This window comes from Sulfuriferula sp. (genome assembly GCF_054605375.1).
Genome location: NZ_JBTSEG010000003.1, coordinates 115343 through 173013, shown reverse-complemented (window position 1 = coordinate 173013; position 57671 = coordinate 115343). Strand labels below are relative to the sequence as shown.

Annotated in this window: 55 protein-coding genes, 1 tRNA gene and 2 pseudogenes (1 of these 58 cut by a window edge); 25 read left to right on the top strand and 33 right to left on the bottom strand. The window is 53.8% G+C overall.

The annotated features are described in order from the left end of the window. Positions 1-111 precede the first annotated feature (111 nt). A complete protein-coding gene (locus tag ACYCZJ_RS03570; RefSeq protein ID WP_461552845.1) occupies positions 112-630 on the top strand; it encodes a DsrE family protein in 519 nt (172 codons plus the stop codon). 101 nt (positions 631-731) lie between these two features. Further along, complete coding sequence (locus ACYCZJ_RS03565; RefSeq protein ID WP_461552844.1) at positions 732-1250, top strand: DsrE family protein; 519 nt, start codon at positions 732-734, stop codon at positions 1248-1250. A gap of 80 nt (positions 1251-1330) precedes the next feature. Here the strand turns inward: ACYCZJ_RS03565 and ACYCZJ_RS03560 are convergent, their stop codons facing one another. Continuing rightward, a complete protein-coding gene (locus ACYCZJ_RS03560; protein WP_461552843.1) occupies positions 1331-1942 on the bottom strand; it encodes a glutathione S-transferase in 612 nt (203 codons plus the stop codon). Positions 1943-2049: 107 nt separating this feature from the next. Here ACYCZJ_RS03560 and ACYCZJ_RS03555 point away from each other — a divergent pair, with 107 nt between their 5' ends. The 3 genes from ACYCZJ_RS03555 (at position 2050) to ACYCZJ_RS03545 (ending at position 4977) form a co-directional block, all read left to right on the top strand. Beyond that, a complete protein-coding gene (locus ACYCZJ_RS03555) occupies positions 2050-3501 on the top strand; it encodes a PAS domain-containing sensor histidine kinase (protein WP_461552842.1) in 1452 nt (483 codons plus the stop codon). 71 nt (positions 3502-3572) lie between these two features. Next, entirely contained in the window at positions 3573-4220 is a 648-nt protein-coding gene (locus ACYCZJ_RS03550; protein ID WP_461552841.1) for a response regulator, read from the top strand. Positions 4221-4308: 88 nt separating this feature from the next. Continuing rightward, positions 4309-4977, top strand: coding sequence for a mechanosensitive ion channel family protein (locus ACYCZJ_RS03545; protein WP_461552840.1), 669 nt, complete (start codon positions 4309-4311; stop codon positions 4975-4977). Between the two features lie 48 nt (positions 4978-5025). Here ACYCZJ_RS03545 and rluB read toward each other — a convergent pair whose 3' ends face one another. The 10 genes from rluB to fdnG form a co-directional block, all read right to left on the bottom strand. Continuing rightward, positions 5026-5958, bottom strand: a complete 933-nt coding sequence (gene rluB / locus ACYCZJ_RS03540) for a 23S rRNA pseudouridine(2605) synthase RluB (RefSeq protein ID WP_461552839.1) — start codon at positions 5956-5958, stop codon at positions 5026-5028. Positions 5959-6002: 44 nt separating this feature from the next. Continuing rightward, positions 6003-6608, bottom strand: coding sequence for an SMC-Scp complex subunit ScpB (gene scpB / locus ACYCZJ_RS03535; RefSeq protein WP_461552838.1), 606 nt, complete (start codon positions 6606-6608; stop codon positions 6003-6005). Next, positions 6595-7392, bottom strand: coding sequence for a segregation and condensation protein A (locus tag ACYCZJ_RS03530; protein WP_461552837.1), 798 nt, complete (start codon positions 7390-7392; stop codon positions 6595-6597). The genes scpB and ACYCZJ_RS03530 overlap by 14 nt, the downstream gene beginning before the upstream one ends. A 77-nt stretch (positions 7393-7469) precedes the next feature. After that, positions 7470-7566: transfer RNA gene (locus ACYCZJ_RS03525), tRNA-Sec, on the bottom strand. A gap of 39 nt (positions 7567-7605) precedes the next feature. Continuing rightward, positions 7606-9513, bottom strand: a complete 1908-nt coding sequence (gene selB / locus ACYCZJ_RS03520; RefSeq protein ID WP_461552836.1) for a selenocysteine-specific translation elongation factor — start codon at positions 9511-9513, stop codon at positions 7606-7608. After that, on the bottom strand, positions 9510-10952 hold the full coding sequence (gene selA / locus ACYCZJ_RS03515; RefSeq protein WP_461552835.1) for an L-seryl-tRNA(Sec) selenium transferase: 1443 nt from the start codon (positions 10950-10952) through the stop codon (positions 9510-9512). Before selA ends, selB begins: the two co-directional genes overlap by 4 nt. Further along, positions 10949-11872 (bottom strand): formate dehydrogenase accessory protein FdhE, encoded by a 924-nt coding sequence (gene fdhE, locus ACYCZJ_RS03510; protein WP_461552834.1) that lies wholly within the window; start codon positions 11870-11872, stop codon positions 10949-10951. The genes selA and fdhE overlap by 4 nt, the downstream gene beginning before the upstream one ends. Beyond that, positions 11853-12503, bottom strand: coding sequence for a formate dehydrogenase subunit gamma (locus ACYCZJ_RS03505; protein ID WP_461552833.1), 651 nt, complete (start codon positions 12501-12503; stop codon positions 11853-11855). Before ACYCZJ_RS03505 ends, fdhE begins: the two co-directional genes overlap by 20 nt. 62 nt (positions 12504-12565) lie before the next feature. Next, a complete protein-coding gene (fdxH, locus tag ACYCZJ_RS03500; protein WP_461552832.1) occupies positions 12566-13438 on the bottom strand; it encodes a formate dehydrogenase subunit beta in 873 nt (290 codons plus the stop codon). 11 nt (positions 13439-13449) lie between these two features. Continuing rightward, positions 13450-16506, bottom strand: coding sequence for a formate dehydrogenase-N subunit alpha (fdnG, locus tag ACYCZJ_RS03495; RefSeq protein ID WP_461552831.1), 3057 nt, complete (start codon positions 16504-16506; stop codon positions 13450-13452). 601 nt (positions 16507-17107) lie between these two features. Between fdnG and ACYCZJ_RS03490 the strand changes: the two genes are divergently transcribed. After that, the gene (locus ACYCZJ_RS03490; protein WP_461552830.1) at positions 17108-17278 is read left to right on the top strand and encodes a hypothetical protein; all 171 of its coding nucleotides are present in this window, start codon (positions 17108-17110) and stop codon (positions 17276-17278) included. Positions 17279-17390: 112 nt separating this feature from the next. Here the strand turns inward: ACYCZJ_RS03490 and ACYCZJ_RS03485 are convergent. Then, positions 17391-17730: pseudogene (locus ACYCZJ_RS03485) on the bottom strand (IS3 family transposase); the annotation flags it as partial. Positions 17731-17833: 103 nt separating this feature from the next. Here ACYCZJ_RS03485 and ACYCZJ_RS03480 point away from each other — a divergent pair. Next, on the top strand, positions 17834-18136 hold the full coding sequence (locus ACYCZJ_RS03480) for a hypothetical protein (protein ID WP_461552829.1): 303 nt from the start codon (positions 17834-17836) through the stop codon (positions 18134-18136). Between the two features lie 15 nt (positions 18137-18151). On the opposite strand, the gene ACYCZJ_RS03475 is transcribed toward ACYCZJ_RS03480, so the two are convergent. The 4 genes from ACYCZJ_RS03475 to ACYCZJ_RS03460 are packed head-to-tail and all read right to left on the bottom strand — an operon-like array spanning position 18152 to position 21539. Next, positions 18152-19354: a tryptophan--tRNA ligase gene (locus tag ACYCZJ_RS03475; RefSeq protein ID WP_461552828.1), complete on the bottom strand. Its 1203-nt coding sequence runs from the start codon at positions 19352-19354 to the stop codon at positions 18152-18154. 8 nt (positions 19355-19362) lie between these two features. Further along, complete coding sequence (locus tag ACYCZJ_RS03470; RefSeq protein ID WP_461552827.1) at positions 19363-20064, bottom strand: site-2 protease family protein; 702 nt, start codon at positions 20062-20064, stop codon at positions 19363-19365. Further along, a complete protein-coding gene (locus tag ACYCZJ_RS03465) occupies positions 20064-20690 on the bottom strand; it encodes an L-threonylcarbamoyladenylate synthase (RefSeq protein ID WP_461552826.1) in 627 nt (208 codons plus the stop codon). Before ACYCZJ_RS03465 ends, ACYCZJ_RS03470 begins: the two co-directional genes overlap by 1 nt. A 3-nt stretch (positions 20691-20693) precedes the next feature. Continuing rightward, positions 20694-21539 (bottom strand): 3',5'-nucleoside bisphosphate phosphatase, encoded by an 846-nt coding sequence (locus ACYCZJ_RS03460; protein WP_461552825.1) that lies wholly within the window; start codon positions 21537-21539, stop codon positions 20694-20696. Positions 21540-21614: 75 nt separating this feature from the next. Here ACYCZJ_RS03460 and ACYCZJ_RS03455 point away from each other — a divergent pair, with 75 nt between their 5' ends. The 6 genes from ACYCZJ_RS03455 to hfq all read left to right on the top strand — a co-directional run bounded on the left by ACYCZJ_RS03455 (position 21615) and on the right by hfq (position 24706). After that, positions 21615-22334: a hypothetical protein gene (locus ACYCZJ_RS03455; protein ID WP_461552824.1), complete on the top strand. Its 720-nt coding sequence runs from the start codon at positions 21615-21617 to the stop codon at positions 22332-22334. Positions 22335-22338: 4 nt separating this feature from the next. After that, positions 22339-22872, top strand: a complete 534-nt coding sequence (locus ACYCZJ_RS03450; protein ID WP_461552823.1) for a septation protein A — start codon at positions 22339-22341, stop codon at positions 22870-22872. A 5-nt stretch (positions 22873-22877) separates the two neighbouring features. Continuing rightward, the gene (locus tag ACYCZJ_RS03445; RefSeq protein WP_461552822.1) at positions 22878-23180 is read left to right on the top strand and encodes a YciI family protein; all 303 of its coding nucleotides are present in this window, start codon (positions 22878-22880) and stop codon (positions 23178-23180) included. Continuing rightward, entirely contained in the window at positions 23177-23440 is a 264-nt protein-coding gene (locus tag ACYCZJ_RS03440; protein WP_461552821.1) for a BolA family protein, read from the top strand. The genes ACYCZJ_RS03445 and ACYCZJ_RS03440 overlap by 4 nt, the downstream gene beginning before the upstream one ends. A gap of 33 nt (positions 23441-23473) precedes the next feature. Next, the gene (locus ACYCZJ_RS03435) at positions 23474-24310 is read left to right on the top strand and encodes a peptidylprolyl isomerase (RefSeq protein ID WP_461552820.1); all 837 of its coding nucleotides are present in this window, start codon (positions 23474-23476) and stop codon (positions 24308-24310) included. A gap of 147 nt (positions 24311-24457) precedes the next feature. Next, complete coding sequence (hfq, locus tag ACYCZJ_RS03430) at positions 24458-24706, top strand: RNA chaperone Hfq (RefSeq protein WP_461552891.1); 249 nt, start codon at positions 24458-24460, stop codon at positions 24704-24706. A 211-nt stretch (positions 24707-24917) separates the two neighbouring features. Here the strand turns inward: hfq and ACYCZJ_RS03425 are convergent. The 3 genes and pseudogenes from ACYCZJ_RS03425 to ACYCZJ_RS03415 form a co-directional block, all read right to left on the bottom strand. Beyond that, positions 24918-25793: pseudogene (locus tag ACYCZJ_RS03425) on the bottom strand (IS5 family transposase). Positions 25794-25833: 40 nt separating this feature from the next. Beyond that, a complete protein-coding gene (locus tag ACYCZJ_RS03420; protein ID WP_461552819.1) occupies positions 25834-28323 on the bottom strand; it encodes an ABC transporter permease in 2490 nt (829 codons plus the stop codon). Next, positions 28320-29009 (bottom strand): ABC transporter ATP-binding protein, encoded by a 690-nt coding sequence (locus ACYCZJ_RS03415; protein WP_461552818.1) that lies wholly within the window; start codon positions 29007-29009, stop codon positions 28320-28322. Before ACYCZJ_RS03415 ends, ACYCZJ_RS03420 begins: the two co-directional genes overlap by 4 nt. Between ACYCZJ_RS03415 and ACYCZJ_RS03410 the strand changes: the two genes are divergently transcribed. Then, entirely contained in the window at positions 29008-29631 is a 624-nt protein-coding gene (locus tag ACYCZJ_RS03410; protein WP_461552817.1) for an arylesterase, read from the top strand. The genes ACYCZJ_RS03415 and ACYCZJ_RS03410 overlap by 2 nt on opposite strands. Before the next feature lie 285 nt (positions 29632-29916). Here the strand turns inward: ACYCZJ_RS03410 and selD are convergent, their stop codons facing one another. Then, positions 29917-30978 (bottom strand): selenide, water dikinase SelD, encoded by a 1062-nt coding sequence (gene selD / locus ACYCZJ_RS03405; RefSeq protein WP_461552816.1) that lies wholly within the window; start codon positions 30976-30978, stop codon positions 29917-29919. A gap of 51 nt (positions 30979-31029) precedes the next feature. On the opposite strand from selD, the gene mnmH reads away from it, so the two are divergent. Both mnmH and ACYCZJ_RS03395 read left to right on the top strand, forming a co-directional pair. Next, positions 31030-32079, top strand: coding sequence for a tRNA 2-selenouridine(34) synthase MnmH (mnmH, locus tag ACYCZJ_RS03400; protein WP_461552815.1), 1050 nt, complete (start codon positions 31030-31032; stop codon positions 32077-32079). Between the two features lie 125 nt (positions 32080-32204). After that, positions 32205-32645, top strand: coding sequence for a host attachment protein (locus tag ACYCZJ_RS03395; protein ID WP_461552814.1), 441 nt, complete (start codon positions 32205-32207; stop codon positions 32643-32645). A gap of 31 nt (positions 32646-32676) precedes the next feature. On the opposite strand, the gene thpR is transcribed toward ACYCZJ_RS03395, so the two are convergent. The 3 genes from thpR to ispD are packed head-to-tail and all read right to left on the bottom strand — an operon-like array spanning position 32677 to position 34382. Beyond that, positions 32677-33186, bottom strand: coding sequence for an RNA 2',3'-cyclic phosphodiesterase (gene thpR / locus ACYCZJ_RS03390; RefSeq protein ID WP_461552890.1), 510 nt, complete (start codon positions 33184-33186; stop codon positions 32677-32679). Positions 33187-33205: 19 nt separating this feature from the next. Further along, entirely contained in the window at positions 33206-33694 is a 489-nt protein-coding gene (gene ispF, locus ACYCZJ_RS03385) for a 2-C-methyl-D-erythritol 2,4-cyclodiphosphate synthase (protein WP_461552813.1), read from the bottom strand. Next, positions 33687-34382 carry a 2-C-methyl-D-erythritol 4-phosphate cytidylyltransferase gene (gene ispD, locus ACYCZJ_RS03380; protein ID WP_461552812.1) on the bottom strand — a complete coding sequence of 232 codons (696 nt, stop codon included), beginning with the start codon at positions 34380-34382 and terminating at the stop codon, positions 33687-33689. Before ispD ends, ispF begins: the two co-directional genes overlap by 8 nt. A 136-nt stretch (positions 34383-34518) precedes the next feature. Here ispD and amrB point away from each other — a divergent pair, with 136 nt between their 5' ends. Genes amrB through ACYCZJ_RS03360 form a run of 4 tightly spaced genes read left to right on the top strand, consistent with a single transcriptional unit; the run spans position 34519 to position 37701 of the window. Then, positions 34519-35331, top strand: a complete 813-nt coding sequence (amrB, locus tag ACYCZJ_RS03375) for an AmmeMemoRadiSam system protein B (protein WP_461552811.1) — start codon at positions 34519-34521, stop codon at positions 35329-35331. Further along, entirely contained in the window at positions 35321-35884 is a 564-nt protein-coding gene (gene amrA, locus ACYCZJ_RS03370; RefSeq protein ID WP_461552810.1) for an AmmeMemoRadiSam system protein A, read from the top strand. Before amrB ends, amrA begins: the two co-directional genes overlap by 11 nt. Beyond that, the gene (gene amrS / locus ACYCZJ_RS03365; protein WP_461552809.1) at positions 35869-36972 is read left to right on the top strand and encodes an AmmeMemoRadiSam system radical SAM enzyme; all 1104 of its coding nucleotides are present in this window, start codon (positions 35869-35871) and stop codon (positions 36970-36972) included. The genes amrA and amrS overlap by 16 nt, the downstream gene beginning before the upstream one ends. A gap of 60 nt (positions 36973-37032) precedes the next feature. Next, positions 37033-37701, top strand: coding sequence for a dienelactone hydrolase family protein (locus tag ACYCZJ_RS03360; protein ID WP_461552808.1), 669 nt, complete (start codon positions 37033-37035; stop codon positions 37699-37701). 69 nt (positions 37702-37770) lie between these two features. Here the strand turns inward: ACYCZJ_RS03360 and ACYCZJ_RS03355 are convergent, their stop codons facing one another. Continuing rightward, complete coding sequence (locus ACYCZJ_RS03355) at positions 37771-38394, bottom strand: phosphoribosyltransferase (protein ID WP_461552807.1); 624 nt, start codon at positions 38392-38394, stop codon at positions 37771-37773. Between the two features lie 100 nt (positions 38395-38494). Here ACYCZJ_RS03355 and mfd point away from each other — a divergent pair, with 100 nt between their 5' ends. Then, complete coding sequence (mfd, locus tag ACYCZJ_RS03350; RefSeq protein WP_461552806.1) at positions 38495-41902, top strand: transcription-repair coupling factor; 3408 nt, start codon at positions 38495-38497, stop codon at positions 41900-41902. A 4-nt stretch (positions 41903-41906) separates the two neighbouring features. Further along, positions 41907-42755: a phosphoserine phosphatase SerB gene (gene serB / locus ACYCZJ_RS03345; protein ID WP_461552805.1), complete on the top strand. Its 849-nt coding sequence runs from the start codon at positions 41907-41909 to the stop codon at positions 42753-42755. Positions 42756-42801: 46 nt separating this feature from the next. Here the strand turns inward: serB and ACYCZJ_RS03340 are convergent, their stop codons facing one another. The 5 genes from ACYCZJ_RS03340 to ACYCZJ_RS03320 form a co-directional block, all read right to left on the bottom strand. Then, positions 42802-44913, bottom strand: coding sequence for an EAL domain-containing protein (locus ACYCZJ_RS03340; protein WP_461552804.1), 2112 nt, complete (start codon positions 44911-44913; stop codon positions 42802-42804). After that, positions 44910-45827, bottom strand: coding sequence for an ABC transporter substrate-binding protein (locus ACYCZJ_RS03335; protein ID WP_461552803.1), 918 nt, complete (start codon positions 45825-45827; stop codon positions 44910-44912). The genes ACYCZJ_RS03340 and ACYCZJ_RS03335 overlap by 4 nt, the downstream gene beginning before the upstream one ends. An 80-nt stretch (positions 45828-45907) precedes the next feature. After that, entirely contained in the window at positions 45908-46609 is a 702-nt protein-coding gene (gene dnaQ / locus ACYCZJ_RS03330; RefSeq protein WP_461552802.1) for a DNA polymerase III subunit epsilon, read from the bottom strand. Between the two features lie 26 nt (positions 46610-46635). After that, positions 46636-47085 carry a ribonuclease HI gene (gene rnhA / locus ACYCZJ_RS03325; RefSeq protein WP_461552801.1) on the bottom strand — a complete coding sequence of 150 codons (450 nt, stop codon included), beginning with the start codon at positions 47083-47085 and terminating at the stop codon, positions 46636-46638. Continuing rightward, the gene (locus tag ACYCZJ_RS03320; RefSeq protein ID WP_461552800.1) at positions 47078-47833 is read right to left on the bottom strand and encodes a methyltransferase domain-containing protein; all 756 of its coding nucleotides are present in this window, start codon (positions 47831-47833) and stop codon (positions 47078-47080) included. Before ACYCZJ_RS03320 ends, rnhA begins: the two co-directional genes overlap by 8 nt. A 14-nt stretch (positions 47834-47847) precedes the next feature. Here ACYCZJ_RS03320 and gloB point away from each other — a divergent pair, with 14 nt between their 5' ends. Together gloB and ACYCZJ_RS03310 are read left to right on the top strand one after the other, a co-directional pair. Then, positions 47848-48627, top strand: coding sequence for a hydroxyacylglutathione hydrolase (gene gloB / locus ACYCZJ_RS03315; RefSeq protein WP_461552799.1), 780 nt, complete (start codon positions 47848-47850; stop codon positions 48625-48627). Between the two features lie 344 nt (positions 48628-48971). Further along, complete coding sequence (locus tag ACYCZJ_RS03310) at positions 48972-50330, top strand: LysM peptidoglycan-binding domain-containing protein (protein WP_461552798.1); 1359 nt, start codon at positions 48972-48974, stop codon at positions 50328-50330. On the opposite strand, the gene ACYCZJ_RS03305 is transcribed toward ACYCZJ_RS03310, so the two are convergent. Genes ACYCZJ_RS03305 through ACYCZJ_RS03290 form a run of 4 tightly spaced genes read right to left on the bottom strand, consistent with a single transcriptional unit; the run spans position 50311 to position 56880 of the window. Further along, positions 50311-52347, bottom strand: a complete 2037-nt coding sequence (locus tag ACYCZJ_RS03305; protein WP_461552797.1) for an ABC transporter ATP-binding protein — start codon at positions 52345-52347, stop codon at positions 50311-50313. The genes ACYCZJ_RS03310 and ACYCZJ_RS03305 overlap by 20 nt on opposite strands. Continuing rightward, on the bottom strand, positions 52344-53753 hold the full coding sequence (locus ACYCZJ_RS03300) for an ABC transporter permease (protein WP_461552796.1): 1410 nt from the start codon (positions 53751-53753) through the stop codon (positions 52344-52346). Before ACYCZJ_RS03300 ends, ACYCZJ_RS03305 begins: the two co-directional genes overlap by 4 nt. Beyond that, positions 53750-54727: an ABC transporter permease gene (locus tag ACYCZJ_RS03295; RefSeq protein ID WP_461552795.1), complete on the bottom strand. Its 978-nt coding sequence runs from the start codon at positions 54725-54727 to the stop codon at positions 53750-53752. The genes ACYCZJ_RS03300 and ACYCZJ_RS03295 overlap by 4 nt, the downstream gene beginning before the upstream one ends. Beyond that, complete coding sequence (locus ACYCZJ_RS03290) at positions 54724-56880, bottom strand: ABC transporter substrate-binding protein (RefSeq protein ID WP_461552794.1); 2157 nt, start codon at positions 56878-56880, stop codon at positions 54724-54726. Before ACYCZJ_RS03290 ends, ACYCZJ_RS03295 begins: the two co-directional genes overlap by 4 nt. Before the next feature lie 83 nt (positions 56881-56963). Here ACYCZJ_RS03290 and fabI point away from each other — a divergent pair, with 83 nt between their 5' ends. Further along, a protein-coding gene (fabI, locus tag ACYCZJ_RS03285) for an enoyl-ACP reductase FabI (RefSeq protein ID WP_461552793.1) crosses the window boundary here: on the top strand, positions 56964-57671 show its 5' portion. The gene runs 78 nt beyond the window's last position; the window shows 708 of its 786 coding nt (coding positions 1-708); the start codon lies at positions 56964-56966; its stop codon lies off the right edge, out of view.

The window sequence follows — 57671 nt, the reverse complement described above, 5'->3', positions numbered from 1 at the left end:
ACGGCATATCAATCAAGAAAGATATTGCCCGAAACACTTCAAAGCACTTTCAAATAACGCCTTCACGCGTTTCGCAATAACCACTGCCAGGCTTCCTGACAGTGGTTATTCGTGTTTAAATTCCAGAATTTCTATTTTCCTGGCAGCTTTATCTATACAGATAAGCTTGCCAACGGTAATATCTGGCATATACGGAATAAAAATAAAGGACAATTGGAGATGAAAAAAGCCTTATTCGCATTACTCATTTTTTTTGGTTTCAGCAATCTTCTATACGCACACGACGGACCGGTTTCCAAAGGTGTGGTGGTTCAGGCAAATGGCAACGACGCCGCAGATTTCAAACGCGCTCTGATACTCGCCTCAAACATGCATGAAGTACTGACCAAGACCAAATTCGAAATTGTGGTCTATGGCCCTAGTGTTAAATTTCTGACTACCTTCAGTGACCAGGTTCCCCTGATCCAAAAAGTGCAAAGTGAAGGCATCAAAGTGATCGCATGCGGACGCTCGCTCAAATCCGAGCGCCTGAATGAAAGCGATTTGGCTGAGGGTATTACCGTCGTGCCATTCGGTGCCGTACATATTGTAAATCGTGAAAAACAAGGGTGGCAGTATATCAAGCCCTAACAGCAAGCTTGTATTTTGTCCTTGGTCAGGAACCGGCAAAATACAGGTGGAGGAGGCTTGCATGCAGTAACGCAGGCAAACCGGGAAGCTTTTCCCATTCGATGTTCAAACCAGATACAAAGAAAGGTAAGTCGATGATTTTGAATAAATTAAAAATCTCTCTGTTCGCAGCCACACTGTTATTTTCCCTGGGAGCCGGCGCCAGCCAGTCGTTATTGGAAGGCTATTCGTATGACCATCTGAAACTGGTACATGAATTACCTTTTGCCAAACATCACGCTGTTCTACAGGTAAGTCAGGATGATCCAGCCCTATGGAATTTGACGCTGAATAACGCTACCAACATGCTCAAATATTTCGGCGCCGATAAAGTACAGATTGTAGTTGTTGCCTACGGCCCAGGACTTAAGATGCTCTTGAAGAACACCCCGGTGGCTAGCCGTCTGCAGGCTCTTGATGCCCAAGGCGTGGAATTTGATGCCTGCAACGTCACCTTACAAGGCATGGCTAAAAAACTGGGCCATGTTCCTGAATTGGCGTCGGAAGCCGTGATCATTCCAGGTGGTATCATTCGTATCATGCAACTTGAGCAAAATGGCTACAACTATATCAAACCATAAACCTCTTTCAAACGAGTTGCTCGGATACCATAATGCTTTAAATGGCATCATCCATCCCCTCTTCAGGGGGAGGATGCCATTCAGATCAACGGTACGGTACTGCTAAATGAGGCGCGGCTATTCAACTTTGTTGCAAGCCGCGCTAAATTTGGATGGGTTTCACGCCATTTCATCAGCTCAGCAAAACGTAAATCCAGATAACCCAGGGCGCAACCGGTTGCTATATCAGCCATCGAAAAACCGGCTTCCATACACCAGGTTTTTTCAGCCAGATCCGCGGCCAGCGTTTCCAGCCCGCGAAATATTTTGCCTTCCTGTCGCGTGATCCATTCAGGATTTTGCTGGCCTTGCACACGCTTCTTTTCAAGAAAAATTGCGGCCGACGCATCGCAAATACCGTCTGCCAAAGCCTCCCAACGCTTCACCAGTATCCGATTATGTGGATCCTGTGGAAACATGCGCCCGACGGGCGAAATATTATCCAGATACTCGACAATCACTCTCGAGTCGTATAGCGCGGTGCCATCATCCAGAAGCAATACAGGAATTTTCCCAAGTGGATTGTAGTCCGGAACATGGCTATCCTCATTCCAGGGAATATCCACTGTCAATTCATAATCAATATGTTTCTCCGCAAGCACTACACGCACTTTTCTGGCATAAGGGCTAGTCAGGGATGCAATCAGTTTCATGGGTACTTTCTAAACAGAAATGGTTAACCGGGCCATCATTGATGGTATACGTTTATACTAATATGCAGGCTATTCCGCACCTAACATAAGCGTCCTAAACACTCGGCATGAACAATACATCAATAGACATACCTGATCCACGCTGGCTACCTATTCTCATGGATGGCACGTTAAGCGAGATATACGTGATGGATTGTGACACGCTGTATTTAGTTCACGCAAATGAAGCCGCATATAACAATCTTCAATATTGTGGCGCCGAATTGGCCAGTATGACTTTGTTGAATGTGACACGCGGGCTTTCCGAAAAGAAGCTGAGGCTGTTATTTGAGCCCTTACGTACAAATAGCGCCGAATGTATCCCAATGGAACTCACGCTGGTGCGGCGGGATGGCACGACCTATCCCATCAGCTTTCGAATGTTTTTTTTACACTCACTGATTATCGCCATCGGCAATGATCAGACAGCTTCAATAGCCTCTGCCAAAGCACTCGGACTAAGCGAATCACGTTTCCATGCGATCGTGTCCAACATGCCCGGTCTGGTTTACCAGTTCGTACGACTGCAAGATGGAGAAATTGCTTTTCCTTATCTCAGTGATGGCTGTCATGCGTTGCTTGGCGTTACCCCCAATCAGTTACGCGGCGATCCCTCGTTATTTGCCGAATTGATCCTGCCGGAAGACCGCTTGTCTTATATTGAATCAATGACGGCCTCAGCTCACACGCTTTCCGCATGGAACTGGGAGGGGCAAATCTGGATTGAAAAATGGAAAGACACCAAATGGATTAATCTACGCGCCACCCCCCGTGCTATTGATCAGTCTGAAGGCTCAGGTGTTGCATGGGATGGCGTAATGACCAACATCACCCAAAGCCGACTTGAAAAACACGAAATTCGCAGTTCCAGGGCCCAGCTTGCCGAATTGTCTGCGCATATTGAACAAGTCAAGGAACAGGAACGCACTCGTATTGCTCGTGAAATTCATGACGATCTGGGTGGCAATCTCACAGCGATCAAGATGGCAATGGCTTTACTGATCCGGCGCCTGCCGGAAACACCGGAGTTGCTGGAAAAAGCGCATTATGTGGAAGCTCTTGCCGATCGCAGTATTGAATCCGCGCATCGCATTGCAGCAGATTTGCGTCCCAGCATACTGGACTTTGGTATCGTTGCTGCGCTAGAGTGGCACGCCAAGGAGTTCGAGAAACAAGCAGGTATACCTTGTAAATTTTCTTCAAATTGCGAAGAAATCCAGCTCGACACAGATCAGGCAACCGCACTGTTCAGGATTTTCCAGGAGGCGCTGACCAACATCGCCAAACATGCGCATGCCAGCCGGGTTATTGTCAAACTTGCTTTAAGTAAACGTTGCGTAGACCTGGAAATAGCTGATAATGGTCGCGGTATTGAGACAGCCGACCAAATGAAACCGAAATCATTTGGTATCCGCGGTATGGTCGAACGTGCCAACGCACTGGGCGGGAAACTCCATATCAGTCTGATTCCCGCCGGAGGCAGCTTGGTGCGCATCAAAATCCCGTTATCCACAACATGAGAGAATGCGGGATAATTACGCAAACGACAGAATCGTCGTGATTTGACTTCGAATACTAGCCAGGTAGCCATATGACAGTAACGAAAGCAATCAAGGTGTTTATCGCGGATGATCATGCAATCGTGCGCGAAGGTTTGAAACAAATACTTGCAGACACCAAAGATATTATCGTCGCAGGCGAAGCGGAAAATGGCCTGGATGCCATCCGGTCAACCCGTAAAAGTGGATGCCATGTTTTATTATTGGATATCTCCATGCCGGATCGTAGCGGCATCGAAGTATTGAAGCAGATCAAGAAAGAATCACCGGGTATTGCCGTGCTCATGTTATCCATGCACCGCGAGGATCAATATGCCATCCGCTCCATCAAAGCTGGTGCAGCTGGTTATCTGAATAAACAAAGTGCACCCGCTGAACTGGTCAATGCCATCCGCCAGGTTGCCGCCGGCAAGAAATATATTACAGCCGACCTCGCCCAAGCATTGGCAAATCATTTCGACGATGCGCAGGAAGTACCTCCTCACGAGTTGCTATCCGATCGTGAATATCAGACTTTAACGATGATTGCATCGGGCAAGACCGTCAGTGACATTGCGAATGAGTTAACGCTTTCAGTCAAAACGATCAGCATGTATCGTTCGCGTTTATTATTAAAAATGAAGCTGCACAACAATGCAGAATTAACTCATTACGCGATAAAGAACCAGTTGGTAGAGTAATAGCCCCTCTCTAAACACACACTTGATATTGCAAAATTGATTGTATGTTCAATTTGCAATGTACCGGAACATTTTAAAAGGAGATTCCATGCAACAGCTTGATATTTTTCTCGCCTCCATCGCTTCATTCTGGACACAACTCGCCGCTTTTCTCCCCCAGTTGATGGCCGCAATAGTATTGCTGTTCGTGGGCTGGCTGGTGGCCAAACTGGTGCGTGCGGGGATGGTAAAACTGTTGCATGCATTCCAGTTTGACAAACTGTCCGAACGCTCCGGTATAGAAGCATTTCTGAAACAAGGTCAGCTGGAAGTATCGCTCAGCGGATTACTGGCAGGCCTGATGTACTGGCTGATTATCCTGATTGTCATTGTTACGGTATCCAATAGCTTGGGCCTGCATATCGTAGCAGAATTATTCAACCGCATTGTTCTGTATATTCCCAATATCATTGTCGCCATATTCGTGCTGGTATTGGGCACAATCCTGGCACGTTTTATCAATCGCCTGATTTTTGCCTATCTCAGTAATATTGGTGTGCAAGGCGCGCTGACCATCAGTACGCTCTCGGAATATGCCACGCTGATTTTCGTGTTTTTTGTCGCGCTGGAGCAACTCAACATTGGCAGAGAATTACTGACAGCCGCATTTATTATCGGCTTTGGTGCGGTTGGATTGGCATTCGCACTCGCCTTCGGTCTGGGTGGACGTGACTGGGCAGCAGGTGTCATCGCACGCATGACGCAAAAACGTAAATAATCTTCGCACCCATGCGGGAAAGCCGCTTCGGCACGAGCGCTTCCCGACTTAACGCTGCTTATCCTGAGGGCGCCTTTGCGGCAGCATGTCAGGAACAGGCAAACCGACCCATTTCAGCATGCCTGCCACCTGCGGTGATTCCAGTTCCAGCATCTGACCCCGCTTCACCCGTGGCGGCAGATTGACCATGCCGAAGCGCACCCGGATCAGGCGGCTTACCATCATGCCCATGGCTTCGAACATCCGCCTCACTTCACGATTACGCCCTTCCTTGATAATTACCTGATACCAGCGGTTCGAGCTCTCACCGCCCTGCTCGGCAATACGTTCGAAGTGTGCCGGGCCGTCTTCCAATTCAATCCCGGCTGTCATGCTGCGCATCTGCTCCTGGCTCAGCTCGCCCATGATGCGCACTGAGTATTCACGCTCCACTTCGAAACTTGGATGCATCAGGCGGTTGGCCAGATCGCCGCTGGTGGTGAAAATGAGCAAACCTTCGGTATTGAAATCCAGTCGGCCTATAGCGATCCATTTGCCATTGCGTACGCGCGGCAATTCATCGAAAACCGTGGTGCGCGCCTGCGGGTCATCACGACTGACAATTTCGCCTTCACGTTTGTGATAAATCAGCACGCGTGGCAACTCGTCTTCCAGATTCAATTTAACCAGCCGGTTATCCACCAGGATACGATCACCCGGTGATACACGTCGCCCCAGCGTAGCCACAACCCCATTGACGGAAACTCTACCGGCTTCTATCCAGGTCTCCATATCGCGGCGTGACCCCAACCCGGAACCAGCCAATACTTTTTGCAGTTTTTGTGAAGCCGGAGCGTCATTTTCAAGTTCGGCGCTGACCTCCGGCACAGGGATTGGGTTGTGCGCATGTGGCTTGATTGACTCCGGCGTCTTGGGGCGACGAATCGGAGAGGCAGGTTTTGCACGGGATTTTTTGGGGGGGCGAATCGGCGAGGATGGCATGATGTTGTCCGGGGAAGTGCAGCAAGAACGCAGCTATGCACCAATTATACCGGCGAATCGTCGTCTGCCTGCTCAATTAGCTCAGCCAGATTCAGTTCGCCACTATGCGGGTTAGGATCAACCAGCGAACCCAGCTCCACCAGTGGCGGCAATTCATCCAGTGCACGCAGGTTGAGGTCACTCAAAAATTGTTTGGTGGTTGCATACAGTGCGGGCCTTCCAGGTACATCGCGATGACCGACAACCTTGATCCAATCGCGCTCTTCCAGTGTTTTGATCATCTGGGTATTCACCGTCACACCGCGAATTTCTTCAATATCGCCGCGAGTCACCGGCTGTTTATACGCAATAATGGCCAGCGTTTCCATCACTGCACGCGAGTATTTTGGCGGTTTCTCGGGATTGAGACGGTTGATAAAATGCTGGTATTCCGTGCAGGTCTGAAAACGCCAGCCGGATGCGACTAAGGCCAACTCCACGCCTCTACCCTGCCAGTCATCACGCAATTCATCCAGTGCCCGGCGTAAGAATTCAATGCTCAATTCTTCTTCAAAAAGGCGTTGCATATCACTGATTAACAATGGCTCCCGCGTGGAAAGCAGCGCGGCTTCCAACACAATTTTTAACTCTGAAAGATTATTGATCTGCATGGGATAAACGGATGTAAATAGGAGAAAAGGCTTCACTCTGTGTAATTTCGATCATCAGTTCCCGTGCCAACTCCAGGATGGCAAGAAACGTCACCACCAAATGCGGGATACCTCTGCTGGGGTCAAACAAACAGGAAAACTCAAGAAAATCACCCGTCTGCAATGCATCAAGTATCTGTCCCATCGCTTCGCGCACTGATAATTCCTGCCGACCGACCGTATGGTGACGATGCGCGCCTGCACGCGCCACCAGACCGAGCCAAGCTGCACGCAAGTCTCCTGGTTCAACGTGAGGCAACAATTTCCCGGATTCTTCGCTCCATATGGCGATTACTTCGAAATCGCGGCCTTCACGGGGTGTATTTTCGATCGTTTGCCCCGCAATTTTCATCTGCTCGTATTCAAGCAAGCGCCGTACCAGCTCAGCGCGAGGATCTTCCACTTCCCCGGTTTCATCCGCCTGTGACTGACGCGGCAGCAACATACGTGATTTGATTTCGATCAGCAGAGCCGCCATCAGCAGGTATTCCGCCGCCAAATCCAGTCGATTGCTACGCATGAGTTCAACGTAGTCCATGTACTGACGGGTGATGTCGGCCATCGGGATATCCAGCACATCCAGGTTGTGGCGACGGATAAGGTACAGCAGCAGATCGAGCGGACCTTCAAAAGCGTGAAGGTAAACTGCCAGGGCATCCGGCGGAATATACAAATCCTGCGGCAAGTCGGTGAACGGTTCACCATTTACCCGGGCCAATGGCAAGGTATCAAGTATTTCAGACATCTGCACATTTTGCCTGAGTCCGGGCTGTTTGGGCTACTGTCAGCGTTAAACAGGATACTGCGTCTGTTCAAGAAAAATGGCGGAAGAGAGTGGGAGTCGAACCCACCAAGGATCGTCTGACGATCCTTACCGGATTTGAAGTCCGGCCGCCCCACCGGGGAACGAATCTCTTCCATGTGTGGCTCTGCATACGCAGGCAGAGTACATTAACTGCTAATCAGCCAACAACTCAGCGTGACGTAATGTATGATTATCGCGCGCACGCCGGGTGAAACCCACCCGGTCAAAAAATTCCAGAATCTGGACCGCCAGCTTGCGCCCAACACCGATGCGGTCACGAAAAGAGGCAGCTTCGAGCTGCCCATCTTCGGCAAGATTGCGTGCAATCGCAGCAAGCTCCACGACCGCCTCATGCATGAAAAAATGATCGTGTGCTATCTGGAATACCTCACCCATACGTGCCAAACGCTGTAATGACTGACGCACTACAGACTCTTCCACCTTCAGGGAATTCGCTATATCCCGTACTCTGGGTGGCTGATAAAGGGAAGCCTCCAGTAGAGGGCGCACCTTAAGCCAGAGAGCTTGCTCGTGCGCCAACAACGTGATGCGATGGCCGGGTAAATGAAGCCACAAGCCGCTGGCTTTAAGCTCTCCCGCGACCAGCAACTCATCAGTGAGCGCCAGGAAAGCTGAGCGCAGCAAGGTCGGTGCGGTCATACGTCGCAGACGTTCACGATCTACACCGAGCATGTCTGGCATGCGTGCATGCTCGGCGGCCAATGTATCCAGCAGGCGCTTTTTGAGTGTCTCCCAGGCTGCAGGAAGAAACCCGATGCTCACCTCTCCTTCTTGCACGATACGCATGGGCAGTGATGCCAAAATAACGCTGACTTCGTCTACACGCAAATTGCAGTTCAACGCGAAACGATGTAGATCTACCCCATTAGCATTCGCCTGCAAGATGACTTGCAAAGCATCGGCAAGTGCGCTGGTTTCCAATGCCCGCAGCTGCGCGATCCGTGCAGGCGTGCGTCGTCCGCGAGCAGGTGGAAAACTGTCCAGCACACGGCCTCCTCCCAAGGTCCGGGTAGCGGACTGGTCGCGTACAATGAAATGATCACCGTGTAAGGCACCAATAGGTTTGCCCAGCACCAATTGCACCAGCGCTTCCGCACCCGGTGCAATCTCATCGCCTTCCAATACCGATATGCGACCGATGATATCCACCGTACCCACATGGATATGGACGGGCGTCCAATGGCGCAACGGTTTGTCTTCGCTCATCAGTACGCGTAGCCGTGCATCGAATCGCGTTACGGGCACATGCAGCGGTTCGGCCAACACCCAGTCTCCCCGCGTCACTGCTTCTTTGTCGAAGCCAGAGCCGACCAGATTAAGCGCGCAACGCTGTCCGGCCAAGCCCATTTCGGCTGGACGATCCTGGGCATGGATACTGCGCACACGTACCGGGATATTGGCGGGTGAAAGTATCAATTTTTCACCCACTGTCACCGATCCTGAAAACACCGTGCCGGTGACTACCGTGCCTATGCCGGACAGGGTAAAGCAACGGTCTACTGCCAACCTAAAATGGCCGCTGGCTGAACATCTTTGCTGCGCCTGCGCTTCCGTCTCCAAACGTTCACGCAATTCGGCAATGCCGGTGCCTATCAAAGCCGAAACAGGGTAAATGTCGCAGCCTTCCAGACTGGTGCCGGCCAGCAAGGCAGAAATTTCAGCCTTTGCCTCTGCGAGACGCGATTCAGAAACACGATCTACCTTGGTCAATGCCACAACTCCACGCTTCAGATCCAGCAGATCGAGGATGTGCAGGTGCTCGCGCGTCTGCGGCATGGGGCCGTCGTCAGCCGCGACCACCAGCAGTACGAAATCGATACCGATCGCGCCAGCCAGCATGTTATGGATGAATTTTTCGTGGCCAGGGACATCGACAAAGCCGAGTACATCGCCATTCGGCAAGAGCGTATAGGCATAGCCCAGATCAATCGTGATGCCACGCGCCTTCTCTTCTTTGAGACGATCCGCATCAATACCGGTCAAGGCTTTGACCAGCGCTGTTTTGCCGTGGTCGATGTGACCTGCGCTACCGATAATCAAAAACGCAAAGAACCCAGCTGGGATTGCAACATTTCCGTTTGTTCAAGGCAGCGCAAATCCAGGCAAAACGCCCCTTCACTTACCCGGCCAATGACAGGAACAGGTAGATTACGGAAAGCTTGCTCGATTTTTTTCAGTGCTGTGCCTTCGCCTTTGCCCCGCTGTATGGGCAGGATAGTCAGACAGAAACTGGGCAGTAAATTAATAGGTAACGAACCGCTCCCGATCTGGCTATGGCAGGGTCTCACCTCAACCTCTGCCACCTTGGCCAACGCAGCGCTCATGGCAGGCAACAGGGTATGCGCGCTGCGTTCGATGTCCGTCGCTGCGCGTGCAAGCAAGCGCAGCGTGGGCAATCGCGTTACCAGGCGGTCCGGATCGCGGTAGAGTTGCAACACCGCCTCAAGTGCGGCCATGGTCATTTTATCTACGCGCAACGCCCGTTTCAGCGGATTTTTCTTGATCCTGGCAATCAGATCGCGGCGTCCGGCCAGGATGCCGGCCTGCGGTCCACCCAGCAACTTGTCACCACTGAAAGTAACCAGATCAGCACCCGCTGCCAGCGAATCCATCGGCGTGGGTTCCTGGGGCAGCCCAAAGTCGCGCAGATTAACCAGGGTGCCGCTACCCAGATCCACCATGAAGGGCAAATTGTGGTCATGTGCGAGCTCTACCAGCGCGGCTTCTTCAGCGCTGGTGGTAAAACCTTGAATGGCATAATTGCTGGTATGTACTTTCAGCAACAAGGCTGTTTTGGTGTCGATGGCATCGGCAAAATCCTTGAGATGGGTGCGGTTGGTCGTGCCGACCTCTCGCAACCGGCAACCCGCTCTTGCCATGATATCCGGCACCCGAAATGAGCCACCGATTTCCACCAGCTCACCGCGCGAAACAATCACCTGTTTGCGCAAGCCTAAACTATTAAGTGCGAGAAACACTGCGGCAGCGTTATTGTTGACGACTGTAGCCGCTTCAGCGCCGGTAATTTCACACAGGAGCGACTCGATCAGATCATCGCGATCACCGCGTTTACCGCTGCCAAGGTCATATTCCAGGCTACAGGCTTGAGAGGCAGCCATAACCACCGCCGCCACGGCTTCGTCCGGCAGGCGTGCACGCCCCAGGTTGGTGTGCAGCACGGTACCGGTCAAGTTAAGTACCGGGCGCAGACGAGGTTGACTCGCAGCGCACAAGCGCTGCGCCAGCACACCAGCCAACTGGATTTCTGCAAACGCGTCAGCGGGCAAATCCAGGTTGCCTGCCAGTCTCTCGCGCAATTCCGCAAGTAATTGGCGTACGGCTGAAGTCGTACTCTGGCGACCATGGATTTCCGTCAGCGCGCATACTGCAGGCAAGTTCAGTACCCGATCCACTGAGGGTATGGCAGGCAGTGGTGTTGCCCGAGCATTTTCGGCTCGATGAGGTGATGGCAAACTCATGCGTCTTGCATACCCGGGAATAGCAATAGATTGGGACCACTACGCAGGTAGCCCGCTTCGTCCATGAGGATGTCCAGCGCCAGGCTGGCCAGATCATCGGCAATGGGATCAACCTCCATGTTCTTTTCCATATAGAGAATTTTCAGGTAGCTATTACACTCGTCACAAGTTTCCGCCTTCACTGCCCCATCGTCACCTTCAATATTGTAATAGGCGATGCCTTTGGTGGACTCGCAATGACTGCACTTGATCCGCACCATGTTCCATTCGCTTTCACATAATGAGCAATGCAGGTAGCGTAATCCTTGTTCGACTCCGCCGATGCGCACCACACTGGCCGTAGGCAAAGAACCGCAAACCGGGCACAGGGTATGCACATCTGGACGGGTAAAACCGTCCAGATCAAGAGACGTAGCCAAGCGCACCCAGTAAACCTGCAGGGCAGCGCCAATCAACGGCGCTGCAGCCAGATACAGGCCAGCATAATCGCCACTGAGCACCCGGTCGGCAAAGCTTTCCATATCTGCGTCTGACAATGCCTGGATACGGGCGATTGCAGCCTGCGTTGCGGTGTTTGCCCGGCCCGCCACTTGTTCCAGGATAATGTTCAGGCCCTCACGCCAACTGGCATCGCGTTGCATGGCCTGGGTATTCAAGGGTGGTATGCCATGTGTTTTACACAATTCGATCTGCCCAGCTTCAGGCAGTATGGGCACTCCCTGACTTTCCATTGCGCGCTGTTGGGCTTCGGCCAGCATACCCATGAAACGCAGGAAGTCGGCCATGGCGTGCCCTTGAGCGAGTGCCATCAAGCGCCGCGAACGTTCCCCAAACAATACGATACCATTCGGCTGCCGCAGAAACGGTGGTTCAATTGAAGGTGGCTGGATAAATCCCGGTTCAATAATGGTCGTGGCCATGGATTCCCTTATCTTTTAACTTATGATACCAGTCCAGGTGATGCTGACGCGCCCAGGCGCCCGTTACAGTGCCCCGCGTCATGGCGCGAACCGAACCTTTTACCCAGATTGCCGCGTAAATATGAACAATGATGCCGGCGATAATAATAAAGGCTGCCAAAGCGTGTACCAGCACTGCCAGACGTATCACGACAATGGGCACATAAGGCGCAAAATAAGGTTGCCAGACCAGCACGCCGGTAATCAACAGCAGACTGATGCATACCACCATGGTCCAGAACAGATACTTCTGACCGGCATTGTAACGCCCCACCGGAGGTAGATTTTCCTCACGATTATTGACTACATCGCCTATCTGCCTCATCCACTTTCGGTCATTCTCGGTAATCCGGTTGTCGCCCCAGAAGCGCACCATCATGCCGACGAAGCCGGCGAACATGACAACGCCGATGAAAGGATGCAGGATGCGTGTCCACGGCCCGCCACCGAATAGATTGGTGAAAAAGAAAAATGCCGGATGAAACAGCGCGAGGCCACTCAATGCCAACATAATGAAAGTGATCGCTACAAACCAGTGATTGGCACGGTCTGAAGTGTTGTAACGCTGTATCAGGTCAGACTGCTTGGACATGATGACTCCCGCTCAAATAATTGCTGAAAAGAACGTCCACGCTTGTGTGCATAGCTATAAGATCAAACATCCTCTTCTTCCTTCTCCTTGACCTCGTTCGGCCCCACTGTAACGAAATGGAAGAAACCGGCCAGCGCTACCAATCCCAGGCCCAACGACATCAGCGGTTTGGTAACACCTTTCCAGAGTGTCACCAAGGGACTGATGTGTGGATCCCTGGGTAAATTGCTGTATATCTCCGGTTTGTCAGCGTGTTGCAAAACATACATCACATGGGTGCCCCCTACACCTTTTGGATCATAAAGCCCGGCATTCTGGTATCCGCGTTGTTTGAGGTCGGTAATGCGTCCTTCCGCATGATGGATCATGTCATCCTTGCTGCCAAACACCAGCGCCCCGGTCGGACATGCCTTGATACATGCCGGCTCCATGCCAACCGCGACGCGATCGGAACACAGAGTGCATTTGTAGGCCTTGTTATCCTTCTGCGAAATACGCGGCACATCGAATGGACAGCCTGTAATGCAGTATCCGCAACCGATGCAATTCTCTTCGTGAAAATCCACGATGCCATTTGCATATTGAACGATTGCCCCCGGTGACGGACACGCCTTGAGGCAGCCTGGATCCGCGCAATGCATACAGCCATCCTTGCGGATCAACCATTCCAGTTTGCCTTCTTCGAGTTCCACCTCGGAGAAGCGCATCACGGTCCAGGATTCTGCTGATAAATTGGGCGGATTGTCATACACCCCCACACAACTGCCGATCTCGTCGCGTATATCGTTCCACTCCATGCATGCCGCCTGACATGCCTTGCAACCAATGCATTTCGACACATCAATAAGCTTGGCTACTTTAGTGGTCTGGGCGTTTTGCCGGACATCCGGTGAAGGCGTCGTGGTGGCTGAGCGGCGTTGAATATCTAATGCCATGTCTAGTCTCCTCAAGCTTTCTCGATGTCCACCAGGAACGATTTATACTCAGGCGTCTGAGTATTTGCATCGCCCACATAGGGGGTCAGTGTGTTCGCAAGATAGCCATTCTTGGCTACGCCTTTGAAGCCCCAGTGGATTGGGATACCGACGGTATGTACCGTCTTGCCATTTACGGTGAGCGGTTTGATACGCTTGGTGACAACAGCAACTGCCTTGATGTGGCCACGGTTGGAGCGCACTGTCACCATACTGCCATTTGCAATGCCTTTCTCCTTCGCCAGCGCTTCACCCAATTCGACGAATTGCTGAGGCTGAAGAACGGAATTGATCACTGCGTGCTTGGTCCAGAAATGGAAGTGCTCGGTGAGCCGGTAAGTGGTGCCCGCGTAAGGGAAATCCTTGGCGGTCCCGAACTGTTCCAGATCACCCTTGAATACCCTTGCTGCCGGATTGCTCACCACTTTTGGATGGAGCGGATTGGTGCCAATAGGCGTCTCGAAAGGCTCGTAGTGTTCAGGGAACGGCCCTTCAGCCATCTTGTCGAGGGCAAACAATCGTCCCACCCCCTCGGGCTGCATGATAAACGGTTCCATGCCTTGATCCGGCGCCGAATCCGGCTTGAAGTCAGGCACATCAAATCCGGTCCATTTACTGCCGTTCCATTCGATAATCGCGCGTTTCGGATCCCAGGGTTTGCCGGCAGGATCGCAGGAGGCACGATTATAAAGAATGCGACGATTGGCGGGCCAGGCGAAAGCCCAATTCAGGGTCTCACCTAAGCTGCTTGGATCGGCATTGTCCCGGCGCGCCATCATGTTGCCTTTTTCAGTCCAGGAACCGGTAAACAGCCAGCAACCGCTAGAAGTGCTGCCATCGTCTTTCAGCTGGGCAAAACTATCCAGCTGCTGGCCTGCCTTGAGAATGATCTTGGTTGTGTCTTTCGGATCCGTAATATCGGCCAGCGCCTTGCCGTTATACTCCCGCGCCAGTTCTTCGGAGCTGGGCACTTCCGGAATCGCATAGTCCCAGGTGAGATTGAGGATGGGATCCGGGAAAGCCCCGCCCTCCTTGCGATACATGTCTTGCAACGGACGGAAAATCCCCGCCATGATTTCCGCATCACCTTTGGCATCGCCAGGAGGTTCCGCACCCTTCCAATGCCATTGCAGCCACCGGCTACTATTGACCAAGGCACCGTCTTCTTCCGCAAAACAGGTGGAAGGCAGGCGGAATACCTCAGTCTGGATTTTGCTGGAATCCACATCGTTATATTCGCCGAAATTTTTCCAGAATTCCGAGGTTTCAGTTGCCAGCGGATCAATGATCACCAGATACTTGAGTTTGGCCAAGGCACCACCGATTTTCGCCTTGTTGGGGAAAGACGCCAGCGGGTTGAAACCCTGACAGAAATAGCCGTTAATCTTGCCCAGAAACATATCCTCGAACACTTGTAGCACGTCGTGCTGCTTGTCCAGTTTGGGCAGCCAGTCATAACAGAAATTATTCTCCTTGGTGGCAGCTGTCCCGTACCAGGCCTTCATCAGGCTGACAAAAAACTTGGGATAATTTTGCCAATAGGACATTTGCCCTGGTCGGGTCGGTTTCAGTGAACGCTTGCTCAAGTATTCTTCGTAGCTGGCTTCTTTTTCACCAGGTACGGTGAGATACCCAGGGAGTAGATCGGTAAGCAGGCCCAGGTCGGTCAGACCCTGGATGTTGGAGTGACCACGCAAGGCATTGACACCGCCTCCCGCCATACCCACATTACCCAACAACAACTGCACCATGGCTGCCGTGCGGATCATCTGTGACCCTACACTGTGCTGAGTCCAGCCCAGTGCATACATCATGGTCATGGTTTTGTCAGGTGCGCTGGTCTCGGCGATCATCGCGCATACCTTAAGGAATTGCTCCTTGGGTGTGCCGCAGATATTACTGACCACATCGGGTGTGTAGCGGGAATAGTGGTGTTTCATCAAATTGAAGACACAGCGTGGATTCTGCAGGGTTTCATCCACCGTGGCGTAGCCGTCCGGGCCCATCACATAAGACCAAGTGGACTTGTCGTAATTACGGTGCTCGGCATCGTAACCAGAGAACAGCCCTTCATCAAAGGTATAGCTCTCATTCACCAGGAACGCGGCATTGGTGTATTGCTTGACGTATTCATGCTGAATCTTGTCGTGGGCGAGCAGATAGTTGATCAAGCCGCCCAGGAAAGCGATATCGGTGCCAGTGCGGATCGGCGCATAGTAATCAGCCACCGCTGCTGATCGATTGAAACGTGGATCGACTACCACCAGCTTGGCCTTATTGTGGGCTTTCGCTTCCGTCACCCATTTGAAACCACAAGGGTGCGCCTCGGCGGCATTACCGCCCATGATCAATACCAGATTTGCGTTCTTGATATCGACCCAGTGATTGGTCATCGCGCCGCGACCGAACGTAGGGGCAAGACTTGCCACCGTAGGTCCGTGTCAAACACGCGCTTGATTATCGAATCCGAGTATGCCCAGGCTGCGAACAATTTTATGAGTCAGGTAACCGCTTTCGTTGGAAGATGCCGAAGCAGCCAGGAAGCCTGCTGACAACCACCGATTTACCGTAATTCCTTCCGCGTTCTTGGCAATAAAATTCTGGTCTCTGTCGTCCTTGACATGACGTGCGATGCGCTTGAAGGCATCATCCCAGGAAATACGCTGCCATTCCTTGGAACCTGCAGCGCGGTACTCCGGATATTTCAGACGATTAGGGCTATGAACAAAATCCAGCAAGCCAGCACCTTTGGGACACAAGGTGCCACGGTTCACCGGGTGATCCGGATCACCCTCGATATGGATAATTTCCAGTTTTGCGTTTTTGGCCTCGTCACCCAGGCTGTACATAAGCAAACCACAGCTTACCGAGCAGTATGGACAGGTGTTCCGGGTTTCCGTAGTACGCAACAGCTTGAATTCGCGCACCTCCGCCAGTGCAGCAGCCGGTGAAAATCCCATTACGGCCAGGCTGGATCCACCTACACCCGCCGCACAGATTTTGAAAAACTGTCTCCGATTGACTTGCATTGCAACCCTCCATAGATGAAATGATTATTCAGATATCTACAACTGTGATTACCGCACGCAATAAATATGCCGATAAAATATATCCAATACAAACAAAATCTTGTTATTTATTTCATAGCGCAGCATAGACAAAAATACCCACCTCGCAAACAAAATTCCCCAACTCGAGTAAAAGATTTTCCTCTATACCTACGCCCTGCTTGCGGCGCAGGCAGAGAAACGCCACACTAAAAAGAATAGACCATAAATTAAGTAATGTGGCAGGAGTTCTCAATGAGCACACCACCCTATACCGATCAGTCGAATCCATCAGGTATGCCAATCCCCTCACCCGAATTCGGGGCATGGCAGCAGTACGTGGTTTTGGTGATTGACGATAAAGGCAGCATGCGGAATTTCCTCGGCAGAGCGCTGGATAGTCGCTGTGGAATGGTAAAGACAGCTGCCAGTGCATGAAGAGGAGACGCATCTGTTTAGGAACACCACTCCGACCTCATTATTCTCGACATCACGCTACCGGGGAAATCCGGTATCGACGGCTGCACGAATTACGCCATACCGGTTTTATGGTGACGTAATTCTGATTACAGCCTTCGCCGGCATGGAAACGGTCATAGGTGCACTACGTGCGGGCGCCACCGATTTCATCCTGAAGCCATTTCGCATCGATCAATTACTTTCCGCCATTGGGCGCTGTTTCGAGCAGGCACAGCGAGTACGGGAAAACTTTGTTCTGCGCCGTGCCATGGCCGTGTTATCCGAAGTAGCGTAATTGGTGGGAGTGTCTTCCACAATTGTCGACATGCGCAGCATAATTAACCGCCTCGCACCACTACCCAGCGCGGTATTGGTTTAGTGGTGAATCGGGAACTGGAAAAGAAGTTAGCCAAGCACAGCCAGCCTTCGTCAGTCGGAATGTAGGTGATGTCACTCACGCCCGGTTTTATGCTGCCACAGCAAAGTGACAATCCAACAGGTTCGATGCCACCGGCAGGTTGTGCCTGGAATCGGCAGCGAAGCCCCAGTTTCTTGCGGGTGCGCTTGATGCGATTCACGCCGGCTCGAATACCCGTGGTCCACCAGATCGCTTTGCAGTTGCTCCGGGCCACAGATCTCGCGGGTACGCTGGTGTGCCGCGCGAATCTCGACTTACAGGCGGGCATTTTCTTGTGTCCGGCGTGAAAGTGGACGGTCCCGCCAAGCATGCTCGTTACATTTGGTTACAAACTGATACGCCTGTTGTGGATGCGTGGGCCTATTCTACGCACATGGACAGACGAAATTTTAGCTGGTCGTCTGCACAGCAACTCAACCAAGGAGATTGATCATGAACGTAAAACGCCCTGCGATTACCGCATTCATATTAGCGGCCGGCCTGCTTGTCGGCTTACCGGGATTGGCGCAAGCACACGATGACGACGGTGGGCGGCTCGGTATCAACCTTTCGTTTGGCGCCCCGGTTTATTACGGGCCACCCGCGTATGTGTACACGCCCCCGCCACGAGTTTACTATGCGCCACCACGCCCGGTTTATTATGGTAACTACTATGGTTATTCCTCCCGCCATGAGCATTGGCGGGGACGTGAGCGGGGACACTGGCGTCATCATGAGCGCGATGACGACGATTGACCCTGATTACATACGCTAGTCATAACGCAGCCCCATAGCCTCGCGCACGTCTCGCATTGTCTCGCGCGCGAGGTCTCGGGCCTTTTCGCATCCGTCAGCGATCAGATTACGCACTAGAGAGGGGCTTTCCTGATACATCCTGGCGCGTTCGCGCATCGGCTCCTGCTCTTTCAATACGCCTTCGATAACCGGCTGTTTGCATTCCAGGCAACCGATGCCCGCACTGGTGCAGCCGGCGCGTACCCAGGTTTGCACCTCTTCGCTGGAGTACACCAGATGCAGCTGCCACACCGGACACTTTTCCGGCGAACCAGGATCAGTGCGCCGTACGCGCGCCGGATCGGTGGGCATGGTACGAATTTTCTTGGTGACACTATCCGCATCTTCGCGCAGGGAAATGGTGTTGTTGTATGACTTGGACATTTTTTGTCCATCCAGGCCAGGCATTCTGGAGGCGGCTGTGAGCAGCGCCTGGGGTTCGGCCAGGATCATTTTCCCGCCACCTTCAAGATAGCCGAACAATCGTTCGCGATCGCCCAGCGACAGGTTCTGCTGTTCATTCAGCAGGGCTTGGGCGGATTCCAGCGCTTCGTCAACACCCTGCTCCTGATAGCGTGTGCGTAATTCCTCATACAGACGCGCTTTCTTGCTCCCCATTTTTTTGACCGCAGCAGCTGCCTTTTGCTCGAAGCCAGGCTCGCGTCCGTACAAATGATTGAAACGGCGCGCCATTTCGCGGGTAAATTCGATGTGCGGTACCTGATCTTCGCCCACCGGCACCTGATTGGCTCGATAGATCAAAATATCCGCACTCTGCAGCAAGGGATAACCCAGAAAACCATAGGTGGAAAGGTCTTTTTCACTCAGCTTTTCCTGCTGATCCTTGTAGGTAGGCACCCGTTCCAGCCATCCCAGCGGCGTAATCATCGACAACAACAGGTGCAATTCTGCATGCTCGGGCACCTGTGACTGGATAAACAATGTGGCCTGCGATGGATCGACCCCCGCAGCCAGCCAGTCGATCACCATTTCCCACACGTTGTCCTGTATCACCTCGGGTGTATCGTAATGGGTGGTCAATGCGTGCCAGTCCGCTACGAAAAACAGGCATTCATACTCGTGCTGGAGATTCACCCAGTTTTTCAATACACCATGATAATGGCCCAAGTGCAGACTGCCGGTAGGTCGCATGCCGGATAAAACGCGATTTGCGTACATGATTATGATTAGCTAGTAATGATTTGGATAAGAGGGATTATCTGAGAGTGGTCCAAGCCTGAAAAAACGCTAGTGATGGCAACGACCAGCATAATTAACGGGCTGAGTATCAACCATAACCAGCCAATAAACATTAATGCGAGCAGAATATAAAATCCATACGGCTCGATCTGTGCAAAGCGGTAAGCATAAGGCCCTGGCAATAAGCTCACGGCAATGCGGCCACCATCCAGCGGCGGCAATGGCAACAGATTCAGAGCCATCAATACGGCATTAATGAAAATGCCTGCCGCACCCATCAGTACCAGGGGTTGCGTATAGCTATCGCCCAGCGATATCCCCAGCTTGATGACCAAAGCCCATAATATTGCCATGAACAAATTGGCAGCCGGCCCTGCAATAGCCACCCACAACATGTCTCGTTTGGGATTGCGCAGTGCTCCAAAATTGACCGGAACCGGTTTGGCCCAACCGAACAGAATAAAACCGCCACCCAATACTTTACTTAATAACAGAATGGTAAGAGGTACCAGAATCGTGCCCACCGGATCAATATGCTTGAATGGATTCAGTGTGACACGCCCCAGCATCCAGGCAGTCGAGTCACCGAAAAACTTGGCAACATAACCATGTGCGGCTTCATGCAGCGTAATCGCGAAAATGACCGGGATGATCCATATGCTAATTTTTTGTATCAGGTTGAGTTCCATTAATTTAATCCAAAAGGTTGCAGGTCTCCGCGTCCGGCGCGCACTAATACGGGGGTATCGCTAGTCAAATCAATGACTGTGGTGGATTCAACATCGCAAGCACCCGCATCTACGATTAGATCAAGACGTTTTTCCAAACGTTCGCGAATTTCTTCGGCTTCATGCATGGGCAGTTCATCACCGGGGAGAATCAACGTCATGCTGATGATCGGTTCACCCAGTTCTTCAAGTAATGCCAGTGTAACCAAATGCTCCGGCACACGCAGGCCGATCGTATTGCGTTTGGGATGTTGCAGGCGACGCGGCACCTCGCGCGTCGCTTCGAGTATAAAGGTGTAACTGCCTGGCGTATTCGCCTTGAGCAGGCGAAACTGGCGATTATCAACTTGCGCATAGCGGGCAATCTCGGATAGATCGCGGCACATCAAAGTAAAATGATGTTTATCATCCACTTCACGAATGGCGCGAATACGATCCTGGGCAGCCTTGTCACCCAAATGGCAACCTAGCGCATAACTGGAGTCGGTAGGAAAAGCGATCACGCCGCCACTACGCAAAATTGCCACGGCTTGTTTGATAAGGCGCGGCTGGGGTGTATCCGGGTGCAACGTAAAATATTGCGACATTGCTTAACAGCCCGCCCAATCATGCCAGATTGGCGTACATAAATCGGGCAAAGGAGGCAGACGCCCAATGTCACGATAACCTTCACCCGGAGCATGAAAATCCGAGCCACGCGAAGATAACAAATCGAATTTTTGCGCAAGCTTGGCATATTGCGGGTATTGCTCAGGCGTATGACTACCGGTTACTACCTCTATACCTACGCCGCCCAGGTTTTTGAATTCTTCCAGCAGCTCATGCATTTTCCCGCCACCCATCTGATAACGGCCCGGATGTGCAATGACTGCCTGACCTCCGCTTGCCACAATCCAGCTGACTGCCTCTGCCAGACTTGCCCATTGGTGGCTAACGTAGCCAGGCTTGCCCTTGACCAGATATTTTTTGAAAACGGTACGCACATCCTTAACAATACCTTGCGCCACCAGATAGCGTGCAAAATGCATGCGGCCAATCAAATTTTGGTTACCCGCATGCTGATATGCACCTTGCAGGCTGTTCTTGATGCCTGCCTTATCAAGTTGTATGGCCATTTTTTCGGCACGCTCACCACGCCCGTGGCGGATACCTTCCAATCCTGTTTTCAGTGCGGGATGAGTCGGGTTGATCCTTAAACCAACGATATGCAGGGTATGGCTACCCCATGTCACGGAAATTTCCACGCCATTTACCAACTGGATACCATGCACTAGAGCAGCCGTGCGGGCGGCTTCCAGACCCGCGACATCATCATGATCTGTAAGTGACAATACCGTCACTCCCTGTGCGGCCGCGCGTGCGACCAGTTCAGCCGGAAGTAACATGCCATCAGAGACATTGGAATGGCAATGTAAATCAAAATTTTGGTCTGGCATGGCAGGTGACTTGTGAAGTACAGGCAAATCATAGCAAAATACGGTCTCCCCCACTATCCTGATACGTGCTTATCTATGCCTATCCCTGCGGAAATCCGCACCAGTTTTGTTGAAGCAAACAATCTTGTGCTGCAATCTTTTTCCGAATCCGGCATTCAGGCAGGCAGCCAGGTGACGCCCGACCAACTGGGCGAAGCCATTGAGCAGTTCCTGTATGTGTTCGATAAACTGGACAATGAACATGGTGAAGTCGGCCCTCTCCCCTACGATGACGTGAGCCAACTTGGTGATCATGCCATTGGATTCATCATGGACCTGGCCTACTGGGCGGAGCGCTTGCGCTTGCCAAAATCAAAAATGGATCTGGAAAAAACCGCACTGGCCGTGGCACACTGGGTTATCCGCCACGATGGCGAATTACGCACACTGGAACCGCTGGTTAATAGCCTGGCAGCCAGTGCCAATCTGACTCAGGACGTATCTACGCTGACAGCCATGTGCGAAGTCATCGGTGATGTCATCGAGCATGCCGCTCCTGCTATCAAAAGCGACCTGGAAAAAAATGATCCGGCCCGTCCCTGGCGCATCCTCAATTTCAATTACGCAATTGTTGCAACGCGCACCCAGAACAAGGCATTGATGGAAAAAGCCTTTGATACGCTAGGGAGGAATTTACCCGAGGATTGCCCGGAATTTTTCGAGCAAGGATTGCAGCAGGCACAAAAAGAAGTTTATGGTGCCGAAGTGCGCGAATTGATGCAGGATCACTTTAAACGCTGGGCTACCAGACACTAAAACCATGAAATTTCTGTTTGATTTTTTCCCGATATTACTTTTTTTTATCGCTTATAAGTTTGGAGGCATTTACGTTGCGACCGGCGTTGCCATTGCCGCCAGTTTTGTACAAATAGGTTGGGTGATGGTACGCGGTAAAAAAGTCGAGCCCATGATGTGGATCAGCCTGGTGATTATTGTCGTGTTCGGTGGCGCAACATTATTGCTGCACAATGAAACCTTCATCAAATGGAAACCAACCGTGCTCTACTGGCTATTTGCAGCGGTTTTATTAGGCGGCTCCTGGCTCTTCAATAAAAACATCATGCGATCGATGATGGCCAAGCAAATCAGCCTGCCTGATCCGGTATGGAACAAACTCAACCTGAGCTGGGCAGGCTTTTTCGTCGTCATGGGCGCAACCAATTTGTATGTGGCGTACAGTTTCTCTACAGATATATGGGTTGATTTCAAACTGTTTGGCAGTACTGCCATGATGCTGGTGTTTGTCATTGCACAAAGCCTCATCCTGGCTAAACACATGAAAAACGAGGAATAGATAGCGTGTGGTATGCAATTATGAGCACCGATGTCAGCGACAGCCTGCCACATCGCATGGCTGCTCGGCCTGCGCACCTGGAACGCTTGACAACACTCCAGAATGAAGGGCGCTTGCTCCTGGCCGGTCCCTTTCCTGCCATAGACAGCCCGGATCCTGGCCCTGAAGGCTTTTCCGGCAGTTTGATTGTGGCTGAGTTTGATTCACTCGAAATCGCCAAAATTTGGGCTGATAATGATCCCTATGTAACTGCAGGCGTTTACGCCCAAGTTATCGTGAAACCATTCAAGAAAGTGCTGCCTGCATGAACACAATTGAACTTATGCGCGACCGGCTGGCCTTAATGCCTGTAGAACATCTTGATATTGAGGATGAAAGTGCGCAACATGCCGGACATGCGGGTGCCAGAAGCGGGGGCGGCCATTACAGGATGCATATTATATCCACAGCGTTCCAGGGAAAAACTACCCTAGCTCGACATCGAATGGTATACGATGCGCTGGGTGAGTTAATGCAACATCAAATACATGCCCTGAGTATTACAGCGCATACACCAGAAGAATTATAGTTACCCTGATTAATTTAAATAAAGGATCACCAGATGCTATTGAAAAAAATTGCTGCCGCCACTGTTTTTGTTTGGGGACTTGCTGCTCTGACTGGCTGTAATGCAGCCGAAACTGCTGGCAAACCGGAAGCAAAACCTGCTGCCACCTCATCCTCCAAACCAGTCGCTATTGTAAATGGCGTAGCCATTCCTCAGAGCCAATACAATCTGCTCAAGCAGGATCGCATTCAACAAGGCCAACCTGACAATGCACAGACTGAGGCCGCATTACGCGACAGTTTGATCAACGCACAGATACTTGCCCAGCAGGCTACCAAAATGGGACTGGATAAGGATCCGACCATGCAAACCCGCCTGGATCTCGTTAAAACAGAAATGTTGGCCAAAGCTTATCTGGCAAATTACGTAAAAAACCACCCCATCAGCGAAGCAGAACTTAAAGCACAATACGACAAAGTTAAAGCCCAGATGGGTACCAAGGAATATGAAGTCAGTCACATCCTGGTGGGCAGCGAAGCCGAAGCCAAGAAAATCATCGCTGAACTCAACAGCAAAAAAGCCAAATTCGAGGATTTGGCCAAGAAAGAATCAAAGGATTCTTCCGCAGCCAAAGGCGGTTTGATTGGCTGGACGGCTCCGAGTAATCTGGTAAAAGAATTTTCCGATGCGATGGTACAGCTGAAAAAGGGCGAATACACTAAAACGCCTGTTCATACACAGTTTGGTTGGCACGTCATTCGCGTTGACAATATACGCGACCTGAAAATTCCGCCATTCAATGAAGTGAAAGATCAATTGCGTGGTCAAATGGAACAGGAAATGGTTAAAAAAGAAATTACCGATATGCGTGCTAGTGCCAAAGTAGAATAGTTTCCTCTTTAGGCCGAAAAAGCGCGGCGAATGCCGCGCTTTTTTCTTCAATAGACACGCAAAAAATACAAATGCAAAAACCGTGTAAACAACTATGCTGAATACACGTGGATTTGATGTAGCATACAAAGAAATGTGAGGCCAATGATGAGTGACAAAGACCGCCTGAATCTTCAGGATCAGTTCCTGAATGCCTTACGTAAGGAACATATGCCTGTGTCTGTGTTTCTGGTAAATGGTATCAAGTTAGTTGGTAAAATCGAGTCATTCGACCAGTATATGGTCATGCTCAAAGGCCACGACAATGTCAGCCAAGCTATTTTCAAACATGCTATTTCGACCGTCTCGCCTTCCAGACAGATTTCCATGGAAGATAGTACAGCTAAGCCAGAATAAATCTGGTTCGTGTACTGAATTCAGTTATATGTGGTGGTATTTCCAATTTGGAAAAGCCACCTCACATCTCCGGATAGATCATCCTACTCCGGCATTTCGCATCATTAGGCAGGTTGTATCTTGTCAAATGAGAGCGTGCATCTTCTCCATATAGAGCCGGCGATTTACCTTGCTAAAAATTATTGGATTGTTCGTAACAAAGTCCAAGAACTTATCCGTAAATAATATTCACATCCAGCTTGATTCCCCTGAATGTCAGGATAGCTGCGGCCAGATGATTTAACGCGAGGAAGCTGCGCTCCAGTTTCTCGTATCGCACCAACAGCTTGCGAAAACGATTGAACCAACTGTGCGCCACTTCAGCAACCCGGCGTCTGGCTTTTTTCCTGGGGTCGCGCTCAAGTTCGCCGGCCTCTTGCCCGCGCCCTTTGACATGCGGGATGTAGCCATGTTTCTCTATCACTTCCAGTGCCGGTGCGCCGGTGTAGCCTGCATCGGCACATAAATGCTTGCTTTGCCTTTGCGACGGCGCGGAGCGCTTGACCATGACGGCATCCAGCACCGCCTCCCGTTGCGAGACATCATGCCGGTTCGCCCCGGTCACGACGAGCGATAACGGGGCGCCACGACCGTCCGCCAGCAAATGCCGCTGCTGCCATTTTTCCCCCCGGCCGGTTGGGTTGGGCCCCGCGCTCGACCGCGCCAGGGGGGCTTTCATCATCGCCCCGTCAATGCTTTGCCAGCGCCAGGCAATGCCTTCAAGGTCATCGTATTCGGCGAACCCCGCCTTCCACAAGGTTTCAAACAAGCCCGCTTCCCACTCCAGGAACCGGGCAGGATCGCACTGGCACTGCCATAACGCTCAGCGGGCAATGCTTTCCACCGGCAGCCCGTTCTCAGTACGTACACGATGCCTTCAAAAACAAGCCGGGGCGCTTTGGGCTTGCGCCCGCCGCCCGTCTTGCGGGTGCAGGTCTGCCCAGGTGGCCGCTGACGTACCCGGAATCAGCGGCTCTACACGCTTCCAGAGCTCATCCGTGACTTCCCATGCCTTCGCTGTTGCCAGCTTCACTCCACACGCAACCATCGCGCCTGGAGAATGATTATATTTTATTTGCGGATAAGTTCTAAGTCGCTGCTCGTAAAGTTGTCAGCGGCGCTTCACGGCTGATTCCCCACAGCCCGGCCACCCCGGCCAGCGCCACACCCGCACTACCCGACCCCATTGCCACCAGCCAGAGCATCAGATTGAAATGATATGGCAGGTGGAATACCTCGCTGCTCAAGATCCAGCCAATCGCACTGGCACCAGCGGCGGAAAGCAGGCCCGCCAGTAAACCTATGGCGGCAAATTCCGTCACCTGTGCAACCCATAATTGTCCGCGCCGTGCCCCAAGTACGCGCCACAGTGCTGTTTCCAGTGCCCGCTCGTCGCGGGTAGCTGCAAGCGCGGCGTAAAGCACCACCAGACCCGAGGCGAGCGTAAAAATGAATACGAACTGTACCGCAGCCGTGACCCGTTCCAGCATATCCTGCACGGTTTTCATGATGGCCGATACATCGATCACGGTCAGATTGGGATAGGTCTTGACCATGTCGTTCAACATACCGGTTTGTTGTGGCGGAAGATAAAAACTGGTGATGTAGCTGGCGGGGATATTATTCAGAAGGCTGCTGTTGGCGAGCACAAAAAAATTCACCCGGAAGCTGTCCCAGTCGACTTTGCGCAGGCTGGTAATACGCGCAGAGACAGACGTGCCGCCCACTTCGAAACTCAAACTGTCCCCCAGCTTGATGTGCAGTTTTTCCGCTATTCCCTGCTCTACTGAAAATTGCGAGGTGGAATTGGCGCTGTGCCAGCCGTGACCAGCTATCAGCTGGGTGCCTTGAGCCAACCGATCAGCATAAGACAAGTTGAATTCACGTTCCAGCAGGCGCCGGGCTTGCTGATCAGGATAAGCCGCTGCTTTTACTGCCTGTCCATTAATCGCTGTCAGTCGCCCGCGTATCATCGGATAAAGCGTCGTACCTGGCAGTCCGTGACGACGAAAAAAAGCCTGTAGTGGCGCAACCTGATCCGGCTGGATGTTGATCACAAAGCGGTTGGGCGCATCCACGGGCAAGGTGGCACGCCAGTTGTTGAGCAAATCACCCCGCACGACAGTAAGCAGCAATAACGCCAGCATCCCCAATGTAAACGCGGAAACCTGGATCACACTGCCCCCGGCACGTCGGCGCAGGTTGAGCAGACCCTGGCGCCAACTCCCCCGGCTACGTGCACCCAGCCAACCAGCACCGAGTACCAGCAACCATGCAAGCAAGACAGTGACCAACAGGGTTACTCCCAAGCCTGCCAGCACCATCAATGTAAGTCGCGTATCGTGTACCTGCCAGAATAGCAAAGCGGTTAGTGCCGCCAATCCGGCGAGATAACCGGCAACGCCAAGCGCGTTGAGTGGTATGCCATCACGACGCAGAATACGCAGCGCAGGCGTTCGGCGCAGCGCGAACAGGGTCGGCAGGCTGAATCCCGCAAGCAATACCCAGCCCGCCAACGCCGCCTGTAAATAGGGGGTACCGTCTGCGGGCGGCAATACCAGATTGGCCAGGTTGCCCAATAATGCGGCCAGTACCATTTGCCCTGCATAGCCCAGCGCTATTCCAGCCAGCGCTGCCAGCACGCCGAGCACGGCAATTTGCAAAGCGTAGAGCGTGACAATGCTGCGCTGGCTGGCGCCGAAGCAGCGCAATAATGCGCAGGCATCCAGATGACGGCGCAAAAAATGCCGCGCAGACAACAAAATCGCGACGGCAGCCAGCATCGCCGCCAATAGCACAGCCAACCCAAGATAGCGCTCGGCCTTGTCCAGCACATTACGGATTTCCGGACGTGCGTCGCGCACACCCAGGATACGTTGGCCACGCTCCAAATGTGATTCCAGCCAGTTTCGATAAGCTTCCAGCGCATTGTTTTTACCCGCGATCAGCAGACGATAGCTGACTCGGCTCCCTGGCTGAATCAATCCTGTAGCCGGCAAGTCACTTTGATTCATCAGCAAACGCGGCGCGAGATTGAAAAAATCACCCCCTCGGTCCGGTTCATTGGTAAGAATCGCCGCGACTCTCAGATGACTGTAACCAATCTGGAGGGAGGCACCCGGTTTCACCTGCAATTCATTCGCCAGACGTGCCTCAAGCCATACACTGCCCGCGCTGGGAATGCCATTGGCAGGATGGTCCGCACCGAATACAGCATTCGCAATGCGTAACGTGCCACGCAGTGGATAATCCTTGCTTACCGCCTTGATTTCGGCCAGCCGACTATCCTGAGAGGTACTTACCATGCTTGGAAACAGCGCCGTCTGCGCCGTTTCAAGTCCACGCCGTCGCACCTCCGCAACCAACGCCGTGGCGGGTGCATGATCGGAGACCAGCACCAGATCCGCGCCCAGCAGACGATTGCTTTCCTGGCTCAACGCCAGATGCATACGCACCGTGAAGGCATTGACCGAAGCCAGCCCAGCCACTGCAATCATGACTGCCATCACCAGCACACGTAACTCCCCCGCCCGCCACTCGCGCGCCAACATGCGCAAGGCCAGGCGTACGATATTCATGTGTCTGCTTCCAGATGGCCTGCGCGCAGTTGCAAACGGCGGTTGCAGCGCCCGGCGAGTTGCGCGTCGTGCGTCACCAGGACCAGCGTGGTGCCCTGCTCGCGATTGAGTTCAAACAGCAATTCGATCACCCGTGCTCCGGTTTCGGCATCGAGATTGCCTGTGGGTTCATCCGCCAAAAGCAGTGCCGGCTTGACCGCAAATGCACGGGCAATCGCCACCCGTTGCTGTTCGCCACCGGAGAGTTGCTGAGCACGGTGACGCTGGCGCTCAGTCAATCCGACCCGTTCCAGCCAGTGCCGGGCGCGTGCACGAGCATCGGCTGCACCATTCAATTCCAGCGGCAGCATCACATTTTCCAGCGCGGTTAACATGGGCAATAACTGAAAGGACTGAAACACAAAACCAATCAATGCACCCCGCAGTCGTGCCCGGCCATCTTCATCCAGTTGCCCAAGCGCCTGCCCATCCAGCCAGACTTCACCCTGACTGGGCGAATCCAGTCCAGCCAACAATCCCAGCAGAGTGGATTTTCCCGAGCCGGAGGCACCTACAATGGCAACTGATTCTCCATGCCGAATGTCGAAACTGGCAGGATGCAGGATGGTCAGTGGCACACCATTTAACGCGACTTGCCTGGCAACGCCGACTGCACGCAAAATGAAGTTATTAACAGGAGTGGTCATGAATTTTGGAAAGTTTTTACTGTTGTGGTGTCTTGTCGTATCCGGCGCGGTGCAGGCGGCGCCAGTCATTCTGGTGTTTGGCGACAGTTTGTCGGCTGGCTACGGCCTCCAGACCGGTCAAGCCTGGCCCGATCTGTTGCAACAGCGCCTCGATAGCCAAAAGCAGGACTGGCACGTAGTTAACGCCAGCATCAGTGGTGAAACCAGCGCGGGAGGCCTGTCGCGCTTGCCCGTTACACTGGCGCGACACAAACCGGCTATCGTCATACTTGAACTGGGTGCCAATGATGGCCTGCGCGGCCTCTCGCCGGATGTCATGCAAAACAATCTGCAAGCCATGATCCAGCTTATCCAGCGCGCCGGAGCGCGTGTGCTGCTGGTAGGCATACATCTGCCACCCAATTACGGCATGGTGTATACACAAAAGTTCCAGCACGTGTATGAAACGCTGGCGCAGCAACAGCATATTGTATTACTGCCCACACTGTTGAAAGACATTGAAACACGGCGCGAGCTATTTCAGACAGATGGCTTGCATCCGATCGCATCAGCACAAAGCAAGGTATTGAATAACATATGGAAACCTTTGCAACGCCTATTGACAAAAAAACATGAATCATAAAATACGCGCTTTAAAAAATTCGGCTTGATCGGTCAATATAGTGCTATGCTCCAAAAACGATGAAATCTCGACATCCTATAGCGGGGCACCAGATGCAAAAAAACGCCAAAAAGCTACAAAATTATGAGGTGGAGTTTATCCCTATGGAGCGGCGTATGTGTGAACGACGCAGCCCGATGGCACAACTGCAGCGCGAGCCCTATCTGGGTGTGGATCGTCGCGCATCAGCCGGGCGGCGTACCGATGATAGCGCCTACGCCTTGCGCCTGATTTAACGTTGCGCGTTCAGCGCACGGTCACTTTGGCTACTCCAGCTTGCATCGTACCTATCACGCAAGCCTGATGGAAACCCTCACCCTGAAACACCTGTAGCACCTCATCCACCGCCTCTGGCGCGCACGCCACCAACAGGCCCCCACTGGTTTGCGGGTCGCTCAGCAGCTTATGTTGCCAGTCCGGCATGTTTTCAGGGATGACGACATCATGACCATAACTATTCCAGTTTCGCTCGGCCGCACCGGTAGCGTAGCCCTGCTGCGCCAATTCCCGCGCTACGCTCCAGAATGGCAATTGATCGTATTGCACGGTGGCACCCACTTTGGAACCGCGACAGATTTCCAGCAGATGACCTAACAGGGCAAAGCCGGTTACATCCGTCATCGCGTGGACGCCGGGCATTTCTGCAAGACGGCAGCCGGGCGTATTCAGCTGGGTGGTGCTCGCCAGCATCTGGCGATAACCTTCCGCAGACAATTCACCTTTTTTCAGTGCTGCGCTCATCACACCAACGCCGAGTGGCTTTCCGAGTATCAGCACATCACCGGCACAAGCCAGATCGTTACGTTTTACCCGGTCGGGATGCACCATACCCAATGCAACCAGCCCGTAGATAGGCTCGGGCGCATCTATTGAATGCCCGCCGGCGATAGGGATGCCTGCTGCCGCACAAACGAATTCCCCGCCAGCGAGGATTTGCTGGATAGTCTCTACTGGTAACTTGCCGATAGGCATTCCGACTATAGCCAATGCAAAAATCGGCTTGCCACCCATGGCGTACACATCGGAAATCGCATTGGTGGCAGCAATTCGACCAAAATCAAACGCATCATCCACGATAGGCATGAAAAAATCAGTAGTGGCAACGATTGCCTGGCTGTCATTCAGCTTGTAAACGGCGGCATCATCGCTGGATTCCCTACCTACCAGCAATTCGGGCGGCACGATACGCGCAGCACCCGAATTCATCAGTATCTGGGACAAGACAGCTGGCGCGATCTTGCACCCGCAACCACCACCGTGGGAATATTCGGTCAGGCGGATAGGCACCGGTGCCAGTAAGTCATTCATTGTTGCTGCCCTCTCGTATAAACTGCGCGATTCGCTAGACCGCAAATAATCATGAAACCTGTACCGCTCGCAAACGTAGCACAGCTTGCCGAATTTGACGAGATTATTGACGTCCGTTCGCCGGGTGAATTTGCCCAGGACCATATCCCCGGCGCTTTAAATTTCCCGGTATTGGATGATGCCGAGCGCGAACGGGTAGGCACAATGTACAAGCAGATCTCCGCCTTTGAAGCCAAAAAACTCGGTGCTGCACTGGTGTCATACAACATCGCCCGCCATCTCAAGGAGCACTTCGCCGACAAGCCCCGCACCTGGAAACCCCTGATCTATTGCTGGCGGGGTGGCAACCGTAGTGGTTCAATGGCGCATGTATTGAAACAGATCGGCTTTGACACCGCGCAGATGAATGGAGGTTACAAAGCCTACCGGCGCAGCGTCATGGACGAACTGGAAAGCTTGCCGGGCCGTTTCAATTTTCGGGTAGTGTGCGGCCCTACCGGTTCCGGAAAAAGCCGTTTGCTGCAAGCATTACTGAAATCTGGCGCGCAAGTACTTGATCTTGAGGAACTTGCTGCACATCGAGGCTCAGTATTAGGCAACCTGCCGGATGCGCCACAACCACCGCAAAAAATGTTCGATAGCCAATTATGGTGGGCACTCAAACAGTTCGAGCCCAGCCTGCCGGTATATGTCGAAGCGGAAAGCAAAAAAATCGGCTTGTTGCGCGTACCCGATGCAGTATTGACACGCATGCGTGAGGGGAGCTGCGTGCGGATCGAAGTAGCAACGCCGTTACGGGTGACTTTGCTCAAGGAAGAATACGCCCATTTTTTGACCAATCCTGCCGCCCTCGCAGAAAAGCTCGATTGCCTGGTCGGCCTGTATGGTCATGAGCTCATTGCAAGCTGGAACGCACTGGCCACCCAAGGTTTATGGGACGAACTGGTATTGGCCCTGCTGGAGAAACATTATGATCCGGCCTACGGCAAATCCACGCTAAAAAACTACCCGAATTATGCCGACACCACGCCAGTCGTGGTTGAAAATATCAACCCTGTCGGTTTCAGTAACGCGGCGCGCCATATCCTAGAACAAGCTTGACGGGTCAAATTGAGGTGCTAGTTTTAAATTGCTATACCCTCATCAACCCCTGGCCCCAAAACTGCCAATCGCGCTGTGCGCCCATTCGGCGTTTGCGGGTTCAAATGCTGACGAAAAGAGGAACCATGACCACTACCTGGATCGTTGTAGCAAACGCAAGCCTAGCCCGCCTCTATTTCAATAACGGCCCTAAAAAAGGGCTCCAGCTTTTCAAAGAACTCAACCACCCGGAAAGCCGGGAAAAAGCTTCCGATCTGGTTTCCGACCGGCCAGGCCACAGCCCCGGCTCGGGAAATGGGCAAGGCGCCTTCGTACCGGCTACCGACCCGAAACAGCATGAAGCCGAGCGTTTTGCCCAGGAATTGTCCAAAGAACTGGAACACGGTCGTGCAGCCAACCACTATGAACGACTTATCATGGTGGCGTCCTCGCCATTCATCGGCGTGCTCAATCAGCGCCTGAGCGGCCATGTACGCAGTCTGGTAAGCGAAACCATCGAAAAGGATTACACCCGTGCCACGCCCAGAGAACTTACCGGACATCTGGAGCACTGTATCTATCTTTGACGGCGACTCTAAGCTCGCGGCTCCTGAAACTTTACATCAGTGGCCAGCGTCGCATCACCCGATAGTTTGCACCCCTTTCCGTGGTTTCCGAGTGCACCAGAACGAACTCGGATACACGCATATTCAAAGGCATGAACGATTGTATGAAAGCTTGACATGAGGATTTTCGCAGCAAGCTAAAGTGCGGGAAAAATGGCCTGTTATTGTCAAAAGCAAAACCTGCCTCGTTCAATGCGGCATACAGGCGGCCGGCTAAATTGATCAAACCCGCGGGGGGCTGCTGTGACCCAGCCCAAAGTATCCGATGATGGCGCCAGTAACCCAGTTGATCTATTTTCAAATCGAAAGCAGGGGAATGCACCCGGGCTGCAGTGGCATACAAGGCTTCCAGCCGATCCATGAGCAATGCTCCGAGAAAAGCCAGGGTCAGATGGATCGTTTCCGCATGCATGGGAAGCCCCATGCAGACTGGTTGAAGGCCGCAACCCAGTTGATGTAGCGCATTCTGCAATGCATGATCTGGCCACAGCGCAAAAAACACTCGTAACGTAACTGGATTTTCAGTCACCTTGGCGGCTCAGCAAGCATACCGCTTCCGCAGCAATGCCTTCGCCGCGCCCGGTAAAGCCGAGTTTTTCAGTTGTGGTCGCCTTGATATTGACGGCATCCTGCCTGCTGCCCAGGTCCTGTGCGATATTGGCCCGCATTTCCTCAATATATGGGGCCATTTTAGGAGCCTGCGCAATGATGGTGGAATCCACGTTGACCACTGCATAACCATGTTCTGCCAGCAGGCGCACGACTTCTCGAAGCAGGTGACGACTGTCTATACCTTTGTAGCGAGAGTCGGTATCTGGGAAATGGCGACCAATATCTCCCAGCCCTGCGGCACCCAGCAGCGCATCGCAAATAGCATGTAGCAGCACATCCGCATCGGAATGCCCGGCCAGACCAAGCGGGTGTGCAATCTCCACACCACCGATGATCAGCTTGCGATGTTCAGCAAAAGCGTGCACATCGAAACCATGCCCTATACGTAAATCAGTCATCAGGATTCTCCAGCATCAGGCGCGCCAGATGCAGGTCGCGCGGATAGGTTACTTTGAAATTGCTATTGTCCGCAGCCACCAACAGAGGGCGATGACCGAGTGACTCGATGGCACTTGATTCGTCTGTGGGTACTGATTCATGTTGTTGTCGCATCGCTTGCAACAGCATGGCGTGTCGAAACATTTGCGGCGTTTGCGCCTGCCATAATCCTTCACGTGACTCAGTACGAGACGCATACCGGTTGGAATCGGCGCGTTTCAATGTATCTGCCACCGGCACCGCAAGCAATCCACCCACCGGATCATCCCCCACCTCATAAATCAAACGATCCAGCTGCGCTACTGAAAGACAAGGCCGCGCAGCATCATGCACCAGCACCCAGTCATTTTCCGTGACTGCATCTGCCATCGCAACCAGTCCGTTACGAACGCTGTCGGCACGCGCGGCACCGCCGCAGCGCAATACGCTTAGCTTGGGCGCGAATTCGCGCCAGTCGTAATCATCCCAGTAAGCATCCTCAGGCGAGATCACCACGTACACTCGGCGGATGCGCGGAGAACCAGCAAGCCGCCGCAAGGCATGGTAAATCATCGGCTTGCCGGCAAGGTCAAGGTACTGCTTGGGCAGCTCTCCGCCCATGCGGGCGCCGCTGCCCGCCGCAGGAATCAGTGCGTAATAGTCAGACATGTGGGCGATGCGCAAAGAAACGGATTATCCGGCGGGATGGCCGGCCTCTGCAAGCAATGCAATTGCTGAAAGCATTATTGTCTTAATAATATTTGCCTCCATATTTAAAACTATTGAATTAAACGAGGAAGCAGACATGTCCGCAACCACCCGCCCGACTGCAGTCGCGGGGCTATTCTACCCGGCCGATGCCGCACTGCTGGCTGTCCAGGTACAAGCGCTGCTGGAGAACGTCCACACTACAGAGGGAATGCGTGCGCCCAAGGCGTTGATCGTGCCCCACGCCGGTTATAGCTATTCCGGCGCCATCGCCGCCAGCGCCTACGCCCGGTTGCGTCCGCTGCGCGGCAAGGTGCGGCGCGTGGTGCTGCTGGGGCCGGTGCACCGGGTGCCAGTGCGCGGTCTGGCGGTGCCCAGCGTACAGGCTTTTGCAAGCCCCATGGGAGAAGTGTTGCTGGATACCACGGCTTTGGCTGCATTGGCCGATCTGCCGCAAGTAGTGGTGGATGACCGCTGTCACGCCCAGGAACACGCGCTGGAGGTACACCTGCCTTTTCTGCAAAGCGCGCTCGGCGAATTCAAGCTGGTGCCGCTGGCGGTAGGCGACGCCAGCGCCGCGCAGGTGGCCGAGGTGATCGAGCGGCTATGGGGCGGCGACGAAACCCTGATTGTGGTGAGCTCAGACCTTTCCCATTACCTGCCCTATGCCACCGCGCAAAGCGTGGACACCGACACCGCCCGGATGATACTCGACCTGCGTGGCGACCTTGATTACAACCAGGCCTGCGGCGCCACGCCGGCGAATGGCCTGCTGCTGGCCGCCCGGCATCATGGGCTGCAAGTGGAACTGCTCGACTTGCGCAATTCCGGGGATACGTCAGGCGACAAAAGCCGGGTGGTGGGCTACGCTGCCTTTGCCTTTTACGAGGATGAAAACCATGACCGCTGAACTGGGAACAACCCTGCTTGGTATTGCCCGCGCGACGATTGCCGATGCCCTGGGTAGTGCGGCGCGTGCGGATGAATCCGCACCGCGCTTGCACGCACCCGGCGCCAGCTTCGTCACGCTGACCCAGCAAGGTGAACTGCGCGGCTGTATCGGCACGTTGGAGGCGCACCGTTCGCTGCTGGCAGACGTCAAAGCCAACGCGCTGGCGGCGGCGTTCCGCGATCCGCGTTTCGGGCCATTGCAGCACGCGGAACTGGAGATCACCGAGGTGGAAGTCTCGCTTCTCTCGCCCATCCAGCCCATCGCTTTCACCGGCGAGGCGGACGCGCTGGCGGCATTGCGCCCCGGCATCGATGGCGTGGTGCTCGAATACCGTCACTACCGCAGCACCTTTCTGCCGCAGGTGTGGGAGCAATTGCAGGAGCCGGGAATGTTCCTGGCCCAGTTGAAGCGCAAAGCCGGCCTATCAGCAGATTTCTGGGCAGAGGATATCCGCCTGTCGTGCTATAGCGTAAGCAAATGGAGGGAGAGCGAGTTATGGGCACCCCAATGACGGTCGAATCCGGCTACCCCGCCCGCTACTGGCATTTTATTGAAGACGGCCGCATTCAATGCGATCTGTGCCCGCGCGACTGCAAGCTGCATGAGGGGCAGCGCGGCGCCTGTTTTGTGCGCCAGCGCGTCGGCGACCAGATGGTTCTGACCACTTACGGGCGCTCCTCGGGCTTTTGCATTGACCCGATCGAGAAGAAGCCGCTCAATCACTTCTATCCGGGCAGTAGCGTGCTGTCGTTCGGCACCGCTGGCTGCAACCTGGCGTGCAAATTCTGCCAGAACTGGGACATCAGCAAATCGAAAGACATGGACAGGCTGATGGATCGGGCCTCACCTGAAGCCATTGCCATGAGCGCCGAAGAATACGGCTGCAAGAGCGTGGCGTTCACCTACAACGACCCGGTAATTTTTGCCGAATACGCCATGGACGTGGCGGATGCCTGCCATGTGCGCGGCATCAAAACCGTTGCGGTGACCGCGGGCTATATGCACGATCGGCCGCGGCGCGACTTCTACGCCAAAATGGATGCCGCCAACGTCGACCTGAAAGCCTTCACCGAGAATTTCTACTTCAAGCTCACCGGCTCGCAATTGCAGCCGGTGCTGGATACGCTGATATACCTCAGGCACCACACCGACGTGTGGTTCGAGATCACCACCCTGCTCATCCCGGGCAAGAACGACTCGGATGAGGAACTCAGCGCGATGAGCCAGTGGATCATGCGCGAACTGGGGCCGGACGTGCCATTGCACTTCACCGCCTTCCATCCTGACTACAAAATGGAAGACCTGCCGGCTACCCCGCCCGCGACGCTCACCCGCGCCCGCGACATCGCCCTGCGCGCCGGTCTGCGCTACGTTTATACCGGCAACGTATACGACCTGGCGGGCGGCACCACCGCTTGCCCCGGTTGCCACGCGCCGCTGATCGTGCGGGACTGGCATCAGATCATCCAGTACCGGCTCACCCCGGAAGGCCATTGCCCGGATTGCGGCGCCCAAGTAGCCGGTCGTTTCGAAGCATTTAGCGGCCAGTTCGGACGACGGCGCATTCCCATCGCCATCAACATGCAGCGCGCGGTTTGATTTAATTCTTCAGTACGTCATCAGACGCGCGCAAAATCGACTGTGAAAGGGAGACACACCATGGCAACCAGCAAACTGGAGCAACTGGTACACATCCCGGCAGACGACGTGCACATCGAGGGCATGCTGGAATTACCGGAACACGCGGCGGGCATCGTCCTATTCGCCCATGGCAGCGGCAGCAGCCGTCACAGCCCACGCAACAACTACGTGGCACGGGTGCTGCGTGAAGCCGGGATGGGCACGCTGCTGATGGACCTGCTCACGAGCGAGGAGGACAGCGACTACCAAACCCGTTTCGACATCCCCCTGCTGACCCGGCGCCTGCTTGCCGCCACGGCCTGGGTGAAAAACCACGCCGATTGCCGCAGCTTGCCACTCGGCTACTTCGGCGCCAGCACGGGCGCCGCTGCTGCGCTGCAGGCCGCCGCCCAACCGGGTGAAAAAATCGCCGCTGTCGTATCGCGCGGCGGACGCCCCGACCTGGCAGGGCCTGACGCGCTGAGCCGGGTAACCGCCCCCACCCTGCTGCTGGTGGGCGGATTCGACGATGTGGTGATCGAGCTCAACCACCACGCCGCCGCACACCTGCACTGTCACCAGAAATTGATCATCATCCCCGGCGCCACCCACCTGTTCGAAGAACCCGGCACGCTGGAGGAAGTGGCGCGCCAGGCAGCAGCATGGTTTGGGCATTACTTCAAGCTAAGCTATAAACAGAGCCTCTAAAGGCTACTCCATAGGTAAGGTGGAAATACCGGTTTTGCGAAGCGCGGATGGCAGCCGCATAACAGTGCGCTAACGCCGCAGAACTTCCACCACTGCCTCATCCTCCACCTGTGGAAAGTCATGGTAAAACTGCCCCACCGCCTGAAAATTATAAGGTGTTTCCAGGCATACCACGTCGTCGGCGTATTGCCGCACCCGTTCTAGAGTATCCGGTGGTGCCACGGGTACCGCGCACACCAGTTTGGCGGGCTTGCGCTCGCGTAAGCCATGCAACGCGGAAATCATGGTGGCACCAGTGGCCAGGCCGTCGTCGACCACGATGACGATACGTCCGGATGGATCGATGGGTGGGTGCAACGGCGTATATTCGGCACGCCGGCGACGGATGGTTACCAGCTGGCGTTGCTTTTCCTGCTCGGCGTATTCCGGCGTAGCGCCCGCTGCTGCGGCCAAATCGGACACGTAAGTCCAGCCCGATTCGTCCACCGAGCCAATGGCATATTCCGGATTGAACGGTGCGGGCAACTTGCGCACCAGGAGCACGTCCAGCTCCCCGCCCAGTGCATCCGCAATGATGCGCCCCATCGGCACGGCACCGCGTGGAATCGCCAACACCAGCGGGTGTTTACCCTGATAGGCGGAAAGCGCGGCCGCCAACTGGTAAGCGGCCTGGTCACGGTCAGTAAACGGCATGTCTTACCCCTGCAAAGATGAGCCACCACTTTTTAAGCATAGCCTTGCCAGCAGTTATTTCCAGCACGAAAAGTTATAATGCGTTTATTTGCGCTCCCACATGCTTTTCAATCAGCCGCTTCCCACCCTTGGACAACGCGCTCGCCTGCAGCCGGTAACCGGCTCTGCCGATGCACTGGCACTGGCTGAACTAGCCGGACAAGCACGTCCGCTGGTAGTGCTTACCGCCAATGCGCTGGATGCCCAGCGCCTGCTGGAGGAAATCCGGTGGTTTGCGCCTGCACTGCAAGTCAACCTGCTGCCGGACTGGGAAACGCTGCCTTACGATCATTTCTCACCGCATCAGGATCTGGTTTCCGAGCGCCTGGCTACGCTTTACCAGATTTCTCAAAGCCAATGCGACCTGGCGATCGTACCCGTCACCACGGCACTGTATCGGCTGGCGCCGCCGGCCTATCTGGGCGCTTATACTTTTTTTCTCAAACAGGGTCAGAAGCTGGATTTGAATGCGTTGCGCGGACAAATGACACTGTCCGGCTACACCGCCGTGAGCCAGGTAATTTCTCCTGGCGAATACAGCGTGCGCGGCGGCTTGCTGGATATGTTCCCGATGGGTAGCCCATTACCGTACCGCATCGACTTGTTCGACGATGAAATCGAGACCATCCGCACCTTCGACGTAGATACTCAACGCAGTATTTATCCGGTGAATGAAATCCGTCTGCTGCCGGCACGCGAATTTCCGCTGGATGAGGCCGGCATCGCACGCTTCCGTGAAAGTTTCCGCGACCGGTTTGAAGGCGATGCATCCAAGCGCCAACTCTACAAGGATGTGAGCAATGGTCTGGCACCCGCTGGGGTCGAGTACTACCTGCCGCTGTTTTTCGAGGCTACCGCCAGCCTGTTCGATTACCTGCCGGATAATGCGCTGCTCTGCCTGCATGGCAATGTTGAAGCTGCTGCACAGGATTTCTGGCGCGATACCGAATCACGCTACAAGCTGTTGCGTGGCGATCCGCAGCGGCCTTTATTACCACCCGCAGACTTGTTTCTTTCCGTAGACGCCTTATTCGGTGGCCTGAAAAATTATCCGCGCATCGAGCTCAGCCAGGGCGAAAGCGACAATGGCAAAACGCGCGCCTTGCCACGGCTGGAAGTCGAGCGGCGTGCCGAAGATCCGCTGCATCGCATCAAGGATTTTATTACCCGCTTTTCAGGTCGTGTCGTGCTGCTGGCAGAGAGCTTGGGGCGGCGTGAAACCATGGTGCAGTATTTCGCTGAATACGGGCTCAAACCGGCGCTATGCGAGGACTTCCAAAGCTGCTCGCCGCATGGCACGCCTCTCCTGCTGGGGGTTGCTCCATTAGCGCATGGCTTTATTCTCGAGTCGGAAATACCCTGCGCCTTTGTCACCGAAACCGAGCTGTATGCCACCACCGTGCGCGCGCGCGGTCGTGACAGCGGGCGCCGCAGCCAGGTAGACGGCATGCTGCGCGACTTGTCCGAAGTCAAGGTGGGCGACCCGGTCGTGCATGCCGATCACGGCATCGGCCGTTATCTGGGTCTGGTCAGCATGGATCTGGGAGAAGGTGAAACCGAGTTTCTGTTGCTGGAATATGCAGGCGACGACAAGCTGTATGTGCCGGTATCGCAATTGCATCTGATCGGGCGTTATAGCGGCGCCTCTCCTGAAGCAACACCACTATCCAGGCTAGGCAGCGGTCAATGGGAAAAAGCCAAGCGCCGTGCCATGCAGCAGGCACGCGACACGGCGGCAGAATTGCTGAATCTGTATGCGCGACGGGCAGCACGCGAAGGTCATGCATTCACCCTTAAACCACATGATTACGAGGCATTTGCCGAAGGCTTCGGCTTTGAGGAAACACCGGATCAGGCTGCCGCCATTCAAGCAGTGATCGCCGATCTATGCACTGCAAAGCCGATGGACCGGCTGGTCTGCGGCGACGTAGGCTTCGGCAAAACCGAAGTAGCGCTACGTGCCGCGTTTGTGGCGCTGATGGATGGCCGTCAAGTCGCCGTGCTGGTACCCACCACCTTGCTTGCCGAACAGCATTTTCAGACTTTTTCTGACCGGTTCTCTGACTGGCCGATAAAAATTGCCGAACTGTCGCGTTTCCGTTCCAGTAAGGAAATCAAGCAGGCACTGGCCGGGCTGGCAGATGGCAAGATTGATATTGTCATCGGCACCCACAAACTTCTGCAGAAAGACGTCCTGTTCAAGAACCTCGGTCTGGTCATCATTGATGAGGAGCACCGCTTCGGCGTACGCCAAAAAGAGCAGATGAAGGTATTGCGCGCCGAAGTGGACGTGCTGACGCTGACCGCCACGCCGATTCCGCGTACGCTGGCCATGTCGCTGGAAGGTATCCGCGATTTTTCGGTGATCGCTACTGCACCGCAGAAGCGCCTGGCGATCAAGACCTTCGTGTCGCGCTACTCGGATGGCGTGATCCGCGAAGCGGTACTGCGCGAACTGAAACGCGGCGGCCAGGTGTATTTCCTGCACAACGAGGTGGAAACCATCCTCAACATGGAAGCCAGGCTCGCCAAACTGTTGCCCGAAGCACGCATCCGCGTCGCCCATGGCCAGATGCCGGAACGCGAACTGGAGCATGTGATGCGCGATTTCCATCAGCAACGCATCAATGTGCTGTTGTGTACCACGATCATCGAAACCGGAATCGATATTCCCACGGCCAATACCATCATCATGAACCGCGCCGATCGTTTCGGCCTAGCACAATTACATCAGCTGCGCGGCCGGGTTGGACGCTCGCACCATCAAGCCTATGCCTATTTACTCACACCCGAAGAGGAAGCGCTGACGCCATCCGCGAAAAAACGCCTGGAAGCCTTGCAGATGATGGAGGATTTGGGTGCGGGCTTTTATCTCGCCATGCATGATCTGGAAATACGCGGTGCGGGTGAAGTACTGGGTGACTCGCAAAGTGGCAGCATGCAGGAAATCGGCTTCAGTCTATATAACGACATGCTCAATCACGCTGTCGCTGCGCTAAAAAAAGGTATCGAACCGGACATGAACCAGCCGCTCGGGATCACCACAGAAATCAATCTGCATACCCCGGCCCTGCTGCCCGACAGTTATTGCGGCGATATTCACGAGCGGCTCGTGCTATATAAACGTTTTGCCAACTGCAGCGACAGCGATGAACTGGATGATATGCATACCGAATTGGTTGATCGCTTCGGCCTGCTACCCGAGCCTGCGCAAGCACTGCTGGAATCGCACCGCCTGCGCCTGCTGGCCAAGCCATTGGGAATTGCCAAACTGGATACATCGAGTGAGGCGATCAATATTCAATTCATACCCAACCCGCCCATCAACCCGGCACGGATTATCGAACTGATTCAAACTCGGCGCAATTTCAAACTGGCAGGACAGGATAAACTGCGCGTTACGATCCCGTCACCGACGTTGTCGAATCGCGTGGATAACATTAGAAAATTACTTAAAGAACTGTCGTAAACAAATGAATTACAATTTAATTGTTCAGGCGAAATACATTTCCACCCAGTCGCTGAAACAGCTTGCAATACTGAGCAGCGCGCACGAGATTCAGGCGGTTTCCCAGCAGGTATTTCGCCTGATGGGAGCGAATCCGGACAGCCATACCGCGGTGGCTGACTTTTGTCACGTGGCAGCACTGGATTTTGGTTTTGTTCCCTCTACACGTCAGCCAGGTAATTTCGGGCTGGTCGTGATGGATATGGATTCCACCCTGATCAGCATCGAATGTATCGACGAGATTGCCGACATGGTTGGCGTCAAACCGCAAGTGGCGCAGATTACCGAAGCCGCCATGCGAGGAGAAATCGATTTCTCGGAGAGCCTCACCCGGCGCGTGGCCTTGCTGGCCGGGCTGGATGAATCCGCGTTGCAACGTGTATATGACGAACGGCTGCAACTCTCTCCTGGCGCCGAAAAAATGCTTGGCATGCTGAAGCAGCACAATATCAGGACCCTGCTGGTATCCGGCGGCTTCACGTTTTTCACGGAGCGCCTGCAAACAAGGCTAGGGCTGGATTACACTGCTGCCAATACTCTGGAAATCGTCGCCGGTAAACTGAGCGGCCGTGTGCTCGGGAAGATTGTTGATGCGCAAGCCAAAACGGACCACCTCAATCGCATCCGGGCCGAATTGGGACTCACGCCCGAACAGGTGATTGCCATGGGTGATGGTGCAAACGATCTGAAAATGATGGCCGAAGCAGGCGTCTCCATTGCCTATCACGCCAAGCCTGTAGTGCAGACACAGGCGAGTTACGCGCTGAATTTCAGCGGGCTTGACGCCGTCCTGCCGCTGCTTGGCACCCCATAACACACCTTGCTGGCGATACAGCTCAAGTACCGGAACTGATCAGTGATCAGGGTTTACACAAGACTTCGGCATGTTCGGGTTTGTGTATCCAGTTCCCCTGTACAAAATCCACACCGATTTCTTTCAATTTGAGCAATACGCGCTCACTGTCCACAAATTCGGCAATGGTCAGCAATCCCATCTGATGCCCGATCTTGTTGATGGCTTCAACCATCGCCAGATCGATGGCATCGTCCACCATGTCTTTGACAAAGGCGCCATCGATTTTGAGGTAATCCACATTCAGGTTTTTCAGATAATTGAGTGAAGACAATCCACTGCCAAAATCATCCAGTGCGAAGCGACAGCCCAGCAACTTGAGTTCCTTGATAAACATATTTGCTGCGCCCAGATTGGTAATTGCAGCAGTTTCAGTAATTTCGATACACAATGTTCGTGCCAGTACAGGATTGGCCTTGAGATGGGTTTTCAGATACTGCACGAAGCCTGCATCGCACAATGATGCTCCGGACAGGTTGATAGCCCAGGTTTGCAACTTACCGATGTCAGGTGCAATGTAGGATTCGCAAAGCCTGAAGCTGTTTTCCATGACCCATCGGTCCAGCATGGGCATTAAATGATATCGCTCAGCTGCCGGAATAAACGCCATCGGCAGAATGCACTGGCCATTTTCATCAATCATGCGGAGCAGCAACTCCACATGCAGGCCTTCCTGTTCTGTGTTCTGTAGAGGTTTGATCTGCTGGAAATAAAGCTGCAGGCGATTTTCAGCGATCGCGAGATGGATACGATTGACCCATTGCATCTCACCACGGCGCTTGGCGAGCTCACTGTCTTGCATTTGATAGAGGTGAATGCGATTACGGCCATGATCCTTGGCTGCGTAACAGGCGGCATCCGCTGCAGTAAGCAGACTGACGACGTTGTCGCTTTCATGGTTGATCACGACGATACCGATACTGACACCGACCATGAAGCTTTTTTCACCCACATTGAAGCGGAAATCCTGCACGGTTTTTCGCATGGTTTCTGCCAGCTCCAGCGCCTTGTCCTGCGGGCAATTTTCCAGTAGCAAGCCGAATTCGTCGCCTCCCAGACGGGCCAGCGTATCGCGTTCACGCACTTCCTGTTGCAGATGCAGGGTCAGCTGACGCAATAGCTCATCGCCTGCTACATGACCACAACTGTCGTTGACGATCTTGAACTGATCCAGATCCATGTAGCACAGGGCATGCTCCCTATCCTGATGTTGTGCACTGGACAATGCACGTTCCAGCCTGGCTTCGAATTCACGACGGTTGATCAGCCCGGTGAGCATATCGTGGCTGGCCTGATAGCTAAGCTTGGCAGTTGCCTGGAGGACCTGCTCCTGCAAATTGTCATGCGCCCGGTGCAGCTTGCTTACCATGCAGTTGATACCGTTTTCCAGGATGCGTAACTCGTCGTCATTGCCATCCAGCTGGACGCGCACATCCAGATTGCCCTTGCCGATTTTGTCTACTGCACTGGCCAGTTTCATGATCGGCACCGTAATGTCTCGCCCCAGACGTAGCGCCAGTAGCGCGGTCGCAATCAGCGCGGCGATAGTCAGCAGAGCAGCACTACGCAGCACCGCATTCTGACGTTCCATGGTGGCGGACCGGGATAGCTCTATCGCAACATAACCCAAAGGAAGGGCGTTCCTGGACTGAGCGATGGATGCAGGTGTTGAAGTAAATGCATAATCATCGACCTGAACTTCGGTTTGTCTGATCGGCATCCGGAAGAATAAGGAATCGGATCGGGCGATAACTGCTGCCTTGTTTGCCTGGCCGGCAACCGGCATATCCACAGCTCGAAAATTAGCCCGTCGGCCCAGCTTAAGGCTGTTGCTGGCCAGTATCCTTCCGTTGCGATCCATGATGTACACCGCATTGACATCGGGTTCGGCAAGCGCTGAATCAGCCAGTCGCTGCAGTATCTGGTTATTACCGGAAAACGCGCCGTATTCGCACGCAGGTGCAAGGTGACGGACAATCGCCATGCCACGCGCACGCAACGCCTGATCCAGATCGGTGATGCGTGACAACGTGAAAAAATAACCCAGGGATAATGCCAGTAATGTGGCAGGCAGGAGCGCCAATAACAGAACCCGTCGACGTATGCTTGATTTCATCATTGCTCCTGCCCCCAACGCTGCAATGCCTGTTGCAACACCATCTCGCCCGGCACGGAGATATTCAACGAACGTGCCACCTGCTGGTTGATACTCACCGTGAAATACTTGGGATATTGTGGTGCAGGCAAGCTGGCTCCGAGGCTGCGCGACACCACTTCCGCAGCCTGATAACCGATCTGCTGAGGCTTGGAATACAGTGCCATGATTGCGCCTGCGCGAACCAGCGCTTCCGAATAACCAATCAGGGGAACATGATAATGATAGGACGTGAGTAGCACGCCCTGTATATCGTTTTTGTTATATAGCAATGCATCCGGCAGTATCAGGAGCAGATCGCTGGAGGCCAGTAAATGTTCCAGAGACGGTACGATCTCATCCGTATTTGAAATCAGCTCGCCGCTAACCTGCATTTTTTGTAATTTTGCCGATGCCAATAGCGCGTCAAGTTTTAGCCGGTTTTGCTCACGCAACAATACGCCCAACCTTCGACGTTCTGGAAAAGCCAGCCGGATCATGGCAAGCTGACGTGAATAAGGTTGATCAAGATAAATGGCACTGATCGGCCTGCGTATTTCGTTGGCTGATAAAACCAAGGCAGCGAAACTGTCTTTGGGTACCAGCACAGCCAGAACCGGAACACGCGTATTCAGTGCCAGCGCCGCCCGGGTTGCCCTCATTCCGATACTCACCAGCAAACGGGTATCCGCCGATATGGCACTTTCCGCGCGTTCCAGTGAAGGTTCAACAGCAACCAGAACGGCAGGGCGTTCCTGTTGTAATTTTGCACGGAAGGTATCCGCAACTTCCTGATAGGGTGCGCTCGTTTGACTCATCAATACCAGTACGCCTGCAGCCCAGGATGATGTGCTGGCAAACAGGCCGGCAACCGACAGCAATATCAGCCGATATATCATCAACCAGCCCCAACCAGTTGCATCTGATATGGGAATGACAGGAGAAAGATGCACGAGATCGAATTTACCAGAATGGTCACTTATCCTGACTGTGAAGAGCGCCATAGGCTGGTTTTACGACTTTCCTGTTCCAGCAGTGTAAGTTCAGCCTCATGCGCGGCCAATTCAAGCGGGTTCGCCTGAATGATTTTTATGGGGGCATGCGCCCCGCTGGAATGATGGCTAACCTGTGCAGGTTTTGTTTCCACCTCCATCATCAGGCTTTCCTGGCCACGCGTCATTCCCAGATAAACGGCGCCCAATAACTCGGCATCGAGCAAAGCTCCGTGCAGGGTCCGGCTGGCATTGTCCACTTCATAACGCCTGCACAGCGCATTCAGATTGTTTTTTTGACCAGGGTGCAAGTCTTTGGCTAATTTCAGTGTGTCGATCACATCCAAACAATAGTCGCCCATAAGCGGGCGATCCAGTCGCTGCAATTCGGCATTCAGAAAACCCAGATCGAATGGCGCGTTATGAATGACCAGTTCGGCACCGCTTAAAAATGCAATCATCTCATCCACAACATCAACAAAACGCGGCTTGTCCTGCAGGAATTCGCTGGTCAGGCCATGCACTTGTTGCGCACCTGCATCGATATCGCGCTCAGGATTAAGATAACGATGAAAATGGTTACCAGTCAGACGCCGATTGATCATCTCCACGCCGGCTACTTCAATAATTCGGTGTCCTTGTCTCGGATCGAGGCCAGTCGTTTCAGTATCAAGAAATACTTGTCTCATAAGTGTAGTCGCCTGCTTACAATTGGTTACTGTACTGTCAGTACACCCTGATTGGCGAGTGCGTCGGCGCGTTCATTACCGGGATGTCCATTATGGCCCTTTACCCATCGCCACTCGATCTGATGCTGGACAACCAACTCATCCAGACGTTGCCACAAGTCTACGTTCTTGACAGGTGCGTTGCCACTGGTGCGCCAACCGCGCCTTTTCCAGTTGGGCAACCATTCAGTAATCCCCTTTAATACATATTGCGAATCGGTATGGATGCAAACCTGGCTATTGCGTTTCAGGCTTTGCAAGGCTTCAATAACAGCCGTTAACTCCATACGGTTGTTGGTTGTCAGGCGTTCCCCACCCACCAGTTCCTTGCGATGTTCCCCACTCACCAGCAATGCGCCCCAACCGCCCACACCGGGGTTACCTTTACATGCCCCATCCGAATAGATATTGATGACGGGTAAATTACAGTCATTCATTAGGATGTTTTAACTTTCTGTATTGATTCAAATTCACTACATTCCTAGCGGCCGGAGTGAGTGCTGCCGATTTGACAGCCGGTTCGCGCCATTTAGGTGTAATCAAACGCATGCCTTGTACGCGTTTGACGGCCTTGATGAAATAGACTCCCCCACCCATTGCCCACCAGCGGTCGCCCGCGGCTTCCATAAAGGCAAAGCGCTGCAGCCATCTGGCTTGACTGAACGGCGGGGTATAACAACACATACGCCCTCCTTCCGTTTCAAAACTCAGTAGGGATAGCCAGTCCTTGAGGCGCGGCAAAGTGATGAAACGACCGCACCACGGAAATTCATCCTCACGCTGCTTCAACCAGCGCGTGGCACCCCACAGGCTACGCGGATTAAAGCCGCTGACAATCAGATGGCCTTCCGGCATCAAGATACGTTCTGCTTCACGAAGGACCTGGTGAGGGTGAGCTGCGAATTCCAACGTATGCGGAATCACGACCAAATCCATTGATTGACTGGCGAACGGCAGCAGTTCCATATCTGCACGCAATGCCACAGTGCCGTCATACCCGACCCGATAGCGCTTCGGGATACGGCAGTTACGCAATAAATCCAGCTCAGGATGGCCGATCTGAACCGCATTGAAACCGAATATGTCGGCAACTACGGTGTCGAAATAAGCACTCTCCCGAGCCAGCAGGTGCTGTCCCAGTGGCGTTTCCAGCCATTCATCCAGAGAAATGGTCGTGTGTGGCATGCTATCCTGTCCCTATGCATTCTGATATTTATCTGACACCGGTCCGCGCCTTTACCGACAACTATATATGGGTCATCCGCCGCGATGCGTTTGCGGTAGTGGTGGATCCCGGTGACACGCAACCAGTATTACAGTTTTTACGCGACAAACAGTTACAGCTTGTGGCTATTTTAACCACACACCACCATGCCGACCACACCGGAGGCAACCTGGAACTACTGAAACACTACCCTGTGCCTGTATACGGTCCGGCCACTGAAACCATCCCCGGCATTACCCGTCCGCTGCACGATGGAGATATAGTGTCCCTACCCGAATTGATGCTGGATTTGCATGTGCTCGATGTGCCGGGGCATACCATGGGACATATTGCCTATTATGGTACAGGTCTCTTGTTATGTGGCGATACCCTGTTTGCGGCGGGTTGCGGCAGGTTATTTGAAGGCACGCCCGCGCAGATGAGCCATTCACTTGCCCGACTGGCACAACTCCCTGATGATACGGCTGTTTATTGCGCTCACGAATACACACTTGCCAACATCGATTTTGCGCTCAGCGTGGATGGCAATAATCCCGCCTTGATCGAACGCGCTTGTATCGAACGCAATAAGCGCTCGGCTGATATGCCGACCCTGCCTAGCAGCATCGGGCTGGAAAAAGCGACCAATCCCTTTTTACGCTGTCATATAAACGCATTACGTAAATCGGCTGAATCCTGGGCGAAAAAACCCTTGCAGGATAACATTGCTGTATTCACCGCCTTACGGGAAATGAAAAACACATTTCGCGCATAAATACGCACCAAACTTGGGCGCCTTGACCCTCCCGGGTCGCTCCAGTACCATAAGCCCCACTTATGAATAAGTCACACCGTCTGAAAATCTTTCGCCTTCCCCTTTTCCTTTGTTTACTGACTACAAGCCTGGTTCCTTCAGCCTTTGCTGAAGGAACCAGTGCTTCTTCGGTCACGTCGCAAAGTGGCGTCACTGTCACGGTCATATCTGAAACTCGGATTGCTAGCGCACCCGCCCTGTCGACCGTAAATCCATCGCCCGATGATCAGCACATCTTACCGGCAAGCGACATTACAGATCAAACTGAGAATGCGACTGACCCTTCCCCTGCCGATACGGATGACTTGTGGCAACGCATACGCAATGGCTTCGCACTCAAGCCGCTTGATAGCCCATTGGTTGCAACTCACGTCGAATGGTATGCGGAACGTCCGGATTATCTGCGCCGCATAATAGAACGCAGCAAGATGTACCTGTTCCATATCATGGAAGAAGTGCAAAAACGCGGCATGCCTGCAGAGATTGCCCTGCTCCCCATCGTGGAAAGCGCATTCAATCCCATGGCCTACTCGCGTAGCCATGCTTCGGGTATCTGGCAATTCATTCCGACCACGGGTAAGGACTTTGGCCTGAAACAGAACAACTGGTATGACGGGAGACGCGACATCGTCGCCGCCACAGATGCTGCGCTGGATTACCTGGAAAGACTCCATGATATTTTCGGCACCTGGGATCTGGCGCTTGCCGCCTACAATTGCGGTGAAGGCTGCGTTGCACGCGCTATCGCCAAGAACGAAGCTGAAGGTCTGCCCACCGATTATCTTAGTCTGAGTTTGCCGACTGAAACACGGCACTATGTCCCCAAACTGATGGCGGTGAAAGAAATCATTTCCGATCCGGCCATTGCTGGCATCAGCCTCGACAGCATTCCCAATCAAGCCTATTTTGTTGCTGTCAGCCTGCATAAATCCATTGACGTGAAGCTGGCGGCCAAACTGGCGGACATGCCGGTCAAGGACTTCAAATCTCTCAATCCTGCATTTACCAAACCTGTCGTTCGTTGGGAATCGGCTCAACCCATTCTGCTTCCCGTAGATAAGGCCGAAGCCTTTTCAGATAATCTGAAAAATTACGATCATCCGCTGGTCAGCTGGCAGTTTTACTCAGCGCGCAGAGGGGAACGCGCCGCCACTATCGCAAGAAAATTCCATGTAACGCTAGCCTGGCTCAAGCAGCACAATAAAATCAAGCTCACACGCAAAGGCAGATTGGCCGCCAACTATTCTCTGATGTTGCCACTCCGCCACAATACGACCGTCCGGTTAGCCGACGTATCCTCGAAATCAGAACCCGCTACACGCCACGAGCGGACAGTCAAAGTAAAAAGAGGTGACACACTTGGAATAATCGCGCAGCAGCATCATGTCAGCATTGCTGAAATCAAACGCTGGAATCATATACGTGGCTCGCATCTGCGAGTCGGTAGCCGGATTGTCGTTGCCGAAACCAATGAAGGTGGACACAGGCGCAAGCTGGTATCGGCAAAGCATCATGCCAAGACTCGCCATTACACTGTAAAGCACGGAGATTCCTTGTCCCGCATTGCCGAAAAATTCGATGTCTCCGTGAAAGACATTCAGCATTGGAATCGCATCAAACACTCAACCGCAATCAAACCCGGCACTAAACTGGTGCTGAATTAGTTTTTTCGTCAACGCCATCAGCGAGCTGATTCGCAAGATGGCACCAAACCGCTTGCCCAGGATCAATCTCGGTTCGGCTCGGATATACCTTTCCGCAGATATCCATGGCATACCCGCAGCGTGGATGAAAGTGACAACCCGTGGGTGGCTGCGCAGGCGACGGCAGATCGCCATGCAGATGAATCACTATGGGTCGTGGTCCTGCTATTACCGGTGCTGCAGAGAGTAATGCCTGGGTGTAGGGATGACGTGGATGCTCAAGGATTGTCTGGGTGTCGCCCATTTCCACTATCCGGCCCAGATACATAACTGCGACACGCTGTGCCAGATAATCCACCACAGGAAGATTGTGGGTGATGAACAAATAGCTCAATCCTAATTCATTTTGCAGGTCTTTAAGCAGGTTGAGAATCTGCGCCTGTACAGAAACATCCAGTGCACTCGTCGGCTCATCGCATACAATCAATTTAGGGCGCACCGCCAGCGCACGTGCTATGGCAATGCGCTGGCGCTGGCCACCGGAAAATTCATGCGGATAACGGTACAGCGTTGTCTGCGCCAAGCCAACCTGATCCAGCAATTGCGTCATCATCTTTTTGCGCGCCCCGCTGGCCAGCTCGACACCCAGCGCCATCATGCCTTCTTCCAGAATATCCACCACGCGCATCCGCGGATTGAGCGAGCTATAGGGATCCTGAAAAACCATCTGGAATCCGCTGCGCTGCGCACGCAATGCCGCAGTCCCGAGCCGGCCAAGTTCACTGCCTTTGAACCACACACTACCAGCGGTCGGTTTGATCAGCTGAATAATGGCTTTGCCAACGGTGGTTTTACCACAACCCGACTCACCCACGAGCGCCAGCGTTTCGCCTATCCCAAGATCCAGCGACAGGCCGTCTACTGCCTTGACCGCGCCTGCTTTGCGTTGCAACAGGCCACTGTGGATAGGAAAATGCACTTCCAGATCACGCACCTCCAAAAGTGCGGCCGGTTTGATCTGCTCAGCTTGCGATATCGGTGTCGATGCTACGGCTACAGGCAGTGCTGTACAGCTGGTACTGTCGACCAGATGGCAGCGCACCGCATGTCCCTCAGCGAGCTGCGTCCACATTGGCACCTCATGCCGGCAACGCTCAAATGCGGCATCGCAACGCGGGGCAAACCGACAACCAACAAATGTGCTGTCAAGCGCGGGCACCATACCCTGTATGGCTTCCAGCGCACTGCCACGCTGCCCCCTGCCCGGCAACGCGGCAAACAACTTGCGGCTATAGGGATGAAACGGTGTGGCAAAAAATGTATCGCGCGGTGCAATTTCCACCAGCTCGCCGGCATACATCACTCCCACGACATCGGCCATTTCCGCAACCACGCCCAGGTCATGGGTAATCAGCAACATACCCATGCTGCGCTCACGCTGGATGCGGCGCAGCAATTGCAACACCTGCGCCTGAATGGTCACATCCAGCGCGGTCGTCGGTTCATCGGCGATAAGCAGGCGCGGATTGCCGGACAAGGCAATCGCGATCATGACGCGCTGTTTCATACCGCCGGATAACTGGAATGGATATTCTCGAATACGCCGTGCCGCATCCGGCAGGCCGACTGCATCGAGCAAGTCGATGGATTCGGCGCGCAAGGTGGCACCACTCAGATCACGATGACGGCGCAGCGATTCACCGACCTGCTCGCCAACGCTGAGCACCGGGTTGAGACTGGTCATCGGCTCCTGAAATATCATGCCGATAGACCCGCCCCGTACTGAACGCATGGCAGTCTCGGGCAAAGCCAGCAAATCTCGGCCTTCCAGTAAAACCTGTGCGCTGCTATCAATCTGCGCCTGCTGCGGCAATAGCCGCATGATGGACAAGGCCGTCATGGATTTACCGCATCCGGATTCTCCCAGTAGCGCGAAGGTTTCATTCGCAGAAACACTGAAACTCACCCCATCCACGGCGCGTACAGCACCGATACGCGTGCGCAAATCAGTTACCTGCAACAACGGGATCGATTTCATTGCGCTCTCCCGCGCGGATCGAATGCATCACGCACGCTGTCGGCAAACAGATTGGCTGCCAGTACCAGTGCGAACATGAACACGAACGCCGCACTCAATTGCCACCACACAACCGGTTCACGCGCCATTTCCAGACGTGCCGAGTTGATCATGTTGCCCCAGCTATAGGTGGCCGGATCCACGCCGACGCCCACGTAGGACAACACGGCTTCAGCCAGTACCAGACCGGAAAAATCCATGACCACGGTAATCAGCACCAGATGTTGCAGATTGGGCAGAATGTGGCGCGTGATAATGCGCCAGTGCGATACCCCAAATGCAGTGGCAGCCTGGATATATTCCTGCTCGCGCAGTTTCAGCGTCTCGCCGCGCAACAGGCGGCACAATCCTGTCCAGCTGGTCACGCCGAGGATCAGGCAAAGAAACAGTAAGCGCACATCGCTACGTGCGGCAGTCGTGTCGAAGATATCCGGATGAGCTTCGATATACACCTGCACAATAAGCACTGAAGCCGCAATCAGCAATACGCCGGGAATGGAATTGAGCGTGGTGTACAGGTACTGGATCAGATCATCCACCCAGCCGCGGAAATAGCCAGCCACAATCCCCAGTAGCAACGCAAATGGCAACATGACCAAAGTCGTCAATGTGCCGATGACCAGGCCGGTACGGATGCTTTTCAAGGAACTGTAGAGCACGTCCTGCCCTACCTTGTCGGTACCGAATACATGGTAAGCTGCCGCTAGTTGAGCAATCACCAGACCCAGTACCAGCAGGATGGAACAGGTAATCAACAGGGTACGCCAGGGTATCGCATCACCATCTCGCAGCAGACGAATCAGTGCGACCTTCAAACCGATGGCCTGCTGACGTGCCAGTGACGCACTCAACAGCAATACGAGAAGTACCGTCAAAGCCAGACCTTTCAGCACGCCGGCGATGATCCGTTGCAGGATATCGTGCTCCCATTGGGAATGCGTGTCTGTCAATTGAGCGCCACCGTATTTCAGACGCGGATAATCACGCACGCTACGACCATCGGCCAGCACAATGGCTTCCTTGGCATAGAGATGGGTTGCCAAAGGTGCCGAGTAGGTTTTTTCCTTGTGCGCTCGAAGCTCGGGCAGCATGGCATCGAGCGCACTGAGTACCTCGACTCCGTATCGGGCCGGCTGTCCGGCTTTGCTCGTCAATGCGGGCCGGTAATGCAGTGAATCCAGCAAGCCGATCACCACGAACACCATCAACACCACAGCCGCAGCCATACCGGTGGGGTTGGTCAGCACGCGCCGCCACGGTACGCGCAGATGGTCGTGGCGGCGCACATACCAGGTGAATATGCCTACTGCGGCCAGCAGCAGGAATATTAGCGCATCCGTCCACAGCATGACCGGCTTGAACATCATTGCAGGCGCACCCTTGGGTCAGCCAGGGTGTAGGAAATGTCGGTCAGCAACAAGCCGATAATGTAGAGCGCCGAACCGATGAACACCATGGCGCGCACGATGGCAAAATCCTGCGACTGGATGGCGTCTATGGTGTAGCTGCCCAGACCCGGAATGCCGAAAAACGATTCGGTGATCAGGCTACCCATGAACAGCAGCGGCAACACCACCACCGCGCCGGTGAGGATGGGGATCATGCCGTTCTGCAGCACGTGGCGGAACAGCACGCGCCACTCGGACAGGCCCTTGGCACGCGCTGTACGCACGTAATCCTTGGCGATCTCCTCGAGGAAAATAGTGCGGTACCAGCGCGCACCGCTGCCGATTCCCGCAACAATGGAAACCACCACCGGCAGAATGATAAAGCGCAGCCCGTCAATCCCGCCGCTGAAGCCCGAAATCGGGAGCAGATGCCACAGTTTGGCAATGAGGAATTGCCCGGCAATGATGTAAAACAAGCCGGAAATCGACATCAGTCCCACGCACAGTACGACTCCCCAGAAATCCAGATAGGTGGCACGAAAAAATACCATCAACAGGGCAAAGGTAGTGTTCACCAGCAACCCGATGATAAATACCGGCACCGCGATGGCCAGACTGGGACCGGCCCGGCTCTTGATCTCATGCCAGATGTCGCGCCCGTCATCGGAACTGCCGAAATCAAGCACGAACATGCGTACCGACTTCTCGAAAAAAATAGTTTGCGTGATTTTCTTGATATCCGGTGCATCAGCGTCATAAAACAGTGGCATCGCATAACCGTGCTCTGCCTTCCAGTTGCTGATTGCCTGCGGCGTGACGCGCTTCGTGCCGAGATGCATACGCGCCATATCATCCGGGGTATTGACCACAAAAAACAGCGCAAAAGTCAGCAGGTTAACCCCGATCAGTATCGGGATGGCGTATAAAATGCGGCGCAGCAAGTAGGCAATCATCGCGCAGCACTCCGTTCACGTTGTCGCCACGCCCACAGCGCCGGTGCCAAAGCCGCGATCAGCGCCAGCAATAACAGCAGCAATGGCCACAGCACGGGCTGATTCCATTGCTCACGCAATTGCTCGCGCAATTTCGGGTCGATGCGCCGGTATTTCAGCGTGTTGTTGGCCATCACATTGGGCTTGCTGGGTGCGACCCAGGCATGGCTAAGGCTGAACGCCTTGGGAAAAAATCCGAACAGCCAGGGCGAGTCCGCGCGCACGATGTTCACCATGCGGTCGATGATGGCCTGGCGCTCGGGGCCGTTATCCAGGTATTTCATCTGGTCGAACAGGCGGTCATATTCCGGATTGCTGTAATTCGCTGCGTTCTCGCCGTTTTTGCCCACTTTCATGTTGGGGCCGTACAGCAAAAACAGGAAATTTTCCGGATCGGGATAATCCGCATTCCAGCCCCATTCGAAGATCTGCTCGGTACCGCGCCGCATCTTGTCCTGAAAGCGGTTGTAGTCGGTGCTGCGCACCACCAGCTGGATATTCAGTTTGGCAAATTGCTTGGTTATCCAGCTCAGGCGCGAGGCAGCATCCGGGCCACTGGCATTGGTATCGAAATACAACACCAGCGGGGCGCCGGTGTTGGCATCGCGCCCGTCCGGATAGCCGGCCTCAGCCAGCAGGCGCCGCGCTTCTGCTATCGAGTGTCGTACTGGCTGACCATTGACCAAGCGGTACACCACCGGGTTCACCCCGGCTGCGCCGCCCACGTAGCCGAATATACCCGGCGGGATTGGCCCTTGCGCCGGGATACCGCGCCCATTGGCAAAAATGGAAATGTATTCCTCGTAGTCCACCGCAATGGCAATCGCCTGACGTAATTTGCGTGCATGCTCGCTGGACCCCCCCACCACCGAATCGAGCATGTTGAAGCCCATGTAGCTGCTCGATGGCCGGACTGCCGTGGTCAAACGGATACCCTTGGCGCGCATCGCTTCGGAGGGCTGCGCCACCCCCCGGGCGTTGATCTGCACGGCCTGGTCAAAACTGTCCGAACTGATGCCGGAGGTGTCGTAGTAGCCCTGCAAGAATTTGTTCCAGTAGGGAATGGTTTCCTTTTCCAGACTGAAAACCACCTTGTCGATAAACGGCAACGGCTTGCCGGCATCTTTTAACAAACCGGCGGCCGCATCTCCCGGCTCACCCGTGCGAGGATAGGTTTCGCCGTGGAAATTCGGGTTTCTCTCCATTACCATCTGACGATTGGGATTGTTCCGGGTCAACATATATGCCCCAGTGCCAACCGGATACCAATCCAGATTCAGATTGCGTTCGGCCATGCCCGATTGAGCGTAGAAACGGTCTGCTTCAGAAGGTACCGGCGCAAAAAAAGGCATCGCCAGCCAATACAGAAACTGCGGGTATTTGCCGCGCAGTTTGATGCGGTAGGTGTAGCGATCCACCACCTCCGCCCCGGCCAGTGGATAATGCTGTAAATCAGGATAGATTCCACGCGGCAAGGTATGCGCTATTTTTTCCAGTCGCGCAGCATAGTCTTTCAGGCCGAGGATGTATTCGGCCATCACACCCAGTATGGGTGAATGGAGCTGTGGCGCGGCAAGCCGTTTAATCTCATAAACATAATCTGCCGCCACCAGCTCGCGCGTACCGGCATGAGGAAAATCGTGCAGCGTCTGAATATCCTGCCAATCACCCGGTCCCATATTCTGATAGCGCAGCTTGCCCTGCTTGTCCCGTGCAAAGGCTGGATGGGGCTGATAGTAAATACCGTGCCGGATATGAATTTCGTATACGCTTTCGGCAATTTCTGGGAGTGGCGCGCTGGCGGGCAAGCGTTTGCCCGCAGCATCATAATAAGTCACAGTTGGCATTTGCGTTGCAGTCAACGGGACAAGCGTATAGGGCCGTTTCAGGTAATGGTATTGCAAGGGGGGTTCGTATATCTGCGCTGTAAATTCTGCTTCATTGCTGGCATAGGATCGTGCCGGATCAAGATGTTTTGGACGCTCCTCGAATGAAGAATAAAGTACATTGCTACCACGCTCGGCGGCGGGATAGGGGTCATTCCAGGGACCATTACCGCAGGCACTCAACAGCAACGGCAACGCCAGCAGGATAATGAGCTGAAAAAAATTCATATCAAGGCAGTTTAACCCAGCCCGTGACTAGCGTCACGGCGCAAGAGGTATAATGCTCAGGCATTTTTACTTAAGGAAAAAACATGGGATTTCTTGCCGGCAAACGCATCCTCATCACAGGCTTGATCAGCAACCGTTCCATCGCCTACGGCATCGCGCAGGCATGCAAACGTGAAGGCGCCGAACTGGCCTTCACTTATCAAGGTGAAAAAATCAAGGAACGGGTCACTGAACTTGCCAGGGAATTCGGCAGCGATCTGGTGATGCCTTGTGACGTTGCCAGCGATGATGAAATTGCGCAATTATTTAGCGATCTTGGGCGGCGCTGGGACGGTCTGGACGGTATTGTCCACGCGATCGCCTTTGTACCCAAGGAAGCACTGGCGGGAGATTATCTGGATTCAGTCACGCGTGAAAATTTTCGCATCGCCCATGACATCAGTTCATATAGTTTTGCCGCCTTGGCAAAAGCAGGATTACCCATGATGCAGGGCCGACGTGCTGCGTTACTCACCTTGAGTTACCTGGGTGCCATCCGCACGCTGCCCCACTACAATGTCATGGGGCTGGCCAAGGCCAGCCTTGAATCCAATGTGTATTACATGGCGCAAAGCCTGGGGCCGAAAGGCATTCGCGTCAATGCCGTGTCAGCCGGGCCGATTAAAACGCTGGCGGCCAGTGGCATATCGGACTTTGGCAAGATATTGAAATTTGTGGAGCGAAACTCACCCCTACGCCGCAATGTAACCATCGAGGATGTGGGCAATACAGCAGCTTTTTTGTTGTCAGAT

Coding starts and splice junctions, on each gene's coding strand:
- ACYCZJ_RS03360 (WP_461552808.1), top strand. CDS start 37,033: ATGGCAACCAGCAAACTGGAGCAACTGGTACACATCCCGGCAGACGAC.
- ACYCZJ_RS03305 (WP_461552797.1), bottom strand. CDS start 52,347: ATGAAATCGATCCCGTTGTTGCAGGTAACTGATTTGCGCACGCGTATC.
- ACYCZJ_RS03335 (WP_461552803.1), bottom strand. CDS start 45,827: ATGATATATCGGCTGATATTGCTGTCGGTTGCCGGCCTGTTTGCCAGC.
- mnmH (WP_461552815.1), top strand. CDS start 31,030: ATGAAACCTGTACCGCTCGCAAACGTAGCACAGCTTGCCGAATTTGAC.
- ACYCZJ_RS03355 (WP_461552807.1), bottom strand. CDS start 38,394: ATGCCGTTTACTGACCGTGACCAGGCCGCTTACCAGTTGGCGGCCGCG.
- selA (WP_461552835.1), bottom strand. CDS start 10,952: ATGAGTTTGCCATCACCTCATCGAGCCGAAAATGCTCGGGCAACACCA.
- ACYCZJ_RS03455 (WP_461552824.1), top strand. CDS start 21,615: ATGCCTATCCCTGCGGAAATCCGCACCAGTTTTGTTGAAGCAAACAAT.
- ACYCZJ_RS03565 (WP_461552844.1), top strand. CDS start 732: ATGTTCAAACCAGATACAAAGAAAGGTAAGTCGATGATTTTGAATAAA.
- ispF (WP_461552813.1), bottom strand. CDS start 33,694: ATGACTGATTTACGTATAGGGCATGGTTTCGATGTGCACGCTTTTGCT.
- ACYCZJ_RS03290 (WP_461552794.1), bottom strand. CDS start 56,880: ATGAATTTTTTTCAGCTCATTATCCTGCTGGCGTTGCCGTTGCTGTTG.
- ACYCZJ_RS03480 (WP_461552829.1), top strand. CDS start 17,834: ATGAACGTAAAACGCCCTGCGATTACCGCATTCATATTAGCGGCCGGC.
- ACYCZJ_RS03465 (WP_461552826.1), bottom strand. CDS start 20,690: ATGTCGCAATATTTTACGTTGCACCCGGATACACCCCAGCCGCGCCTT.
- selD (WP_461552816.1), bottom strand. CDS start 30,978: ATGAATGACTTACTGGCACCGGTGCCTATCCGCCTGACCGAATATTCC.
- hfq (WP_461552891.1), top strand. CDS start 24,458: ATGAGTGACAAAGACCGCCTGAATCTTCAGGATCAGTTCCTGAATGCC.
- dnaQ (WP_461552802.1), bottom strand. CDS start 46,609: ATGAGACAAGTATTTCTTGATACTGAAACGACTGGCCTCGATCCGAGA.
- ACYCZJ_RS03420 (WP_461552819.1), bottom strand. CDS start 28,323: ATGAATATCGTACGCCTGGCCTTGCGCATGTTGGCGCGCGAGTGGCGG.
- ACYCZJ_RS03395 (WP_461552814.1), top strand. CDS start 32,205: ATGACCACTACCTGGATCGTTGTAGCAAACGCAAGCCTAGCCCGCCTC.
- ACYCZJ_RS03470 (WP_461552827.1), bottom strand. CDS start 20,064: ATGGAACTCAACCTGATACAAAAAATTAGCATATGGATCATCCCGGTC.
- ACYCZJ_RS03320 (WP_461552800.1), bottom strand. CDS start 47,833: ATGCCACACACGACCATTTCTCTGGATGAATGGCTGGAAACGCCACTG.
- ACYCZJ_RS03530 (WP_461552837.1), bottom strand. CDS start 7,392: ATGTCTGAAATACTTGATACCTTGCCATTGGCCCGGGTAAATGGTGAA.
- ACYCZJ_RS03300 (WP_461552796.1), bottom strand. CDS start 53,753: ATGATGTTCAAGCCGGTCATGCTGTGGACGGATGCGCTAATATTCCTG.
- rnhA (WP_461552801.1), bottom strand. CDS start 47,085: ATGAATGACTGTAATTTACCCGTCATCAATATCTATTCGGATGGGGCA.
- ACYCZJ_RS03440 (WP_461552821.1), top strand. CDS start 23,177: ATGAACACAATTGAACTTATGCGCGACCGGCTGGCCTTAATGCCTGTA.
- ACYCZJ_RS03415 (WP_461552818.1), bottom strand. CDS start 29,009: ATGACCACTCCTGTTAATAACTTCATTTTGCGTGCAGTCGGCGTTGCC.
- ACYCZJ_RS03560 (WP_461552843.1), bottom strand. CDS start 1,942: ATGAAACTGATTGCATCCCTGACTAGCCCTTATGCCAGAAAAGTGCGT.
- ACYCZJ_RS03340 (WP_461552804.1), bottom strand. CDS start 44,913: ATGATGAAATCAAGCATACGTCGACGGGTTCTGTTATTGGCGCTCCTG.
- ACYCZJ_RS03545 (WP_461552840.1), top strand. CDS start 4,309: ATGCAACAGCTTGATATTTTTCTCGCCTCCATCGCTTCATTCTGGACA.
- mfd (WP_461552806.1), top strand. CDS start 38,495: ATGCTTTTCAATCAGCCGCTTCCCACCCTTGGACAACGCGCTCGCCTG.
- amrB (WP_461552811.1), top strand. CDS start 34,519: ATGTCCGCAACCACCCGCCCGACTGCAGTCGCGGGGCTATTCTACCCG.
- serB (WP_461552805.1), top strand. CDS start 41,907: ATGAATTACAATTTAATTGTTCAGGCGAAATACATTTCCACCCAGTCG.
- amrA (WP_461552810.1), top strand. CDS start 35,321: ATGACCGCTGAACTGGGAACAACCCTGCTTGGTATTGCCCGCGCGACG.
- ACYCZJ_RS03490 (WP_461552830.1), top strand. CDS start 17,108: ATGGAAACGGTCATAGGTGCACTACGTGCGGGCGCCACCGATTTCATC.
- ACYCZJ_RS03295 (WP_461552795.1), bottom strand. CDS start 54,727: ATGATTGCCTACTTGCTGCGCCGCATTTTATACGCCATCCCGATACTG.
- ACYCZJ_RS03475 (WP_461552828.1), bottom strand. CDS start 19,354: ATGTACGCAAATCGCGTTTTATCCGGCATGCGACCTACCGGCAGTCTG.
- fdhE (WP_461552834.1), bottom strand. CDS start 11,872: ATGGCCACGACCATTATTGAACCGGGATTTATCCAGCCACCTTCAATT.
- ACYCZJ_RS03550 (WP_461552841.1), top strand. CDS start 3,573: ATGACAGTAACGAAAGCAATCAAGGTGTTTATCGCGGATGATCATGCA.
- ACYCZJ_RS03450 (WP_461552823.1), top strand. CDS start 22,339: ATGAAATTTCTGTTTGATTTTTTCCCGATATTACTTTTTTTTATCGCT.
- ACYCZJ_RS03505 (WP_461552833.1), bottom strand. CDS start 12,503: ATGTCCAAGCAGTCTGACCTGATACAGCGTTACAACACTTCAGACCGT.
- rluB (WP_461552839.1), bottom strand. CDS start 5,958: ATGCCATCCTCGCCGATTCGCCCCCCCAAAAAATCCCGTGCAAAACCT.
- ACYCZJ_RS03460 (WP_461552825.1), bottom strand. CDS start 21,539: ATGCCAGACCAAAATTTTGATTTACATTGCCATTCCAATGTCTCTGAT.
- ACYCZJ_RS03555 (WP_461552842.1), top strand. CDS start 2,050: ATGAACAATACATCAATAGACATACCTGATCCACGCTGGCTACCTATT.
- ACYCZJ_RS03410 (WP_461552817.1), top strand. CDS start 29,008: ATGAATTTTGGAAAGTTTTTACTGTTGTGGTGTCTTGTCGTATCCGGC.
- gloB (WP_461552799.1), top strand. CDS start 47,848: ATGCATTCTGATATTTATCTGACACCGGTCCGCGCCTTTACCGACAAC.
- amrS (WP_461552809.1), top strand. CDS start 35,869: ATGGGCACCCCAATGACGGTCGAATCCGGCTACCCCGCCCGCTACTGG.
- ACYCZJ_RS03435 (WP_461552820.1), top strand. CDS start 23,474: ATGCTATTGAAAAAAATTGCTGCCGCCACTGTTTTTGTTTGGGGACTT.
- fdxH (WP_461552832.1), bottom strand. CDS start 13,438: ATGGCATTAGATATTCAACGCCGCTCAGCCACCACGACGCCTTCACCG.
- ispD (WP_461552812.1), bottom strand. CDS start 34,382: ATGTCTGACTATTACGCACTGATTCCTGCGGCGGGCAGCGGCGCCCGC.
- scpB (WP_461552838.1), bottom strand. CDS start 6,608: ATGCAGATCAATAATCTTTCAGAGTTAAAAATTGTGTTGGAAGCCGCG.